54 protein-coding genes (1 of these 54 running past the window's edge) are annotated in these 57,671 nt (G+C 47.2%); 23 read left to right on the forward strand and 31 right to left on the reverse strand.

The window, feature by feature from the left end:
- Positions 1–181: 181 nt before the first annotated feature.
- The 6 genes from fre to trxA form a co-directional block, all read right to left on the reverse strand.
- Positions 182–889 (reverse strand): NAD(P)H-flavin reductase, encoded by a 708-nt coding sequence (gene fre, locus AACR75_RS16275; protein ID WP_017049370.1) that lies wholly within the window; start codon positions 887–889, stop codon positions 182–184.
- Between the two features lie 14 nt (positions 890–903).
- On the reverse strand, positions 904–1,173 hold the full coding sequence (locus AACR75_RS16280; RefSeq protein WP_013855397.1) for a 2Fe-2S iron-sulfur cluster-binding protein: 270 nt from the start codon (positions 1,171–1,173) through the stop codon (positions 904–906).
- Entirely contained in the window at positions 1,170–3,026 is a 1,857-nt protein-coding gene (ubiD, locus tag AACR75_RS16285) for a 4-hydroxy-3-polyprenylbenzoate decarboxylase (RefSeq protein ID WP_047687997.1), read from the reverse strand. The genes AACR75_RS16280 and ubiD overlap by 4 nt, the downstream gene beginning before the upstream one ends.
- 77 nt (positions 3,027–3,103) lie before the next feature.
- Positions 3,104–4,099 (reverse strand): hypothetical protein, encoded by a 996-nt coding sequence (locus AACR75_RS16290; RefSeq protein ID WP_047687999.1) that lies wholly within the window; start codon positions 4,097–4,099, stop codon positions 3,104–3,106.
- Positions 4,100–4,207: 108 nt separating this feature from the next.
- Positions 4,208–5,467, reverse strand: coding sequence for a transcription termination factor Rho (rho, locus tag AACR75_RS16295; RefSeq protein WP_010319292.1), 1,260 nt, complete (start codon positions 5,465–5,467; stop codon positions 4,208–4,210).
- Between the two features lie 199 nt (positions 5,468–5,666).
- The gene (gene trxA / locus AACR75_RS16300; RefSeq protein ID WP_010319293.1) at positions 5,667–5,993 is read right to left on the reverse strand and encodes a thioredoxin TrxA; all 327 of its coding nucleotides are present in this window, start codon (positions 5,991–5,993) and stop codon (positions 5,667–5,669) included.
- Positions 5,994–6,104: 111 nt separating this feature from the next.
- Between trxA and rhlB the strand changes: the two genes are divergently transcribed.
- Both rhlB and gppA read left to right on the forward strand, forming a co-directional pair.
- Entirely contained in the window at positions 6,105–7,415 is a 1,311-nt protein-coding gene (rhlB, locus tag AACR75_RS16305) for an ATP-dependent RNA helicase RhlB (RefSeq protein WP_026027733.1), read from the forward strand.
- A gap of 7 nt (positions 7,416–7,422) precedes the next feature.
- Entirely contained in the window at positions 7,423–8,916 is a 1,494-nt protein-coding gene (gene gppA / locus AACR75_RS16310) for a guanosine-5'-triphosphate,3'-diphosphate diphosphatase (RefSeq protein ID WP_019281051.1), read from the forward strand.
- A gap of 105 nt (positions 8,917–9,021) precedes the next feature.
- On the opposite strand, the gene AACR75_RS16315 is transcribed toward gppA, so the two are convergent.
- Entirely contained in the window at positions 9,022–9,696 is a 675-nt protein-coding gene (locus AACR75_RS16315; protein ID WP_026028324.1) for a 7-cyano-7-deazaguanine/7-aminomethyl-7-deazaguanine transporter, read from the reverse strand.
- Positions 9,697–10,087: 391 nt separating this feature from the next.
- On the opposite strand from AACR75_RS16315, the gene gmk reads away from it, so the two are divergent.
- The 5 genes from gmk (at position 10,088) to AACR75_RS16340 (ending at position 17,146) form a co-directional block, all read left to right on the forward strand.
- Complete coding sequence (gene gmk, locus AACR75_RS16320) at positions 10,088–10,711, forward strand: guanylate kinase (RefSeq protein WP_047688002.1); 624 nt, start codon at positions 10,088–10,090, stop codon at positions 10,709–10,711.
- 103 nt (positions 10,712–10,814) lie between these two features.
- Positions 10,815–11,087 (forward strand): DNA-directed RNA polymerase subunit omega, encoded by a 273-nt coding sequence (gene rpoZ, locus AACR75_RS16325; RefSeq protein ID WP_013855406.1) that lies wholly within the window; start codon positions 10,815–10,817, stop codon positions 11,085–11,087.
- Positions 11,088–11,126: 39 nt separating this feature from the next.
- Positions 11,127–13,247: a bifunctional GTP diphosphokinase/guanosine-3',5'-bis pyrophosphate 3'-pyrophosphohydrolase gene (spoT, locus tag AACR75_RS16330; protein ID WP_017045712.1), complete on the forward strand. Its 2,121-nt coding sequence runs from the start codon at positions 11,127–11,129 to the stop codon at positions 13,245–13,247.
- Positions 13,248–13,454: 207 nt separating this feature from the next.
- Complete coding sequence (gene recG, locus AACR75_RS16335) at positions 13,455–15,533, forward strand: ATP-dependent DNA helicase RecG (protein ID WP_026028451.1); 2,079 nt, start codon at positions 13,455–13,457, stop codon at positions 15,531–15,533.
- A 218-nt stretch (positions 15,534–15,751) separates the two neighbouring features.
- Positions 15,752–17,146 (forward strand): uracil-xanthine permease family protein, encoded by a 1,395-nt coding sequence (locus AACR75_RS16340; RefSeq protein ID WP_047688004.1) that lies wholly within the window; start codon positions 15,752–15,754, stop codon positions 17,144–17,146.
- Positions 17,147–17,249: 103 nt separating this feature from the next.
- Here AACR75_RS16340 and envZ read toward each other — a convergent pair whose 3' ends face one another.
- The 3 genes from envZ to AACR75_RS16355 form a co-directional block, all read right to left on the reverse strand.
- Positions 17,250–18,554 (reverse strand): two-component system sensor histidine kinase EnvZ, encoded by a 1,305-nt coding sequence (envZ, locus tag AACR75_RS16345; protein WP_013855410.1) that lies wholly within the window; start codon positions 18,552–18,554, stop codon positions 17,250–17,252.
- 80 nt (positions 18,555–18,634) lie between these two features.
- Positions 18,635–19,354, reverse strand: a complete 720-nt coding sequence (ompR, locus tag AACR75_RS16350; RefSeq protein ID WP_010319303.1) for an osmolarity response regulator transcription factor OmpR — start codon at positions 19,352–19,354, stop codon at positions 18,635–18,637.
- Positions 19,355–19,505: 151 nt separating this feature from the next.
- Positions 19,506–20,492: a DUF3187 family protein gene (locus AACR75_RS16355; protein WP_047688006.1), complete on the reverse strand. Its 987-nt coding sequence runs from the start codon at positions 20,490–20,492 to the stop codon at positions 19,506–19,508.
- A 282-nt stretch (positions 20,493–20,774) separates the two neighbouring features.
- Here AACR75_RS16355 and AACR75_RS16360 point away from each other — a divergent pair, with 282 nt between their 5' ends.
- Both AACR75_RS16360 and AACR75_RS16365 read left to right on the forward strand, forming a co-directional pair.
- Positions 20,775–21,428 carry an oxygen-insensitive NAD(P)H-dependent nitroreductase NfsB gene (locus AACR75_RS16360; RefSeq protein ID WP_047688008.1) on the forward strand — a complete coding sequence of 218 codons (654 nt, stop codon included), beginning with the start codon at positions 20,775–20,777 and terminating at the stop codon, positions 21,426–21,428.
- Positions 21,429–21,431: 3 nt separating this feature from the next.
- Positions 21,432–21,722 (forward strand): putative quinol monooxygenase, encoded by a 291-nt coding sequence (locus AACR75_RS16365; RefSeq protein ID WP_013855414.1) that lies wholly within the window; start codon positions 21,432–21,434, stop codon positions 21,720–21,722.
- A 7-nt stretch (positions 21,723–21,729) separates the two neighbouring features.
- Here AACR75_RS16365 and AACR75_RS16370 read toward each other — a convergent pair whose 3' ends face one another.
- A complete protein-coding gene (locus AACR75_RS16370; protein WP_013855415.1) occupies positions 21,730–22,662 on the reverse strand; it encodes a LysR family transcriptional regulator in 933 nt (310 codons plus the stop codon).
- Positions 22,646–23,410 (reverse strand): tRNA (adenine(22)-N(1))-methyltransferase, encoded by a 765-nt coding sequence (locus AACR75_RS16375; protein WP_231564159.1) that lies wholly within the window; start codon positions 23,408–23,410, stop codon positions 22,646–22,648. The genes AACR75_RS16370 and AACR75_RS16375 overlap by 17 nt, the downstream gene beginning before the upstream one ends.
- A gap of 181 nt (positions 23,411–23,591) precedes the next feature.
- On the opposite strand from AACR75_RS16375, the gene AACR75_RS16380 reads away from it, so the two are divergent.
- Both AACR75_RS16380 and AACR75_RS16385 read left to right on the forward strand, forming a co-directional pair.
- Positions 23,592–23,942, forward strand: a complete 351-nt coding sequence (locus AACR75_RS16380; protein ID WP_017048724.1) for a GlpM family protein — start codon at positions 23,592–23,594, stop codon at positions 23,940–23,942.
- 116 nt (positions 23,943–24,058) lie between these two features.
- The gene (locus tag AACR75_RS16385) at positions 24,059–25,099 is read left to right on the forward strand and encodes an AbrB family transcriptional regulator (protein ID WP_047688012.1); all 1,041 of its coding nucleotides are present in this window, start codon (positions 24,059–24,061) and stop codon (positions 25,097–25,099) included.
- 51 nt (positions 25,100–25,150) lie between these two features.
- On the opposite strand, the gene greB is transcribed toward AACR75_RS16385, so the two are convergent.
- Positions 25,151–25,633, reverse strand: a complete 483-nt coding sequence (gene greB, locus AACR75_RS16390; protein WP_010319306.1) for a transcription elongation factor GreB — start codon at positions 25,631–25,633, stop codon at positions 25,151–25,153.
- Between the two features lie 343 nt (positions 25,634–25,976).
- On the opposite strand from greB, the gene AACR75_RS16395 reads away from it, so the two are divergent.
- Entirely contained in the window at positions 25,977–28,307 is a 2,331-nt protein-coding gene (locus tag AACR75_RS16395) for a Tex family protein (protein WP_047688014.1), read from the forward strand.
- A gap of 150 nt (positions 28,308–28,457) precedes the next feature.
- Here the strand turns inward: AACR75_RS16395 and AACR75_RS16400 are convergent, their stop codons facing one another.
- Together AACR75_RS16400 and bioH are read right to left on the reverse strand one after the other, a co-directional pair.
- Positions 28,458–28,928 carry a hypothetical protein gene (locus AACR75_RS16400; protein ID WP_026027513.1) on the reverse strand — a complete coding sequence of 157 codons (471 nt, stop codon included), beginning with the start codon at positions 28,926–28,928 and terminating at the stop codon, positions 28,458–28,460.
- A 267-nt stretch (positions 28,929–29,195) separates the two neighbouring features.
- A complete protein-coding gene (gene bioH / locus AACR75_RS16405; protein ID WP_038220331.1) occupies positions 29,196–29,960 on the reverse strand; it encodes a pimeloyl-ACP methyl ester esterase BioH in 765 nt (254 codons plus the stop codon).
- 146 nt (positions 29,961–30,106) lie between these two features.
- Between bioH and AACR75_RS16410 the strand changes: the two genes are divergently transcribed.
- The 4 genes from AACR75_RS16410 to cysQ all read left to right on the forward strand — a co-directional run bounded on the left by AACR75_RS16410 (position 30,107) and on the right by cysQ (position 33,047).
- The gene (locus AACR75_RS16410) at positions 30,107–30,808 is read left to right on the forward strand and encodes an amidophosphoribosyltransferase (protein ID WP_047688016.1); all 702 of its coding nucleotides are present in this window, start codon (positions 30,107–30,109) and stop codon (positions 30,806–30,808) included.
- A 99-nt stretch (positions 30,809–30,907) separates the two neighbouring features.
- Positions 30,908–31,495, forward strand: coding sequence for a Fe-S biogenesis protein NfuA (nfuA, locus tag AACR75_RS16415; protein WP_013855425.1), 588 nt, complete (start codon positions 30,908–30,910; stop codon positions 31,493–31,495).
- A gap of 154 nt (positions 31,496–31,649) precedes the next feature.
- Positions 31,650–32,195, forward strand: a complete 546-nt coding sequence (gene nudE, locus AACR75_RS16420) for an ADP compounds hydrolase NudE (RefSeq protein WP_047688019.1) — start codon at positions 31,650–31,652, stop codon at positions 32,193–32,195.
- Positions 32,196–32,219: 24 nt separating this feature from the next.
- Positions 32,220–33,047, forward strand: coding sequence for a 3'(2'),5'-bisphosphate nucleotidase CysQ (gene cysQ, locus AACR75_RS16425; protein ID WP_010319313.1), 828 nt, complete (start codon positions 32,220–32,222; stop codon positions 33,045–33,047).
- 80 nt (positions 33,048–33,127) lie between these two features.
- Here cysQ and AACR75_RS16430 read toward each other — a convergent pair whose 3' ends face one another.
- Genes AACR75_RS16430 through gspC form a run of 12 tightly spaced genes read right to left on the reverse strand, consistent with a single transcriptional unit; the run spans position 33,128 to position 44,354 of the window.
- On the reverse strand, positions 33,128–33,886 hold the full coding sequence (locus tag AACR75_RS16430) for a type II secretion system protein N (protein WP_017043523.1): 759 nt from the start codon (positions 33,884–33,886) through the stop codon (positions 33,128–33,130).
- Entirely contained in the window at positions 33,883–34,380 is a 498-nt protein-coding gene (locus tag AACR75_RS16435) for a type II secretion system protein M (RefSeq protein WP_013855429.1), read from the reverse strand. The genes AACR75_RS16430 and AACR75_RS16435 overlap by 4 nt, the downstream gene beginning before the upstream one ends.
- Positions 34,381–34,390: 10 nt before the next feature.
- A complete protein-coding gene (gene gspL / locus AACR75_RS16440; RefSeq protein ID WP_047688021.1) occupies positions 34,391–35,602 on the reverse strand; it encodes a type II secretion system protein GspL in 1,212 nt (403 codons plus the stop codon).
- Complete coding sequence (gene gspK / locus AACR75_RS16445) at positions 35,571–36,590, reverse strand: type II secretion system minor pseudopilin GspK (protein ID WP_047688023.1); 1,020 nt, start codon at positions 36,588–36,590, stop codon at positions 35,571–35,573. Before gspK ends, gspL begins: the two co-directional genes overlap by 32 nt.
- Positions 36,577–37,230 carry a type II secretion system minor pseudopilin GspJ gene (gene gspJ / locus AACR75_RS16450; protein ID WP_047688025.1) on the reverse strand — a complete coding sequence of 218 codons (654 nt, stop codon included), beginning with the start codon at positions 37,228–37,230 and terminating at the stop codon, positions 36,577–36,579. Before gspJ ends, gspK begins: the two co-directional genes overlap by 14 nt.
- Positions 37,217–37,579, reverse strand: a complete 363-nt coding sequence (gene gspI, locus AACR75_RS16455; protein ID WP_047688027.1) for a type II secretion system minor pseudopilin GspI — start codon at positions 37,577–37,579, stop codon at positions 37,217–37,219. The genes gspJ and gspI overlap by 14 nt, the downstream gene beginning before the upstream one ends.
- On the reverse strand, positions 37,563–38,141 hold the full coding sequence (gspH, locus tag AACR75_RS16460) for a type II secretion system minor pseudopilin GspH (RefSeq protein ID WP_017045696.1): 579 nt from the start codon (positions 38,139–38,141) through the stop codon (positions 37,563–37,565). The genes gspI and gspH overlap by 17 nt, the downstream gene beginning before the upstream one ends.
- Positions 38,142–38,175: 34 nt before the next feature.
- Complete coding sequence (gspG, locus tag AACR75_RS16465; RefSeq protein ID WP_010319321.1) at positions 38,176–38,619, reverse strand: type II secretion system major pseudopilin GspG; 444 nt, start codon at positions 38,617–38,619, stop codon at positions 38,176–38,178.
- A 50-nt stretch (positions 38,620–38,669) separates the two neighbouring features.
- Positions 38,670–39,890: a type II secretion system inner membrane protein GspF gene (gene gspF / locus AACR75_RS16470; protein WP_017045694.1), complete on the reverse strand. Its 1,221-nt coding sequence runs from the start codon at positions 39,888–39,890 to the stop codon at positions 38,670–38,672.
- The gene (gene gspE, locus AACR75_RS16475; protein ID WP_047688029.1) at positions 39,890–41,389 is read right to left on the reverse strand and encodes a type II secretion system ATPase GspE; all 1,500 of its coding nucleotides are present in this window, start codon (positions 41,387–41,389) and stop codon (positions 39,890–39,892) included. The genes gspF and gspE overlap by 1 nt, the downstream gene beginning before the upstream one ends.
- On the reverse strand, positions 41,386–43,419 hold the full coding sequence (gspD, locus tag AACR75_RS16480) for a type II secretion system secretin GspD (protein ID WP_047688031.1): 2,034 nt from the start codon (positions 43,417–43,419) through the stop codon (positions 41,386–41,388). Before gspD ends, gspE begins: the two co-directional genes overlap by 4 nt.
- Before the next feature lie 38 nt (positions 43,420–43,457).
- On the reverse strand, positions 43,458–44,354 hold the full coding sequence (gene gspC / locus AACR75_RS16485; protein WP_228376488.1) for a type II secretion system protein GspC: 897 nt from the start codon (positions 44,352–44,354) through the stop codon (positions 43,458–43,460).
- A gap of 337 nt (positions 44,355–44,691) precedes the next feature.
- On the opposite strand from gspC, the gene hslR reads away from it, so the two are divergent.
- The 4 genes from hslR to AACR75_RS16505 all read left to right on the forward strand — a co-directional run bounded on the left by hslR (position 44,692) and on the right by AACR75_RS16505 (position 49,993).
- Positions 44,692–45,078, forward strand: coding sequence for a ribosome-associated heat shock protein Hsp15 (hslR, locus tag AACR75_RS16490; protein ID WP_026028320.1), 387 nt, complete (start codon positions 44,692–44,694; stop codon positions 45,076–45,078).
- Positions 45,079–45,109: 31 nt separating this feature from the next.
- The gene (hslO, locus tag AACR75_RS16495) at positions 45,110–45,985 is read left to right on the forward strand and encodes an Hsp33 family molecular chaperone HslO (protein WP_013855441.1); all 876 of its coding nucleotides are present in this window, start codon (positions 45,110–45,112) and stop codon (positions 45,983–45,985) included.
- Between the two features lie 337 nt (positions 45,986–46,322).
- Complete coding sequence (pckA, locus tag AACR75_RS16500; RefSeq protein ID WP_013855443.1) at positions 46,323–47,951, forward strand: phosphoenolpyruvate carboxykinase (ATP); 1,629 nt, start codon at positions 46,323–46,325, stop codon at positions 47,949–47,951.
- 107 nt (positions 47,952–48,058) lie between these two features.
- Positions 48,059–49,993: an AsmA family protein gene (locus tag AACR75_RS16505; RefSeq protein WP_047688033.1), complete on the forward strand. Its 1,935-nt coding sequence runs from the start codon at positions 48,059–48,061 to the stop codon at positions 49,991–49,993.
- Here the strand turns inward: AACR75_RS16505 and AACR75_RS16510 are convergent.
- The 4 genes from AACR75_RS16510 to typA form a co-directional block, all read right to left on the reverse strand.
- Entirely contained in the window at positions 49,954–50,886 is a 933-nt protein-coding gene (locus AACR75_RS16510; RefSeq protein WP_017043511.1) for a bifunctional GNAT family N-acetyltransferase/hotdog fold thioesterase, read from the reverse strand. The two genes, AACR75_RS16505 and AACR75_RS16510, sit on opposite strands and share 40 nt — an antisense overlap.
- 72 nt (positions 50,887–50,958) lie before the next feature.
- On the reverse strand, positions 50,959–51,393 hold the full coding sequence (gene dtd, locus AACR75_RS16515) for a D-aminoacyl-tRNA deacylase (RefSeq protein ID WP_047688035.1): 435 nt from the start codon (positions 51,391–51,393) through the stop codon (positions 50,959–50,961).
- A complete protein-coding gene (locus AACR75_RS16520; protein WP_017045688.1) occupies positions 51,365–52,279 on the reverse strand; it encodes a virulence factor BrkB family protein in 915 nt (304 codons plus the stop codon). Before AACR75_RS16520 ends, dtd begins: the two co-directional genes overlap by 29 nt.
- 133 nt (positions 52,280–52,412) lie before the next feature.
- Positions 52,413–54,236: a translational GTPase TypA gene (gene typA, locus AACR75_RS16525; RefSeq protein ID WP_010319743.1), complete on the reverse strand. Its 1,824-nt coding sequence runs from the start codon at positions 54,234–54,236 to the stop codon at positions 52,413–52,415.
- 500 nt (positions 54,237–54,736) lie between these two features.
- Between typA and glnA the strand changes: the two genes are divergently transcribed.
- The 3 genes from glnA to glnL all read left to right on the forward strand — a co-directional run.
- Positions 54,737–56,146, forward strand: coding sequence for a glutamate--ammonia ligase (glnA, locus tag AACR75_RS16530; protein ID WP_017048710.1), 1,410 nt, complete (start codon positions 54,737–54,739; stop codon positions 56,144–56,146).
- A 148-nt stretch (positions 56,147–56,294) separates the two neighbouring features.
- Complete coding sequence (locus AACR75_RS16535; RefSeq protein ID WP_017048709.1) at positions 56,295–56,876, forward strand: DUF4124 domain-containing protein; 582 nt, start codon at positions 56,295–56,297, stop codon at positions 56,874–56,876.
- A gap of 134 nt (positions 56,877–57,010) precedes the next feature.
- Positions 57,011–57,671, forward strand: the 5' portion of a protein-coding gene (gene glnL / locus AACR75_RS16540; RefSeq protein WP_026027507.1) for a nitrogen regulation protein NR(II). It continues 386 nt past the right edge of the window; only the first 661 of its 1,047 coding nucleotides appear in the window; the start codon lies at positions 57,011–57,013; the stop codon falls past the right edge of the window.

Here is a 57,671-nt window from a genome sequence, read left to right on the forward strand (position 1 = left end):
GGGCTTGAACCCTTACTGGCTGTGCCGTGTCAGTGAGGCGGCATTATAGGGAGAACGAAGATGAGTGCAAGCGGTTTTTAATAAAAAATAAGAAAAACATCTATTTTGTTTAAATAGCAGCCACAAAGCGTCAAAAGAGAGCATTTCGCTCTCTTTTGATAGGCTTTAATCTCTCTCGATCTTAAATAAAAGCGTAGGCATCAGCAAACATGTGATCGCTTTTTGCATTTTTGTATTGGGTAAACTGTTCTCTTGCTGCTCCAGCCATATCAAAACGACCTGCAATATAAATGTCGTACGCTTCTAACGACTCGAAATCATCATTGATCGCTTGGAGTACATTGCCAACCTTGCCATTCCAACCTTCATCAGCCGTTTCAACAACAGGTACAAAGTGGATGTTCTCAAATTGCTGAGCAATCTCACTCAGTTCTGTTTTTGCATAGAGTTGGTAAACGTCTTTTGCTCCCCAGTACAAATAGATAGCGTTACTTTTCTTTTGGCTAATACAGTGATCTAAAATCGAGCGTACATAGCTAAAACCTGTTCCTCCAGCAATGAGTAGTAGAGGGCGCTCATTTTCTTTTACCCACGCATCACCATGAGGTGCATCTATATTGACTAAACCCTTGTTGCTTAATGCCGTTCTCATTTTCTCAACCACTTCCTGTGCATAAGCATTGTGCTCGGCGGCACCAATGTGCAACTCTAGTTCACCAGAACGGCAAGGACTGCTTGCGATAGAAAATGGACGTTTATCTTTCTCACCCATTTCTACCATGAGATATTGCCCAGCTTTAAATGCAAGAACACTTTCAGGTTGGAGGATGATTTTATAAGTATTAGAGGCTAATGGCTCAATTAACTTTACTTTACATTGGGTGGTCATGTTTTTCCTCTGACTTACTCTGCAAAAGTAAGTACTAAGTTACTTGTTGCAAAGGCTTGGCAAGGGAATATCCAACCTTGTCGCTGCTCTTCGTCAGTCAACATAGGTTCTAAGTTATATTCCACTACACCTTCTAATTTTCTGCACATACACATAGCGCATGCACCTATTTGACAACGGTGTGGAAAAGAGATGTTCTTGTTGAGCGCAGCTTCCAACACCGTTGTACCGTCTTGCACTTCAAAAGTATCGCCTTTCGGCAGCAAGATCACCGTATAAGTCATAAAATACCTAGCTCATCCCAGAGCGAGTCTATTTTGGTGACGACCTCGTGATCTTTTTGGATTGGCGTCCCCCACTCTCGCTGAACTTCACCAGAGAGTTTGTTGGTTGCATCCAGCAGGAGCTTGGAACATTGCCCTTCATTAGCTTCTATACGATCAGTATCCCGAGACGGATCCATGCGCGTGGTTATCGCCCAAATCACATCATTCCAATCTCGGATATTCACATCATCATCACAGAGCACAACAAACTTCAGGTTTGAAAATGTCTCTAAAAATGCCCATATCTTTTTTAACAGCTCTTGAGATTGACCAGCAAACGCTTTGTTCATGGATACCATCAAGAAACCATCATTAGAAAATGGCACTAAATAGATATCAACAATCTCAGAATGCTGAGCTCTAAGCTGATCCAAATGCTCAGTTTTGATCTGAGGAGTCGTTGATGGTGATGACTGTTGTCTTGTACCGTCACTCTCAACATCCCATTTAATGGTAGCATCTAAGCCCATTTTGGAGCCTAGCCCCACCACTGGAGAGGCAAAATCAAGTGAATCAATCGGTGTATGTTCGATGAATAAAGTGTCTCGGACTGGGTCCATATGTGTTGTCATTGCATTGATAACTGAATTCCAATCACGAGCATCGACTGATTCATCGCACACCACCACATATTTAGTGTACATAAACTGGCGAAGGAACGACCAAACTCCCATCATGACTCGCTTTGCATGACCAGGGTATTGCTTTTTCATCGTCACCACCGCCATTCGATAAGAACAACCTTCCGGCGGTAAATAGAAATCGACGATTTCAGGGAACTGTTTTTGGAGTATAGGTACAAACACTTCATTTAACGCAACACCAAGCACAGCTGGTTCATCAGGTGGGCGTCCGGTATAAGTGCTATGGTAGATAGGATTGCTGCGCATTGTGATATGCGTAACCGTAAAGACACGATGCTTTTCAACTTCATTATAGTAACCCGTGTGATCACCATAAGGCCCTTCGTCAGCATATTCGTTTGGATCTATGTAGCCTTCCAGCACAATTTCCGCACTAGCAGGCACATCTAGATCATTACTGAGCGATTTAACCACTTCTGTTTTACTGCCTCGTAGCAATCCCGCAAAAGCATATTCAGAAAGCGTATCTGGCACTGGTGTCACCGCGCCTAAAATGGTTGCAGGATCAGCACCAAAAGCCACTGAAACTGGGAAATTCTCTCCGGGGTGAGTGTCCATCCAATCTCTTAAATCTAGAGCACCACCACGATGCGCCAACCAACGCATAATGACTTTGTTTTTACTGAGTTTCTGTTGGCGATAAATCCCGAGATTTTGTCGCTTCTTGTTTGGCCCTTTAGTGATGGTCAGCCCCCAAGTCAGAAGAGGAGCAACATCATCGGCCCAACAACTCATCACTGGGATTTTGTCTAAGTCAACATCGTTGCCCTGCCAAACAATCTCCTGGCAAGGAGCCTTGCGTAGTCGTTTGGTTGGCATGTTGAGCACTTGCTTAAATAAAGGCAATTTATCGATAGCATCTTTGAAGCCCTGTGGTGGCTCGGGCTCTTTGAGATAAGCCAGTAATTTGCCGACTTCCCTTAACTCTTGGACCTCTTTACGCCCCATGCCGATCGCGACGCGTTTTGCGGTGCCAAACAAGTTAGTGAGCACGGGAACCGTATAACCGATCGGGTTTTCAAATAGCAAGGCAGGACCTGCGGCACGCAAAGTGCGGTCGCTAATTTCCGTCATTTCATAATGAGGGTCAATCGGGCAAGTAATGCGTTTTAGTTGGCCTGTTTTTTCCAGATGGTCAACAAATTCACGTAAATCCTTAAAGCTCATAGGCCTACTACATCGCTGATTAAACTGCAGGCAGTATAACAAAAACAACCCATTAACGATCCCCAAATTTCATAGGGTTATTGAGAGAGGGCTTGCAAAATACCACGACTTTTCACCTGAGAATTACTCACCAGTAAATCCTTTAGCCAGCGGCTGTGTCCCTGCTCGACCAAAGCACTGGCCACTAAATTGACCTCTTCATTGATTGACATTTTGGCTATCAGAAAGTCGCGGATATCAGAACGCATGGGGCTGATGCGAACTAATGCCTTAATCGCTTGTACTTTTAAACTTGGATTTTCACTGGCGGCCATGATCTGTTTTATCGCAAATTCATCGCTTACGCTGGCTAATCGTGTGAGTTCCTGCTGAATGGAGAAATCGACCCGCATCAGCCACAGGAGTTTATAGATTTTAGGATCTTCACTAACTTGAGCTAATCGAACCATCACTTGTGTGGAAGGCAACCACCCGGTCACTGGCTCTGATGTCAGTTGCTCAGTGAGCGCAACCAAAGCACTTGGGGATAGTGTATCTAACTCGCGGATCAGTAACGTTTCGCGAATTTTTACTTGATATTGAGTCCCTGACAACCATGTTTGCAGTACTAGCTCTTGGCGCTCCGCCTTCACCAAGAAGTCGAGAATGGTTTGTTCCTGCCGCCAACGCTTTAATAAACGGCTGGCTATCACAGAAGAGTCAAAAGCTGGAGTTGAGAATTCATAGCCTTGTTCTTTTTCAACAACTTGGTAAGTGGGTGCAAGCGCTTGCTGCTCTTCAATGAATATCACCATATTCGGCGTTAGGGCGAGATCCAACTGCTCGATTTTTTGCAGCAACAGAAAACGTGCGGCTTCTTGCGGTAATAGCGCTAAACGTTGTAATGAAAAACGCAAAGAATCAAATTCATCATGTACCGCGTACTGCAATAGCTCTGCACTTTTATGGCGAATTTGTTCTTCCTGAAGCCATTTTTGAGCTGTATCAGACGTTATTTCTATAGAGGCAGCACTTGGCCACGCACAAAATAAAAATAGCGAGAGGAGAAGCGACGACAACATTCCTTGTTGCATTTTAACCTCCTTGTAACATTTGGCCTATTGTGGAAGGTTAATGGGTCAAATGCAAACAAAAACGCCACCGATAAATGGTGGCGTTGGTCATACTAAACTTAGCGTCTATTATTGACGGCGCATCGCATCAAAAAACTCATCATTGGTTTTCGTCATCGCGAGCTTATCAATTAAGAATTCCATTGCGTCACTTTCACTCATTGGGTGAACGATCTTACGCAGAATCCACATTTTTTGTAACTCATCAGGCTTAGTAAGCAACTCTTCACGACGAGTACCGCTGCGGTTGAAGTCGATAGCAGGGAAGACACGTTTTTCCGCAATTTTACGGTTAAGGTGCAATTCCATGTTACCTGTACCTTTAAACTCTTCGTAGATAACTTCATCCATTTTAGAGCCAGTATCAACCAGTGCCGTCGCAATAATCGTTAAACTACCGCCTTCTTCTACATTACGAGCCGCACCAAAAAAGCGCTTAGGACGTTGCAATGCGTTAGCATCCACACCACCAGTCAACACTTTGCCAGATGACGGGATCACAGTGTTGTAGGCGCGAGCTAAACGTGTGATGGAATCAAGCAGGATAACGACATCTTTCTTATGCTCAACCAAACGTTTTGCTTTTTCGATCACCATTTCTGCCACTTGTACGTGGCGTGAAGCTGGCTCATCGAACGTAGAAGCAACCACTTCGCCTTTCACAAGGCGTTGCATTTCCGTTACTTCTTCAGGACGTTCGTCAATCAGTAGCACCATCAACACACAATCAGGATGGTTGTTAGCAATACTTTGCGCGATATTTTGTAGCAACATGGTTTTGCCCGCTTTTGGCGGAGCAACAATCAAACCACGCTGGCCTTTACCAATCGGAGAGGCAAGGTCTAGAACTCGTGCCGTAATGTCTTCTGTCGAGCCATTACCACGCTCCATGATCATACGTTCATTGGCATGCAGTGGAGTTAAGTTCTCAAATAAAATCTTGTTACGTGCATTATCCGGTTTGTCGTGGTTAACGGTGTTAACTTTTAACAATGCGAAATAACGTTCGCCTTCTTTTGGTGGGCGAATTTTGCCGGATACTGAGTCACCGGTGCGTAAGTTGAAACGGCGAATTTGGCTTGGTGATACGTAGATATCATCAGGGCCAGCTAAATATGAACAGTCGGCGCTACGTAAGAAACCAAAACCGTCTTGAAGAATTTCCAAGACCCCATCACCAAATATATCTTCACCACTTTTTGCGTGCGCTTTTAGGATGGAGAAGATGATGTCTTGTTTTCTTAGACGCGCTAGGTTTTCGAGGCCTAGGCTCTCACCAAGTTTCACAAGATCAGACACAGGTCTGTTCTTCAATTCTGTTAGATTCATTGTGGTGGATACTTGTTTAGTCAAAATAGGATCTATTTTCTAGTTAAGATGGATTTTGGTCTCAGGATCGACCAAGAAGTGAACACTTGTCTAATTAACGTGCGATAAACTAGCACTAAATAATAGCCTAGTCTAGAGTTTGTTTCTTTTCAAAAAAACAAAGCCGTGCATCAGAAAATGTACGGCTTTGCGATACCTGTTATAGGTTTGCGTCCAAAAACTCTTTCAATTGAGTTTTTGATAACGCACCAACTTTCGTTGCAGCGACGTTGCCATTTTTGAACAGCAGCAAGGTTGGGATGCCACGAATACCAAACTTAGGTGGAGTACCTGCGTTGTGGTCGATATTTAATTTACCGATAGTCAGTTTGCCTTCGTACTCGCTAGCGATTTCATCCAAAATTGGCGCAATCATCTTACAAGGACCACACCATTCTGCCCAAAAATCAACAAGAACAGGGCCTGCAGCTTTGATTACATCGTTCTCAAAACCATCATCTGTAAGCTGCAAAATCTTATCGCTCATCTTCCACTCCAATATGTTTTTCTGCACTGATTATAAGCTAACCAGTAAATAGATGCTCTATTGGAATGTATTTACTTTCGTATTGCAAGCTTAAGCTGATATTCTATGGCGATGAAAAAGACACATATCACAGAGCAAAAGTTCGCCGATTTGGGATTACATCCTCAAGTTGTTGAAGGATTGGAAAAAAAAGGGTTCGATTACTGTACCCCGATCCAAGCCTTGGCGTTGCCGGTACTGCTCACCGGCCAAGACATTGCAGGCCAGGCCCAAACAGGGACTGGTAAAACACTTGCGTTTCTCGCTGCTACTTTTAACCACTTACTAACAACCCCTGAACATGAAGGGCGAAAACCGACGCAGCCGCGTGCCATTATTATGGCCCCGACTCGTGAGTTAGCGATTCAAATTTATAACGACGCCGAACCTCTGATTGCCAGCACTGGCATCAAAGCCGCGCTGGCTTACGGTGGTGAAAGCTACGATAAGCAATTGTCTAAGCTGCAAGATGGTGTCGACATATTGATCGGTACAACAGGACGTATCATCGATTTCTACAAACAACACGTGTTTAACTTGAATAATATTCAAGCTGTAGTGCTGGATGAAGCTGATCGCATGTTTGACCTTGGTTTTATCAAGGACATTCGTTTTCTGTTTCGCCGTATGCCAGAACCTAAAGAGCGCCTGAACATGCTGTTTTCAGCCACGCTTTCTTATCGCGTTCAAGAGTTGGCGTTCGAGCACATGCATAACCCTGAGCACGTGGTTGTTGAACCAGAACAAAAAACTGGCCATCGCATCCAAGAAGAGCTGTTCTACCCGTCTAACGAACATAAGATGGCGCTATTACAGACACTGATAGAACAAGACTGGCCAGATCGCGCCATCATTTTTGCCAACACAAAACACCGCTGCGACTCTATTTGGGGTCATTTAGCTGCAGATGGGCACCGTGTCGGCCTACTAACGGGTGATGTACCGCAGAAGAAACGTGAAAAGATCCTTGAGCAATTTACTACCGGTGATGTCGACATTCTTGTTGCAACCGACGTGGCAGCGCGAGGCTTACACATTCCTCAAGTCACACACGTATTCAACTACGACTTACCTGATGACTGTGAAGACTACGTGCACCGTATTGGTCGTACAGGTCGCGCAGGAGAGAGTGGTCACTCGATTAGTTTTGCCTGTGAAGAGTACGCCATTAACCTAACCGCGATTGAAGAGTACACCGGGCACGCAGTTCCTGTTTCTGATTACGATGCATCGGCGTTGATTGAAGACTTACCGCCGCCAATTCGTCTGCGTTCTCGTAATCCTCAGCAGCGCCGTACTAATAACAATGGCCCTCGTACTGGCAACCGTAAGCCACAAAGTCGTCGCCCACGTCAACCGCATCAAAGTAATAAGGGTTCGTAATCCATTTATGAGTAAAGCCGTCTCCTCGCCGCTCTACGCTGCCATCGACCTTGGGTCGAACAGTTTTCATATGCTCATCGTGCGTCATATTGATGGCAGTGTACAAACGATGGCCAAAATAAAGCGCAAAGTACGCTTGGCCGCCGGGTTAGATGATAACAACGCTCTTAGCCAAGAAGCGATGCAGCGAGGATGGGACTGCCTCAGTTTATTTGCGGAACGACTGCAAGATGTACCCGCCAGCAATATCCGTATTGTTGGCACTGCCACACTGCGTACAGCCACCAACGTTGAACTGTTTTTAACTCAAGCCAACCAAATACTCGGCCACCCCATTCAGGTTATTTCCGGTGAAGAAGAGGCGGCTACTATCTATAAAGGAGTGGCGCACACTTCAGGTGGCTTAGGACGACGCTTGGTTGTCGATATTGGTGGGGCCAGTACTGAACTCATCATTGGTGAAGGGTTCGATGCCAAAGCGTTAACCAGTTTAAAAATGGGCTGCGTCACTTGGCTTGAGCGCCATTTTAAAGACAGACAACTTAACGCGGCTAACTTTAATCGAGCGATCGATGCGGCAAAACAGACGTTAGCGCCTATCCTTGAACAATACTCACAGTTAGGTTGGGATGTGTGCGTGGGTGCCAGTGGCACAGTACAAGCGTTGCAAGAAATTATGCTAGCGCAAGGGATGGATGAGGTGATCACTCATACCAAACTAAAACGCTTGCAAAAACAAGCGATGCTCGCCGATCACTTGGAAGAGCTTGATATTGAAGGCTTAACTTTAGAGCGAGCGTTAGTTTTCCCAAGTGGCCTCTCGATTTTAATTGCCATCTTTGAACTGCTCGAGATTGAATCGATGACTTTAGCTGGCGGCGCATTGCGTGAAGGCTTAGTGTATGAAATGGTCGAAGAGCTGCGCCAAGATGACATTCGAACGCGTACCATCAATAGCGTTCAGGTGCGATATCAAATTGATGTTGACTACGCCAAGCAAGTGGCTCAACTTGCCCAATCGCTGCTCAAACAGTGTGGGGGGGAAGATTGGATTGCGGAACCGCAAGCTGAAATGCTGCTCACTACCGCTGCACAATTGCATGAAATAGGGTTAGCGATTGATTTAAAAAAAGGCGGTGAACACAGCGCCTACCTGTTACAAAACCTCGACTTACCCGGCTATACCCGTGCACAGAAACACTTTCTAGGCGAAATTGCTCGTCGTTATCGCGAGCAGCTCTCTTCATTGCCAGAGCAGTACGCTCTGTCGGGCAACAGCGCCAAACGGGTGTTACGTTTACTGCGCCTTGCCGTATTGCTCAGCCATCGTCGTAACGAGGCACTACAGCCTAAATTTACACTGCAAGCTCAAGGTGACCAACTGACTCTTCGGTTATCCGCCAAATGGTTAGCGGCCAATCCTCTCACCACCGCCGAGCTGGATATTGAAGCAAACCGTCAAAGCGACATTGGTTGGCCACTCATTATCGACCCATCATAGTTATAAGATGCAGACACATAAAAAAGCCCGAGCAGCACTTGCTCGGGCTTTGATTTTCTCTCTTCCTAGTATAATAGCTTGCTACCCCACTACTGAACATTTCAACTACTGAGCATTGATCCCAACGGTTCGAAAATCAGGGTTGACCGCTGTCAGCTTCCGGATCAAGTAATTGAGCAGCACACCGTACATCGGCACAAACAGGCCTAAACTGATCACCAGTTTAAAACCATAATCAACCAAGGCAATTTCGGTCCAATGTTCAGCCATGAACGGATCGGGGCTTTGATAGAAAGCAATCGCAAAAAAAGCGACCGTGTCTAATGCATTACCAAATAACGTAGAACATGTTGGCGCAACCCACCACTGCTTCATCTGGCGCAGACGATTAAACACATGCACATCCATAATTTGCCCTAGCAAATACGCCATAAAACTGGCAATCGCAATACGAGCAACAAACAGATTAAACTCATGAAGCTGAGCAAGCCCTTGGAATTGACCTTCAAAAAATAGCACCGAGAGTGCATAAGAAACAATCAAAGCCGGTAACATCACTAAGAAAATGATTTTACGAGCCAACGCTGCACCAAAAATGCGTACAGTGAGATCCGTTGCCAGAAAAATGAATGGGAAAGTAAATGCGCCCCAAGTGGTATGTAAACCGAATACAGTAAAGGGCAGCTGAACCAGATAATTGCTTGATGCAATAATGATCAAATGAAATAGCACTAAAAGTGCCAAAGCTTTGCGCTGCTGCGCAAGGGTAAAGTAACTCATTGTGTACCTTTTTAGTTTGTTTTGGGGGCGAGGGAACCCAAATCGAAGAATTAGTCTTGCATTAATTTATAGGCTTACCACGCGATCATATCCAAATCACGAGCTCAGCGGCGGGCGATTATACAGCAATAAACCCCCTCGACAAGCCTTGAAATAAGAGCAAACGTTTACCCATTGAAGAAAATATCACCGTTTTAAAATTCCCCTTTCACAGCTAAAGGCCGACCTTTTTGTTGTAGACATCCATGGGAACGTGCTACTCTTCGCCTCCATTTTTTCTGGCCTTATTTTCATTTTCTAGGATGAAACTCTCTGGGTCAGTGCTATCTTTTAACATGCTGATAGACGCAAATATCAGTATTCAATCCTAACCTAACGTGGAACAGAACAGATGGGCAAAGGTACTCTTTATATCGTCTCTGCACCCAGTGGTGCAGGCAAATCAAGCTTGATCTCTGCGATGTTGGAAACCAACCCAACCTATGCGATGAAAGTCTCTGTTTCACATACCACACGCGGCATGCGCCCGGGCGAACAAGATGGTGTTCACTACCATTTTGTGCAAAAAGAGCTGTTTGAAGAGTTGATTGCTAAAGGTGAATTTCTCGAACATGCTGAAGTATTTGGCAACTACTACGGCACCTCTAAGGTATGGATTGAAAATAACCTCAACAAAGGCATTGACGTTTTTCTTGATATTGACTGGCAAGGCGCGCGTCAAATACGCGACAAAATGCCTGATGCAAAAAGTGTGTTTATCCTTCCTCCTTCAAAAGAAGAATTGGAACGCCGCTTGAATGCTCGTGGTCAAGACAGTGAAGCCGTCATTGCTAAACGTATGAATGAAGCTCAAGCTGAAATCTCGCATTACACCGAATACGACTATGTCATCATAAATGATGATTTCGATGTGGCATTAATGGATTTCAGAGCTATTTTACGTGCTGAACGATTGAAGCAAGACAAGCAAGCTGCTAAATATAACAGCATGCTCAACGCGCTACTGGCGGAATAATCACCCGCTCAAACAAGGCAAAGTCTATCGCTAGTATAAACAAAGATTAGACTGTATACTTTCTCGTCATTTAAAAATTTTTAGTTAACTATTTGGAGTTCTCATGGCACGCGTAACTGTTCAAGACGCTGTTGAAAAAGTGGGCAATCGTTTCGACCTAGTTCTGATTGCGGCTCGCCGCGCTCGTCAAATGCAAACTGGCGGTAAAGATTCATTGGTGCCAGAAGAGAACGATAAGCCAACCGTTATCGCTCTGCGCGAAATCGAAGAAGGTCTTATCACGAAAGATGTGCTTGATGCTCGTGAGCGCCAAGAGCAGAAAGAGCAAGAAGCCGCAGAATTGGCCGCCGTAAGCAGCATCGCTCACAACCGTTAATTCTGCCATTCAAATTCAACAACCTTCCGGGCCTATAATTTGTATCTATTTGATAGCCTTAAAGACGTTGTCCAAGAATACCTAACAGAGCCTCAAATTGAGGCTCTGCGTCAATCTTATGTGGTCGCACGTGAAGCCCATGAAGGGCAAACCCGTTCTAGCGGCGAACCTTACATTATTCACCCTGTTGCAGTTTCTCGAATTTTGGCTGATATGCGCCTTGATTTGGAAACGCTACAAGCAGCGTTATTACATGATGTCATCGAAGATTGCGATGTCACTAAAGACGATCTTGAAGCGCAATTTGGTCACGCCGTGGCGGAATTGGTGGACGGGGTTTCTAAACTCGACAAGTTGAAATTTCGTGATCGTAAAGAAGCCCAAGCCGAGAACTTTCGTAAGATGGTGCTGGCAATGGTGCAAGACATTCGCGTTATTCTCATCAAACTTGCTGACCGCACACACAATATGCGTACCCTTGGCGCATTGCGCCCGGATAAAAAGCGCCGTATTGCCCGTGAAACGTTAGAGATTTACGCGCCTCTTGCTCACCGCTTAGGGATTCATAACATCAAGACTGAGCTAGAAGAGCTTGGCTTTGAAGCATTGTACCCGAATCGTTATCGCGTATTGAAAGAAGTGGTAAGATCCGCTCGCGGTAACCGCAAAGAGATGATCCAACGCATCCACAGTGAAATTGAAGGCCGCTTGCAAGATTTCGGTTTGAAAGCACGCGTGGTCGGCCGTGAAAAGAACCTGTTCTCCATCTATAACAAGATGAAAACCAAAGAGCAGCGCTTTCACACCATTATGGACATCTACGCTTTTCGAGTCGTGGTCGACACTGCAGATACTTGTTATCGTGCATTAGGCCAAGTTCATAGCTTGTACAAACCTCGCCCGGGGCGTATGAAAGATTACATCGCCGTGCCCAAAGCGAACGGCTACCAATCTTTGCATACCTCGATGGTCGGCCCACACGGCGTCCCAGTTGAAGTGCAGATCCGCACTGAAGACATGGAACAGATGGCCGACAAAGGTGTTGCTGCTCATTGGTCTTACAAAGGTAATGGCGAACGCACTGGCACCACCGCGCAAATTAAAGCACAGCGCTGGATGCAAAGCCTACTTGAGCTACAACAAAGCGCTGGCAACTCGTTTGAGTTTATTGAGAACGTTAAGTCGGATCTTTTCCCTGATGAAATCTACGTCTTCACCCCCAAAGGCCGCATCGTTGAGCTGCCTGTCGGGGCAACTGCGGTTGATTTTGCCTACGCGGTACACACCGATGTCGGTAATACCTGTGTTGGAGCTCGTGTTGATCGAAACCCTTATCCGTTAAGTAAATCACTGAAAAACGGCCAAACGATTGAAATCATCAGCGCACCTGGGGCTCGCCCTAATGCCGCTTGGCTCAACTATGTGGTCACGTCTCGCGCTCGTACTAAGATACGTCAAGTGCTTAAAACCATGCGCCGTGAGGAATCGATCACACTTGGTAGGCGTTTGCTCAATCACGCGCTGGGTGATCTTTCACTCAGTGACATCAGTGACGAGAACATTAAACATGTGATTGGTGAGCTTAAAATGGCCACGGTCGATGATCTGCTGGCCGCGATTGGTTTAGGCGAACTGATGAGTATTGTCATTGCGCGTCGTCTGCTTGGCGATGCTGATGAGCTGACCGAAGTGGAAAGCAATGATGGCAAACCGAAAAAGAAACTGCCGATCCGCGGCGCTGAAGGTATTTTGCTCACGTTTGCTAACTGCTGCCACCCCATCCCAGACGATCACATCATTGCGCATGTATCTCCGGGTCGTGGTTTAGTGGTGCATCGTGAAACCTGCCCTAATGTTCGTGGCTACCAAAAAGAGCCGGATCGTTACATGGCGGTTGAGTGGTCTAAAGATTACGACCAAGAGTTCATCACCGAACTGAAAGTGGACATGCAAAACCACCAAGGTGCGTTAGCGGAACTGACGAATGTAATCTCGAAAACAGGTTCCAACATTCATGGCCTCTCCACCGAGGAGCGTGATGGACGTTTGTATACTGTCACTGTGCTGCTGACCACCAAAGATCGCATTCACTTAGCAAACATCATGAAAAAAATTCGTGTGATGCCTCATGCACTGAAAGTGCGACGCCGGAAAAATTAAACTATCCAAATAAATAAAACCCCTTGCGGCTAACCACTCATGGGGTTTTTTATTTTCCGACACCCTACCCCCATCTTGCATTTTAGGCGTCACTATTCAAATTAACCGATGGTCTGCCGCTTATCGACCATTACATGATTTTATGCTGTACAAAAAAACAGTTCGATGGTTGAATAATAGATAACGATACTGTTAATGAGCCCTGTTATGTCACAGCTACTGTCCGCGATTCCTCTCACCTCACTCTCTGGCGTGGGCGCTAAAGTGGCTGAAAAACTGGAAAAGGTTGGCTTAATCAGTGTGCAAGATCTGCTGTTCCATCTCCCTTTACGTTATGAGGACCGCACACGGATCTACCCTATTGCTAAATTGCATCCCGGGCTTTGGGCCGCCGTGCAAGGTAAAGTCATGGCGGTGGATACGGTTTTTGGCAAACGCAAAATGCTCACAGTAAAAATAAGCGATGGTAACGGCACCATTACGCTGCGTTTTTTTAACTTTACGGCTGGGATGAAAAACAATTTTGCTGAAGGTAAGTTAGTGCACGCTTACGGTGAAATTAAGCGTGGTGGATTCGGCCTTGAAATTGTTCATCCTGATTATAAATTTTATGCTCCTCAGCAACAGCCAGATGTCGAAGCTAACTTAACACCCGTTTACCCAACAACCGATGGCCTGCGCCAACTCACACTACGCACACTCACTGATCAAGCATTAAGTTTACTCGACAAAGCCGCCGTACAAGAATTGCTACCTGCCGGGTTGTATGATCACCAAATTACGCTCTCTGAAGCGCTGCACATCATTCACCGGCCGCCACCGGGCATTAACCTGCAACTGTTTGATGAAGGGAAACACCCGGCGCAGGTTCGCTTAATTATGGAAGAGCTGTTGGCGCAAAACCTCTCCATGCTGGCTGTACGCCATCAAGGCCAGCAAGATATCGCATTGCCGCTGGCTGGGTCTGGCACACTCAAACAACAACTGCTTGCACAACTGCCTTTCTCTCCCACTAAAGCACAAACACGTGTTGTGACAGAGATCGAAGCCGATCTGGCACAAGCTCACCCCATGATGCGTTTAGTACAAGGTGATGTGGGCTCAGGGAAAACCCTGGTCGCTGCATTAGCCGCCGCACGTGCTATCGAACATGGCTATCAAGTAGCATTAATGGCACCGACGGAATTGCTGGCCGAGCAGCACGCAATTAACTTTGCCAACTGGTTTGAAGCAATGGGCATCCAAGTCGGCTGGCTGGCGGGTAAATTAAAAGGCAAAGCGAAAGAAACAGAACTGGCTCGCATTGCCAGCGGTGAGGCAAAAATGATAGTGGGTACTCACGCTCTTTTCCAAGAACAAGTTGAATTTCATCACCTTGCGCTCGTCATCATTGATGAACAACACCGCTTTGGTGTCCACCAGCGTTTAGAACTGCGTGAGAAAGGAGCGAAGCAAGGCGCGTATCCGCACCAGTTAATCATGACCGCAACGCCGATCCCACGAACTTTAGCGATGACTGCTTACGCTGATTTAGAAACCTCCGTTATTGATGAACTGCCACCGGGACGAACGCCCATTCAAACTGTCGCAATCCCAGATACAAAGCGTGATGATATCGTCGAGCGCGTACGTCATGCCTGTTTGAGTGAAGGAAAACAGGCTTATTGGGTCTGTACTTTGATTGATGAGTCTGAGGTGCTAGAAGCGCAAGCCGCCGCCGACACAGCGCAAGAACTACAACGCACTCTGCCCGATGTCAAAATCGGTTTGGTGCATGGCCGAATGAAGCCGAGCGAAAAACAAGCGGTGATGCAAGCCTTTAAAAACAATGAACTGCACTTGCTGGTTGCCACAACGGTGATTGAGGTTGGCGTTGACGTGCCGAATGCGAGCTTGATGATCATCGAAAATCCTGAGCGTTTGGGCTTAGCACAGTTGCACCAATTACGCGGCCGCGTAGGGCGAGGCTCTGTCGCCAGCCACTGCGTATTGCTTTACCATGCACCGCTATCGAAAACCGCGCAAAAACGCTTGGGTGTACTGCGTGAGAGCAATGACGGTTTCGTAATTGCTCAGCGAGACTTAGAAATTCGCGGTCCGGGGGAGCTGCTTGGTACCAAACAGACCGGCCTCGCGGATTTCAAAATTGCGGATTTAGTCCGTGACCAACGTTTAATTCCTGAAGTACAGCGCATTGCTCGCTACTTACACGACCATTATCCAAGCCACGCGACCGCCATTATCGATCGCTGGTTAGGAGAGAAGGACATCTACGCCAAAGCATAAGATTGTTCGTTCTGTATTCCCCTCTCCCTTACACAGCAAAGCAAACGTTTGCTTTCTTGCGTAAACCCTCTATAATTTCGCCAATTTTTTTAGTGAACTACTCACTTATCCAGTCCGAGCAGATTCTGATTAACAGCAATCACAGATGACGTGTCTGCTCCACTTAGTGCTCCCACTCAGCGAACGCTAAGACAACAACGCACCATTAGGAAAACAGTATGACTATCCACAACGCTTCGCGTAAGTCTGATTTGGTTTATCAACTCAACGATAGGCCACCGCTACCCCAAACCATTTTCGCCGCTTTACAACATTTGCTAGCCATGTTTGTTGCGGTCATCACCCCTTCGCTCATTATTTGCCAAACACTTGGTGTTTCTGCCGAACAGACCAACACCATCATCAGCATGTCGCTGTTTGCATCTGGCTTATCCTCCTTTATCCAGATCCGCACCATTGGCCCGATTGGCTCCGGTTTACTTTCTATCCAAGGCACCAGTTTTAACTTTCTTGGGCCAATTATTGGCGCAGGCTTGTCATTAAAAGCGGGTGGTGCAGATATCAGCACTATGATGGCGGCGATCTTTGGCACCATTTTAGTCGCTTCTTTTGCTGAAATCCTATTATCACGAGTGCTGCAATACGCGCGCCGCGTGATCACGCCGCTGGTGTCGGGCATTGTGGTCACCCTGATAGGCTTAACACTGGTACAAGTTGGTTTAGTTTCTATGGGTGGCGGCTATGCTGCGCTCAGCGATGGCACTTTTGGCAGCTTAGACAAACTGGCATTGGCGGGAACCGTGCTTGGGCTTATCGTGTTGCTCAACCGCTCAAGTAACCCATACATTCGCGTAGCATCGATTGTGATTGCGATGTTCGTCGGTTATATCATGGCTTACTTGATGGGGATGGTGAACACTGATTCACTGAGTGAGACTGCCCTGATTGCCCTACCAATACCTATGCAGTTTGGTTTAGGTTTTGATTGGTCACTCTTTATTCCTCTGGTACTGATTTTCTTGATCACCGCATTGGAAGCGATTGGTGATATCACCGCCACTTCCGAAGTGTCGGGCGAGCCTGTCAAAGGGCCGATTTACATGAAGCGTATTAAAGGTGGTGTGCTGGCTGATGGTTTGAACTCCGCGCTGGCGGCGGTCTTTAACAGTTTTCCCAACTCGACCTTTAGCCAAAACAATGGCGTAATTATGCTCACCGGGGTTGCCAGCCGTTATGTGGGTTACTTTATTTCCGCCATGTTGGTGTTGCTCGGCCTGTTCCCAGGCGTGGCAAGCTTTGTACAATTGATTCCTGAACCGGTACTTGGCGGTGCAACCATCGTCATGTTCGGCACCATTGCAGCCGCGGGTGTGCGTATTATTTCCCGTGTGGATCTCGACCGCCGCGCGATTTTAATCATGGCGCTGTCGTTTTCGATGGGGTTAGGCATTGCGCAAAAGCCAGAGATTCTGCAATTTATGCCCGAGTTCATTAAGAGCATTTTTTCATCCGGCGTAGCGGCTGGCGGTATCACCGCCATTTTGCTCAACTTGCTACTGCCAGAAAAATTGCCACGCGAAGAAGAAGAACTCGAAGAGCTCAAAACCAACTGATTGCATGGATGGGCCCAAAAACTTCGGTCAGCAGCCGAAAAGACATAAACCGCAAACACAATGGGCTCAACTGAGCCCATTGTGTTATTTAGTGAATAAGCCCCTATTTGGTCGGGAAGCTCAGTTGCGCTTTGAGTCCACCTTCACTGCGGTTACTCACCACAACGCTGCCATGATGCTGGCTAACAATCCGTTTCACTATCGCCAAACCAAGTCCTGTGCCTTCACTGCCGCGCGCGGTATCACCACGCGTAAAAGGTTCAAACACTTTACTCACTTGGCTAGGATCAATACCCGGGCCATTATCCTCCACACAAACCCAAGCCATTTTGTTATCTGCGGTACTGCCCGTGCTCACCTTAACCCAACCATTGCCATAACGAATGGCGTTCACCACTAAGTTGCTCACCGCGCGTTTAATGGCGATCGCATTGCCAAAGGCTGGCTGCATTGGTAAATGCAGCGCGACATCGATTTTGATCTCGTAGCCCCCTTCGGCAGTGGCGACATCATTGGCGATCTCATTGAGATCAACGGCGGTAAAGGTCTGTTTATTGACGGGTTTAAGGTAGTCCATAAACTGACTGATGATCTCGTTACACTCTTCCGTATCACTGATGATCCCTTCGGCGAGATAACTCTCTTCTGGAGACATCATTTCCGTGGCTAAGCGAATACGAGTCAGCGGCGTACGTAAGTCGTGGCTGATCCCCGCCATCAATAATGAGCGATCCTCTTCAAGCGCTTGGATCCCTTTCGACATTTGATTAAACGCCAACGTCACCGCGCGAATTTCAGAAGCGCCTTTGAGTGGCAATGGTGGCGGATTCTCACCTCGGCCAACGGCTTTGGCGGCTTTTTCTAAGGCAATTAAGGGACGATTTTGCAGACGAATAAACAGCCATCCTCCTAAGACGATCAGTAACGCCATCACCAAACTATTGTGAAATAGTGGCGCAAAATCCTCTTTTTGCAACTCAGAGAGAGGGATGCGTATTAATGACCCCGGAAAAGAGTCCACTTTCATCCATAAAATATAACTCTCTTTACCCAAAATCATCCGCACATCGGTCGGCGAGCCGAGCTCATTGCTCATCTCCTCGCTCATCAAATCAATGCTGATGGCATCGTGATACTCTTGGGCCATCTCACTCTCTTCACTATGAATGGTGACGCCCAATTGTTCTAACACTCGGCGGCGCTGTAAGGCGTCCATTCCCAGCTTCGATGTATTGTTCGCCGCATCATCCAGCATTAAGTTGATCTCATGGCCCAAAATCTTATTGAACTGCTGCAAACTGGGCATCAAAGCATAGTTAAATACGGCGTAATAAGAATACACTTGGCTGGCGATCAGTAATGAAAAGAAGAGCAAAATCGATTGAGTAAAGGAACTGCGAATGCGCATAGGAAAACCCGCTATGAACGTACTATCAAAAAGGCGACAAAAAAGCTCCTGTGGGTTAACCGACAGGAGCTGATTGAAATTTAAGACTCTTTACCATCTGGAACGAAGACGTAACCTAAGCCCCACACCGTTTGTATGTAGCGTGGTTTGCTTGGATCCACTTCAAGCATGCGACGTAAACGCGAGATTTGCACATCAATCGAGCGCTCCATTGCGGAGTATTCACGCCCTCTTGCCATATTCATCAACTTATCGCGCGACATCGGCTCACGCGCATTGGTGACTAAGGTCTTCAATACGGCAAATTCACCGGAAGTGAGCGGCATTGGCTCATCACCACGGAACATTTCGCGGGTACCTAAATTCAAGCGAAACTCACCAAACTCAACCACCGATTCTTCAGCACTTGGCGCGCCGGGGGCTTCAATCACTTGGCGACGTAGCACGGCTTTGATTCGCGCCAGTAGTTCACGCGGGTTAAACGGTTTGGGCAGGTAATCATCCGCACCCACCTCCAAGCCAACAATACGATCCACTTCGTCGCCTTTGGCGGTCAGCATTAAAATCGGCAACATGTTATTGGCGTTACGCAAGCGGCGGCAAATAGACAAACCATCTTCACCCGGTAACATCAAATCAAGCACCATTAAGTGGAAGTTTTCACGAGTGAGCAGGCGATCCATCTGTTCGCTATTGGCGACACTACGCACCAGAAAACCTTGCTCTGACAAGTAACGCTCAAGCAATGCACGTAAACGCGCATCATCATCCACCACTAAAATTTTATAGTTTTCTTGCATCTGAGATCCCACCTAATTCTGAGCTTCAGCCAATATCAAACCGAGCGAGTAAAATGTAACACCGTTGCGGCTAAAATCATGCAAAGAATTGTTAACGTTTATGTCTTTTGTCGCGCTTCGTTGTTAGACACTAAGCGGATGACATCGTTTGTCAGTTCGGCTCTTTATCAAAACGGCCAAAACGATAGCGATAGCCTAAACCAAAGGCAATATCGGTGCTGTTATTGGCATTAAACATATTCTCGACCACAGTAACTTCAATCGCTGAATGGCTCATTTGATAACGATACCCCAAAATAAACTCGGTCGATGGTTTAGAAAAGTCATCCTCCCCCGTTGAAAGGCCTTGATAGAATGAGACCTGCCCAATCAGATAATGGCGTTCTAACCACTGATATCGATAACTGGTACCCATCGACCAAGTGCTCGAATGATACTGGGTTTGGCCTGGTACATTGGTCGGGTTGCGAAAGGTGATAGCCAACAGCGTATCAAGTGCATGCTTACCTCTTCGGTAGCCATAATTGAGCTGCACCGCTTGTTCAAACTCAGACAGGTTGAATATTCCATGGTGTGGATCGTTGTAATAGAGTGAAGCCCCCAGTGACAAACCGTGATGAGGCTTATCCACCAGCTGGTACTGTAAATAGCTGGTCAACGCACGGCTCAATGTCTCGCCTCGGAACGCTTCCTGATCAATGCCGTACTCTGGCATTTGAATGATGAAGCGATCGTTATCGACATCCTCACGCCCGTTTTGATCAATGCCAAACCAGTCATGAAAAGCAAGTGTTAAGCCATCTAAATGATTATTGGCAGCAAAGTTCCAACGATAATTAAGCTCAACCTGCCACTTCGAAGTGAGCTGCCATTTACCGCCCATCGCTATCTGATTCTGGTAATAATCCAGCGTATAATCAGGCGTGATCGCCCAAATGCTGGCGATAGTCGCGCTGGTGTAGAGCTCAACTTCTTCCTCTTGCATCGAAAAGCCGGAGCGAAGTTGTGCAGAAAGGCTATTGGTATGCAGTGGCGATTGCACATAGCTTTGCGCAGGCCCGTAGTCAATATCCGCCCACGCCGAGTGGATGGGAAGAGAAAAGAGAATAAACCAACAAATGCACTTACACTCCGTCATGCATACTCTCCGGCCAAAGCAACCTTTTGAATATATTAGACAATCATTAACGCTTAGTGAGTGACCATATCCCTTAATGATGATCTACCGTACACATTAAGTGTATGCGCTAATTCAGAAATATCATGAGATAGTGCTAACTTTTTCCGCAAGCTAGGGCGTTTTCAAATTCGGATTATCAAATTTTTTTTGAAAATGAATTAAGCAAGAGGCGGTTTCTTGTTTGGACTCAGTCCGTTATCTTAGCGCCATCTCGAATGTTATCTTCCCTAGGAGGGAAAAATGAATATTGTTCAAGCATCGCAAGCGCGCTATTCCACCAAAGCGTTTGACACCAACCGTAAACTGACTGAACAGCAAGTCGCTGATATTAAAGAACTGGTACGCATGAGCGCCTCTAGCGTCAATTCGCAGCCTTGGCATTTTATTTTGGCGGCTAGCGAGGAAGGCAAAACGCGTATCGCCAAAGCGACGCAAGGTCAATTTTCCTTTAACGAACGCAAAATTTTGGATGCGTCTCACGTGATGGTGTTTTGCGCCAAAACCGATATTGATGATCACTACTTATTGACGCTGCTGGAAAACGAAGAGAAAGATGGCCGCTTTGCCAATGAAGAAGCCAAAACAGGCATGCACGGCGGACGCAGCTATTTTGTTAACTTGCATCGAGAAACGCTCAATGACGCCGAACACTGGATGCAAAAACAAGTTTATTTAAATGTTGGAACACTGCTGCTCGGAGCGGCTGCGATGGGCATTGATGCTGTCCCCATTGAAGGGTTTGATGCCGAGGTGCTCAACCAAGAGTTTGGCCTGACTGAAAAAGGGTTCACCAGCTTAGTGATTGTACCGCTCGGTTACCACAGCGAAGAAGATTTCAACGCCAAGCTGCCGAAATCTCGCTGGCCAGAGCAAACCGTCTTTACTGAGTTATAAGCCATGATCCACTTATTAGCCGAAATCAAAGCCCTTCCCGACTCAATAGAGCGAGTGCAAGCTATGCTTGAAGCGCTGCTTGAACCGAGCCGCAACGAAACAGGCTGCTGCCAATATGAGCTCTATCGTGATAACTCGATTGACGGGTTATTCTTGATGCAGGAGATTTGGTGCTCAGAGGAGAGCTTGCAACAACACCAGCAGAGTGCGCATTTTCAGCACTTTCAACAACAGCTTAGCGAGCAAGAGGCATTGGAATACCTACAAATCCGCCCGCTAACGTTTGTTGGCTAATGCGGGATTAACTCTCACGCTGTTTGATGGCTGTCAGTACCGCTTGTCGTTGCTGGCAGCCTTTTCCACGAATAAATTCCTGAAAAGCGCGAATGGTTGGAGTGATCAAACGTCGGTCTGCGCACACGATATAAATTGGCACTGGCCCACTTTCCCATTGCGGTAAAATGCGTACTAAGCGCCCATCAATAATATCCTGACTGATATCCATTAATGACTTATTGGCAATGCCTTTGCCTTTAACAGCCAATCGATGTACCACGTCACCATCGTTGCATGCGGGGTTTCCTTGCACTACCACACTCTGCGTTTCGCCCTCTCGGCTCAAAACCCACTTATTATGCAGCGTGTCGGCCAGCATATAACAAAGACAATTGTGATGTTGCAGATCGTCAGGATGGAGGATAGGTGGATGCGTTGCCAAATATTCTGGCGAGGCGCACAACACGCGCTCGTTTGATTCACACAGCGGCATCGCAACCAAATTGGAATCAGCAGGATGGCCATAACGAATCGCAATATCCATCGGGTGAGCATACATATCCGCTAAGCGATCGGAGAGATCCAGTTTAACGATGACGTTCGGGTGCAAGGCAATAAATTCATCGATCCAATCCAGCAGTAAATTGCGCCCCAAATCCGAAGGGGCACTGAGGTGCAGCTTCCCCGCCAGTTGACCGCGCGCGCATGCTATCTGATCGAGCCCTTCTTGCAACGTGGCAAGGGCTGTCTGAGTTTTGGCGAGGAAAATCTCCCCCTCTTGGGTTAAGCGCATATGACGTGTCGAGCGGACAAAGAGCGGAAACTGCACCTGCTCTTCTAAGCGGCGAATGGCGGCACTGACCGCGGCCGTGGTCAGCGATACGCTGTTGGCCGCCTTAGAAAAACTGCCTTGGCGTGCGGTTTCGACAAACAAGTTCAGATCATTGAGTGCTTTCATATTCTCCGCCTATTGGGCTATTTCCATCGCAAAAATTTCCATGACAAGTGATATTAATCGGCTGATAGGCTTGCCAACACTTTTGCGCGCTAACATCGCCGCCTTGCGCTTTACGCTGATAATGCTGTTGCAATTGCGTCAGATAACGCTGGGCAATCATTTTTTGCTCATCATTGGCCACTTGCCAAATCGATTCGCCAACCAAACTAAGGGGTGGTAATTTGGGTTCTTTGCCCAGTACTGCAGGCGGATTAATCTGCACGTTCAGCAGCTCGTAGATACGCCGATTCTCTTCCACCAGTTGTTCCTGTTGTAATCTCGCGCCCAGTGTCATCAACTGTTCACGTAAGGTGTAGCCGTGATGCACAGGACAAAGCAGAAAATCGAACGAGCGATGCGGATAACGCTCAACCAGCTCGGCAATGAATTCACTCATTAAATCACCGCCAACCCCAGCGATGATCAGTAGATGCGAGCCAGAATGGCTATCAAGCGGCAAATCGCGCACATCAAGGCAATGTGTACGCCAGCGCGGTAACGCCGCCGTTGTAGGGAAATAGCGCGTTAAATCAAGCGTCACCTTTTCAATCAACGCTGGCACAATATCTACAAAATGCACCACACTATTTGGACAGCGCTTCAGTAACGCCGCGCCAAGCAGACCGTGATCGCAGCAGCAATCCCAAATATGATCGTAGTGGCGGTTGATCTGCTGTACTAACTGCGTGAGCCGTTTTCCTAATTTCATCTTTGCCCAACCAAGCCGCATGATACAACACGCCGCCGAATAAAAAGAGTGGCGGCCATTTTACTTGGATTTGAAGAAATGTTGCAGAGAAAATAACAAACCCATCAATGAACATTTCTAGTTAACCTATCAGTGATTTATAGTGAGCAACACTTAATCTATTCTGACAAAAGGAAATGTCATGGCAGCTCTGTTTTTCAAGTGCCTGCTTGGTGCGCTTGCCGTGTTGATCATCGCCCTGCTCTCCAAAAGCAAAAGCTTTTTTATTGCTGGTCTTGTACCGCTGTTTCCTACCTTCGCTCTGATAGCGCATTACATTGTCGGCACCGAACGCACGATGGAAGACCTGCGCACCACCGCGTTGTTTGGCCTTTACTCGCTTATCCCGTATGCGGCATACCTGTTGGCAGTATACTACTTCAGTTATTGGCTACCTCTCACCAGTACACTGGTATGTGCCACTTTGGTGTGGTTGGCATTCGCTGCATTATTGTTAGTAAGCTGGACACGTTTAAACCCTGCGATGGCCTAAATCATCATCCCCGACGGTCATATCGATACGGGAGAAAGCCAAACGCAAGCACTACAACCTGAAGTGCTAGAGGAACGATGGCATTTACGCTGCACAATTTATTAAGGAAAGGCATAATGTTCGAAAGAGCTTCTTTTACTCTGTTTATTCACATTGTGGTGATCGCAGCTGTTGCGGCGAGTGTGGGAAGCCTGCTCTCCATTCCGCTTTCTGAAATGTTTATTGCCGCAGCTTTAGTCATTGTGCTGCATAAAAAACGCCTCTTATCAATTCGCGTTCCTAACGGGTTATTGTTGACGGTGCAAATTGTGCTAGGCATCAGCGTTGGGGCAACCATCAGTTTAAGTCAATTGGGCGAAACCTTAACCCTACCGGTGATTATCGGTTTGGTTTTCTGCTTAAGCTTGCAGATCGCCAGCAGCTTTCTTTGGCTCCGCAAAAGAGAAGGTTGGTCACCGTTTGAATCTCTACTCGGTGCGGTACCGGGAGCGATGGCAGCGATTTTGGTGATCAGCGAATCAAGCCAGACACCTTCAACCAAAGTGGTTTATTCGCACTCGGTGCGCTTGATGATCCTCACTTTACTGGCTCTTTTTATCTCCAATAGCACGCCCGACGTTGCCCCCGTTGAGAGCAGTTTGACGATTTACGCGTGGTTGATTTTCTTTGCGCTTGCGCTGCTTAGTCTACTGCTGGGCAAAGGCTCGACCTTGCTCGGCATTCCCGCGCCCTATATGTTGGCGACACTGCTGGTCACGGCCAGTTTCAATAGTTTTTCGACAGGCATTGCGCTACAACTTCCAACATGGATGGTAGTATTCGCCACCGCACTGCTGGGCATTTTAATTGGCGCACGCCTTGCCGATACCACATTGCGCGAAGCCATGGCTTATTCGCGCGCGGGTGTGATGGTTACACTGATTGGTCTGCTGGTCGCCGTCGCCGTGTCTGGCTTATTTGCGTTACTGCTGGATAAATCTTGGGTGGTATTACTTCTAGCTTGGGTCCCCGGCAGTGTAGAAGCGATGACCGCCGTCGCCCTACTGCTGGGCATGGAACCCGCGTTTGTGATGATCAACCACGCCCTACGGCTACTGCTGCTCTACTCGCTACCCGCCGTGTTGAAAAAGCCGTTAGAGGCGTTGCGAAGCAAGTGAGGTGAGAAAAATGAGCGACCGAGGAATATTTTGGATAACCGAATACTCCGTTCACTGCCCTTTTTCATACTCAATCGAGTTAATAAACCACTCTTTGATACCGGTGGGCGTGGGCACTTGCACCTCGTCATCAACCTCTTTTTTCAGCAGAGCACGCGCCATCGGTGAATCGATGGAGATGTAATCTTTCGCGTCACCGTAAATCTCTTCTGGGCCCACAATGCGAAAGCGCTTTACATCACCCGCTTCATTTTCAATTTCCACCCAAGCACCGAAAAACACTTTCCCCTCTTGTTGAGGCGAATAATCAACTATCGTCACTTCCGGTAAAAATTTTCTCAAAAAACGAATTCGGCGATCAATTTGGCGAAGTAAACGCTTATTAAAGGTGTAGTCTGCGTTTTCAGAGCGATCCCCGAGGCCAGCAGCCCAAGTGACTATTTTGGTAATTTCTGGCCGTTTTTCATGCCAAAGATGGTCATGCTCTGCCTTTAATTTATTGTAGCCCTCACGGGTAATCAGTTTGGTCTTCAAGATCTTTTCCCATTACACACCGCCGCACATTCAAGGTAGCCGCGGGTTATACATTCATCACGATGGCTTGCTACTATACTGTCATTTTCGCTCGGCACCAACTGACTGAACTTATCTTTAGCCACCAAACTCATCTTCAGTTTTAGCGCTGCCAACGCTGAAAAATGACATCAAAATCACACGCGTTACGTGACCTCTTCGGCACAATCGGGTAGAAGGTTATCTCACTAATCTCATAACAGCGCGCCGTTAGACTAGAAATAAGTCTAACGTGCCCCAATAGTTAGCCTATTCAAACCACCCTGAGTGGTGGTGCTACTGAACTACAAAAGAGAAACCACGGATGAGCCAAGCTATCTGCAAATTGATCGCACAAGAGCTAAATGTGCGTCTTGAGCAAGTGACAGCGACTGTCACACTTATTGATGACGGAAACACCGTTCCTTTTATCGCCCGTTACCGTAAAGAGGTCACGGGTGGGCTAGACGACACCCAACTGCGTACCTTAGACAGCCGTTTATCCTATCTGCGCGAGCTCGATGATCGCCGCCAAACCATTCTGAAATCGATTCAAGAACAAGGCAAACTCACCGCCGAGCTAGCACAAGAGATCAACCAAGCGGATAGTAAAACTCGCCTTGAAGATCTCTATTTGCCCTACAAACCTAAGCGTCGTACTAAAGGTCAAATTGCGATTGAAGCAGGGCTTGAACCACTGGCAGACAAGCTGTGGAATGAAGCGCAAACCGACCCTGAAACCGAGGCCGCACACTATGTGAACACCGAGAAAGGGATCAGTGATATCAAAGCAGCACTGGACGGTGCACGCGCCATTATCATGGAACGCATTGCTGAAGATGCCAACCTGCTGGACAAAGTGCGCCGCCATTTGACGCGCAGTGCCGAATTGGTCTCTCGCGTGGTCGAAGGCAAAGAGCAAGCAGGGGAGAAATTTAAAGATTACTTCGCGCATAATGAAACGCTCAGTAAAGTGCCTTCACACCGCGCATTGGCCATGCTTCGCGGCCGCAATGAAGGCTTTTTAAGCTTGAGCATGAATGCCGACCCAGAGCAAGAAGAGGGCGTGCGCCAATCGTATTGCGAAACGCTGATTGCACAACACTATGGCATTCACTTAAGCAGCGCCCCTGCCGATGGGTGGCGCAAACAAGTGATCAGTTGGGCGTGGCGCATTAAAGTGTCAATGCACATGGAAACCGAACTGATAGGCGCAATGAAAGAGCGTGCCGAAATCGAAGCGATTGAAGTGTTTGCCACCAACTTAAAAGATTTGTTGATGGCCGCACCGGCTGGCCCACGCGCCACTCTCGGCTTAGATCCTGGTTTGCGAACGGGTTCGAAAATTGCGGTAGTGGACGCCACGGGTAAGGTACTGGCGACCGAGACGATTTATCCGCATCAGCCGCATAACCAACATGACAAATCAGCGAAAATTGTTGAACAGTTAGTACGCCAATTTAACGTCGATTTGATTGCGATTGGTAACGGTACCGCATCGCGCGAAACCGATACTTTTGTCGCCGATGTCATTAAGCGCGGCAACCTGAAAGTGCAGAAAATCATTGTTAGCGAAGCGGGGGCATCGGTCTATTCAGCCTCTGAACTGGCAGCCAAAGAGTTCCCCAATATGGATGTGTCGCTACGCGGCGCGGTGTCGATTGCTCGCCGCCTGCAAGACCCACTTGCCGAGCTGGTGAAAATCGATCCGAAATCGATCGGTGTGGGCCAATACCAACACGATGTCAGCCAGTCGATGCTCGCCAAACGCTTAGATGCGATTGTTGAAGACTGCGTCAACGCGGTAGGCGTGGATGTGAATACTGCCTCTGCCGCGCTGTTAACACGCGTGGCTGGCTTGTCTAACGCACTGGCGCAAAACATCGTTGATTATCGGGATGAAAATGGACGCTTCGCCTCACGCGCTACACTGAAAAAAGTCGCGCGCTTAGGGCCAAAAGCATTTGAGCAATGTGCGGGCTTCTTACGCATTATGGATGGTAAAAATCCACTCGATGCCTCTTCGGTTCACCCAGAAGCTTATCCAGTGGTGAAAGCCATCGCCGAAAAAAATAGCAAAGAGATCAAAGCACTGATCGGCAATAGTGAGTTTTTGCGCAATTTACACGCCGTCGATTATACCGACGAGCATTTCGGCCTGCCGACTGTCACTGACATCATCAAAGAGCTCGATAAACCGGGCCGCGATCCACGCCCTGAGTTTAAGACCGCGACCTTTGCTGACGGCGTGACTGAAATGAAAGATCTGGAAATTGGAATGATTTTGGAAGGCGTGGTATCGAATGTGGCCAACTTTGGTGCTTTTGTTGATATTGGCGTTCACCAAGATGGCTTAGTGCATATCTCTGCGCTGACTGATCGTTTCATTGCCGACCCGCGTGAAGTGGTGAAAGCGGGCGACATCGTCAAAGTCAAAGTGATGGAAGTCGATGTGCAGCGAAAACGCATTGCACTCTCGATGCGCTTAAACGATGAGCCGGGGCAAGATAACCGCAGCCAACGCTCTGGCGCAACAAGTAACAACACGCGTTCGCATCAAAATAGTGGCCAACAGCAACGCCGTCGTGAAGAGCCACAACAAAACGCTGCGATGGGTGGAGCATTCGCCGCCGCCTTTGCTAAAGCGAAAAAATAGCGGCGATGCGTAACTTACTGGATAAACGAATCACAGTGAAAAGCACCTAACCGCGTCACTCATATCAGAGCCGCAAAAAACACAAATCCCCACTGCGGCCAACGCCTAAGTGGGGATTTTATTTATCGCGATTAAGTCGCATTCATCGACCTACAACACCGCAATCACTTCAGAAGGCGTATTGGGTGCAACCGCGTGACCATAATAGTACTTAATTACAGTTCGCCGGCGCGCCATTTTGCCTTCGGTTATCGCAGCATCAATAATGTGTTTAGGTAACCTAAACCGCATCGTATAGCTTTTACCTTGATCCTTGCTGTAGGTGGCGAGAGCGAGCAAGTCAAACAGCCTTTCGAGCTCGCTTTTCTGCTCCTCTTGATAAGAAGTCGATGTTTCGTATTCGGTGCCAACCTCATAGCTTGGATGCTCTGAAGGGTCCCATGACGACTGTTTTCGTCTTTTATCATCCGCCTTTACCTTACGCTCAGCGTTGGTTTTAGCCAGTTCGACGGTTGGCATCACAGGGGCGCGGATCCGATTGTCACGCGCGGCCTGTTCCGTTTGCACATTAACCGATGGGGCGATAAGTGGCACACTTACGTTCGTTGGTGACACCATCATAGCCGAAACCTCCTCAGTATCGCCCGCCCCGATAGACCTGCTTTCGCTCAGCACTACTGGGTTAGACTTTATATCGACCAGATTGCTCAAACTTTTAGCAAATTTATTTTTAATTTAACATTTGCACCCAACGACTTGACGTTTCAGGATGCTGCAGATAAAGACAGCAAGCGGGTGAATCCCCATGAGAGAGATCAACGATGTGATTGAGGTGAGCCAACACAGCTGTAGCTTTAAGTAGAAAGAAATTGCATTGGTATCAATGCCTTAATGTGCAAAGGCGATGATCTGCTGGCAAAAATCGTCCAGTTCAGTGATGAACGGTGCGTGGGAGGAGTTGCCAAAAATGTACTGCTCGCTATTGGGCAAGGTTTTTTGCAACTCTTGCGCCACCTTAACCGGCACCAAACCATCAAGCCGACCATATAGACGAAGCATGGGAATCGAGAGTGCTGCCAAAGGCTGGCGCAAATCCACCTCCGCCAACATGACCAAACCCGCTAACAACGATTGTGGGTTCGGCGCTGGCCGTGATAACACCGCTTGTTTTAGGTATTTCACATCTTGCTTTGCCTGAGGGCTGCCCATCGCTTGCAGCGCCATAAAGCGCTCAACAGTAGCCTGAAAATCGTCCATTAACTGTTCAGTAAAGGCACTGAGCACTTGAGGGAGAATGCCACGCCACGGTTTCTGTGCCGCAAATTTGGGAGAGCTCGCCACAGTGACCAATTTGCTCACATAACTTGGGTGATGCAGTGCCATATGAGTCGCCACTAACCCACCCAAAGACCAACCGACCCAAATGGCTTGTTTAGGCGCTTGCATGATTAGCGCTTGCGCGATCTCTTCTAGATCAGCGGCGTGGCTAGCAGCGCTGTGACCATAACCAGGCAAATCAACCACGTGCACACGAAAATGTCCTTTAAGCACATCGACCGCTTGCTGCCATACTGCACCATTCATCCCCCAACCGTGCACCAAGACAAGATCATCGCCCTCGCCTGAGGCTTGCCAATATAACGCTGTGGCCATGCTCACAAATTCCCCCACTAAATTCACACTTCTTCGCTGAAAAAATACCGATCATACACTCACTGACTTGAAATCACGGTCAACACAAAGACTGATTCAAGTTGCAAGAGTATAACCATACTTCGTTTCACAGCTTTGGTTGGGTTATGTTATCGCATTGGGTTCAAAAAACCATCACTCGCTTGGTAAGCCGTCAGTGTCTACTGTGTCGTTTACCGATTGAAACTCATCAAACTGGGGCTTGGTGTAAGACCTGCCTAACCTATTTTGCACCGCAACCTCGCTGCCAACAGTGCGGCCTGCCAACGCTTATTACCGTACCTCAATGCGGGCAATGTTTAGCAAATCCTCCGCCTTGGCAACGCCTATACTGTGTCGGCGACTACATTTTTCCGCTCAGTCACACCATTCATCAACTCAAATATGAAGGTCAATTTTGGCAATCTCGTCATTTGAGTGCCTTACTGACGCCACGTATCGACACTCCCGCCCCACTCATCACTAGCGTTCCGTTGCACTGGCAACGGCGCTTAAAACGCGGATTCAATCAAAGTGCACTACTTGCCTCTCAATTAAGTCAACAACTGGGGGCTAGCTGCGATAACCAGTTGATCAAACGCAATCGCGCAACGCCCCAGCAGCAAGGGCTTTCTAAATTACAGCGCAAACAAAATCTCAAACATGCATTCACACTACGGCACCGTCCCACGCACAAGTACATTGCACTTGTTGACGATGTAGTGACCACGGGCAGCACCGTGCAGCAAATCTGTCAATTACTGCTTGAAGTCGGTGTCGAAAGGATTGATATTTACTGCATATGCCGCACTCCTGAACCTAAAGATTAACCAACACGGTTTTATTTAGCGCGTAAAAAGGACTGGATCCGCCGTGTTTCAGGAGTAGAATGGCAAGTAATAACCTATAAATTTACTCAGGTATTCGTCGTGTCAAATTCTATTATTATTACCGAAACAGCCCAAACCCATTTCGGCAAGTTGCTTGGGCAACAGCCTGATGGTACTAACATCCGAGTTTTTGTAGTCAATCCAGGCACTCAAAATGCAGAGTGTGGCGTCTCTTACTGCCCACCCGAGGCAGTGGAAGCGACTGATACTGAAATTGCCTTTGAAGGTTTTTCTGCGTATGTCGATGAACTGAGCTTGCCGTTTTTAGAAGACGCAGAGATCGATTTCGTCACTGATAAAATGGGTTCACAACTGACACTTAAAGCTCCGAATGCGAAGATGCGTAAAGTGTCTGATGACGCAAGCCTGATTGAACGTGTGGAATATGCGATTCAAACTCAAGTCAACCCGCAGTTAGCTGGCCATGGTGGCCATGTCAGCTTGGTTGAAATCACCGAAGATGGTATTGCGATTGTCGCCTTTGGTGGCGGCTGTAACGGTTGTTCAATGGTCGATGTCACCCTCAAAGAAGGCATTGAAAAAGAACTGCTTCAACAATTTGAAGGCGAATTAACCGCGGTGCGCGATGCCACTGAACACGATCGTGGTGAGCACTCTTACTACTAGTGACTCGCTAGATGCGTGGATTACAGAAAACGAAGCCGAGATGAGATTCTCGGCTTTTTTATACTTAAAATCATTTGCCGCGCTCAAGTCCTTTTCAATTAAGGTCATTTTCTCATATAGTTAGAAAAGTCATTTGCCTTACGGGAATTAGTGTATGCCAACCAGAAAACTGCCCGAAATTTTAGCCCAAAGAACGGCAGCTCAATCGACCCTGTTTACCATCGAATCATTAGATTTACGCTTTTCTAACGGCGAACAGCGCACCTATGAACGAATGAAACCGAGCGGCCGGCATGCAGTTATGATGGTGCCAGTAACGGCACAAGGAGATTTACTGCTGGTTCGAGAGTATGCCGCTGGCACTGAACGCTATGAGCTCGGATTCCCTAAGGGTTTGATTGACCAAGGAGAAAGCCCGCAACAAGCAGCAAATCGTGAACTCAAAGAAGAAATTGGTTTTGGCGCAACCATCTTAACCCCCTTAAAAGAGGTGGTACTTGCCCCCTCTTACTTTTCGAGCAAAATGACACTCTTCTTAGCACAAGATCTATACTCAGAAGTAATGGAAGGCGATGAACCCGAACCTTTAGAGGTCATTCGCTGGCCTCTGGCCCAAGCAGAAGAGCTACTGACTCACCTCGATTTCTGTGAAGCCCGAAGCATTACCGCACTACTGCTTGCTCTGCGCAGCCTAAAATAACAAAGTAGAGCTATAGGATTGATGATGCCAACAGCCAATAATTTATCTTACTTACTGCCTGACGTAATTGAAATCGCTCGCTCTGCCGGGCAATTGATTCTCGATATCTACGAAAAGAAAAACTACGAAGCGTTCACCAAAAGTGACCACACCCCTGTCACCAGTGCCGATCTTGCTGCGCATAAACTGATCTGCGAACGACTGAGTGAACTCACGCCAGATATTCCTGTTTTGTCGGAAGAGGCGGCGGACATTAGCCTAGAAAAACGCAGCCAATGGCAGCGGTACTGGTTGGTTGACCCGCTTGATGGTACGCAAGAGTTTATTGCGCGCAGTGGTGACTTTGCCACCATTATCGCACTGATCGAAGAAAACCAACCAGTGATGGGCGTCGTCTATGGGCCCGTTTCTGGCGTGACCTACTACGCCTACGCAGGCAAAGGCGCATGGAAGATCCCCGACATGTCTGAAAGCTTGCGTATTGAAACACACAAGCACGAAACCGTTGGGCAATCCATCGCGATTGCGATCAGTCGCCGCCAAGATATTAACCGTATTACAAGTTGCATGAGCAGCGCATGGAATTATGAGTTAGTGCCGCTGGGCTCGGCAGCGCTGAAAGCGTGTTTAGTCGCAGAAGGTGCTGTCGACTGCTATTTGCGCCTCGGCCCAACGGGTGAATGGGATACCGCAGCCACGCAATGCATCGTAGAAGAGGCGGGCGGACGCATCCTTAACACGCAACTGCAACCGCTGTCCTACAATGAGCGTGAAACGTTAGAAAACCCCAACTTTATTGTGTTAGGGGATGCCGATTTGCCTTGGAATACCATTTTACAAGTCAAACCATAACGGCCATTACCAATAAAAATGCCGATCAATAGACTCAGCATTTTTATTGGGGTATGAAATGATTACGGTTAAAAAACCAATCAAAGCTGGCCTTGATAATTAAACTGATATTTACCTTGGTTGTCTGGCGCTCCAATCCACTGTAATTGCTCCGCCATTTCGGGTGGGAATTGCGCTTCAGGTTTAAACCACGCTTTCGCACTGTAACTCATATCTGGTTGCAGCTGCAGGGCAAATTCACTGCTCATTTGCTCACTGTTTTGCTGACCGTTCAATGTCATCTGATTGCTTTGACATTGCAGATCTGCCACTACCGGACCAAGCGAGAGCTCTCCTAAAGGTGAGTCAACTCGGCCATGAGTCCACGCAAGTGAGCCTTCGGCAGATTCACACCACGGGCTATCATAGCGGTAATGGTTCAGGGACAACTCGACTTGCCCCTGAAAAGTCACTGGCACAGGCAGTGGAAACAGCGTCGCTAATTTATTAGCCGCGACAGAAACCACAACCTTGTCCGCATAAGGGCCAGAAAACCCCAGACCAAGATTGCCTTTGCCACGAACTCCCATATCACTACCGCGTCCAAAGCGTACCGCCACTTCAAACTTGGCCATCAGCAGTTGTGATACTTGGATGTCCCAGTTGAGATCGCCGACATTTTGCCCTTGCCAAAAGAGTTGCTGAGCACTACCAGACCACACCGTACCGTCAACACCAGTGACACGCATGACTTCGGAAGAGGAGAGTTGATTCATCACCAAGGAAGCCGGAATATGCGCGACCACACTGATGAGAAAAACCATTACAAGGAACCCGCTATAGAGCAATTTCTTTTTCACTCACCACCTCGCTTCAGTTGTAAGCGTTTTACTTCGACAACGCCACTTTGCTGAGCACGGTTGATGTCCATAAACTCGACATCGACACCTTGCTGCTCTTTTAGAAAGGCAAGCCAATCCACCAATTTAGAGAAAGGAAGTGGTTGTATCCAAACCTGCATCATTTCATCACGCGGTTGAATACGAATAAGCTCAATTTGAAAACGCTGCACACTTGATGAGATGACTTGATTGAGCGGTTGCGTCGTTGCCACCCCACCACCTTGTGCGCGCAATTGAGTAATGGCATCGGCCTTATCCGTCACCCAATTAAGCAATTGTCTTTCACTGATAATCCGGGCTTGCGCAAGCTCGGTTTTCTGATTAAGTGGCGCTAAAATGCCCCAATAAATGATCGCAACCACACACAACGATACACCACCTAACAGTAATTTCTGTTCACGAGGGGAAAAGGCCGCCCATCGTTGTTGAAGTGCACTCAGGCTATTTTTCATGTCACTCACCTTACTGGCTTTTCAGTATGAAGGTACCATTAACTACAGAACCCGAGCGGTTTAACTGCCCTTGCTCAACCACAAACTGTTTTTCCAATTTAAGGCGCGCTTGTTCAAAGCTTTCAAAATCATTACTTTGAACTTCAAGGCGAATTTCACCCCGATTGCCATCATATTTAACACTTTGCAACTGCATGTTCGGTACGCTGCCGACACTGCTGGGCAACTTCGACAACCACTCCAACATCGAACCATTGGCTTCGCCGCCAGAGAGCCGAGCCGCTTCATCATTCATCAGTCTTTTCAGGTAACTGATGGTGGGTATTTTCTGTTTATCAGGGAAAACCGCGCGAAAAACACGTTCACTCTCCGCTCGATAAGCATCGGCTTGCGCTTCGTAGTGCCCAGCTTGCAAAAGATGGTGGCTGGTTGAAATTACAATCAACACCGCGGCCGCTAATGCGCATTTTTGCCATACTTGCCAATGCTTCAAAAACGAGGACTTGGTTTTAAAACTTCCCGTCAGTAAAGTCACTTTGCTCGCTATCGCTTGCTGAGTCAGCAGCGCCATGACTAAATGAGGCTCGGCTTGTTGCCAATGTTGTTCTTCAGCCAGTGTCAGCTCAGGGAGCTGGGTATACGCCTCTAGCGGTAAATAGTGCCCCTCTTGCTTGACCCACTCTGACGCACTAAACAGCGTTAACCACTGCGGTTCAATGCTCACCCCTAAATACTCACCTTTACGGATTAACCATTCTTGGCCGATCTGCAGTGCCGACAACCCCTCTGATGCAGGGATAGCCAACACATCCGGTAATACCTTTTTCACGTCAAAACCCGCGGCTTTGAGCTCATCTAAGCGGGTACGCAACCAAGCACAATCCACCCCGACAACGTAAGCAGTGGAAGCGGTTTTATGCAAAATTGAAAAATGCAGCTCATCCACATCTTGTGCGATCTCATCTTCGATTAGATAAGGCAACATTGACTCTAAGCGACGAGCCGCCCCTGATGGAATCGCGACCTCAGTCAGAACTAAATCACTGGCAGCGAGCAGCACAATCGTGGCGCGTTCAGCCGCATAGCTAGAGAGCTGAGATAGCTGCTCCCATCCGGATATTTCACCGCTGGCAATCACTTCTTGCTGCTGTGTTGACCACACCAGCCAAGGTATTTCAGCGTCTTGTTGACTACTCAGCCGAACGGTCAGAAACTCGCTCACTGATCCCTCCAAAGCGACGGCGTATGACCGTTGCGGTTTCTCTATTATCACTAAACAATAAACTGCGAATACGAACTCGCGAGTCATCAACCAAGATTTGAGCATCCAGTTCAAAATAAGCACTATCGACAGCTAGGTACTGTTTCGCTTCTTCTTTCACTTTGCTCTCCACAGCAGCCAATGCGGCCTCTGCGAGAAAATTGTCTACCGAAGCCCAACCATCAAATGGTCGGCTCTCGAGTAAGTTTTTTGCATCCCCTTCACTTAAGTGCGGGCTGAACATCGCCACCAATAACTTGGCATGATCGGGTTCCAATGTATTGATATTCAAACGCCAATCATCAGTGGGGAGAGTGCAGATATAAGGCGCTATTTTATTCATTACATCACCGCTCACCTGCTGAACCGCGCGCAACTCACTGTTATCCGCAAGTAAACTATTCGCCGCCAGATAAGCAGGAGACATTGATTCATACTGGTTGTCTTCTACGCCATAAGAGGACTGCACATCTGAATCGCCATCAATATACTCCCAAGCCGAATCGGCAATCACTTCGGCTTGATAGCTGTCGACCTCAAGCTCTTCCAATAACCGTTGCAACACTTGCACTAAATAGGGTTTTTCGACACTCCCTGCCGCAGGTCTGGCTCTCGAGAGTACATTCAGGTTAAAACAAGCCTGTTTATCAAGTATGCGCCCTTTCAAAGTGCCGTAATCCAATGGATACGTTTGCTCTTTCATCGCCCAAGGTTGACTTAAGTTAATCGTTTCGTTGTCTTTGTAGCTCTGCTCGATAGCGACTTTGGCTAAAGCTTCACTACCCACACTATACCAATAGGCTTGCTGGTAACTAATTTGATTATTCGCTCTTTGAAACTGTGTGAATAAACGCTCGGACATGGTTGCGGCAATCGACACCATAATCGCCAACAACAGCAAGATAACGATTAACGCTACACCGCGTTGGGCTCGATTAGGGTGCGCCATTATTATCAGCCTCTTTATTGGTCGAATTGATGCCACCACCAGCAGTAAGGTAGATACGCTCAATCTCGCCATAATCTTTCAGCGCCAATTTCACGGCCACCGCCTGTGGGATTTTCAAGGCATCAGTCCACTCTTCACTCCATTTATCTTGGTTATAAAAGCGCAGCGATAGTGACTCAACATCATGTAACAATGGCGTGATGATCCCTTCTTGCCCTGCAGGAGTATCAGGATAACGCCACCATATACGCTCTAACACGCCCTCCTTAATTCGGTAGCCGACCTTAGTGACTTCCCCGCGTGGAAATTGCTGCTGTGGGTTATGCCAACCTAATCGTGCAAACAGCACTCCTTTTTGATCGGAGTCGAGCAAGTACTCTTTCCAAATCAGCATCTGTTGACTTGGCTCTTCACCATTGGTGCGAAATTGACGCGTTGCCATCTGCCGAAAATCGCCATCCATTAACACCATGGCGCGCTGCAATTCGTTCAAACGCTGGCTACGTTGGGCTGAAATCTCATTACTGCGCTGGACTTGGTTCAATACTTGGTAAGCACCAACGCTCAAACTAGCGAAAATCGCAATCGCCACCAGCACTTCAATCAGGGTAAAGCCTTTGTTTTGTTTATTTGGCGACATAACTTCTCACTGTCACCAAAGGTGATCCTTCTTTTTCACTAGCCACGCTGACATCAAAAGCTTTCAATAAATTATCCGCAGTAGGTACTAAAGTGACTTTCCAATACCAGGTTCGGCCCGCCAATACCTCACTGCCATTTTTCGCTTGTACGTTTTGAGGAGTAAGCATCACTTGCGCCATCTGGTTATCGACCACCATGGCGGCAAACGCTTTTTCTTCCAAATAACTCACGGTATTGATGTGTTGGCTGACCGAACGGATCACACTGATGGAAGCGGTGGCAAAAATAGCCAGCGCCACCAAGACTTCTAACAGCGTCATCGCTTTTTGTTTACCCATCAATCGCATCTCCCGGAGCGAACAGCGTGATTTCCCCGTTTTCTTTCACTACCACTCGCCAGCCTTGCTCTGCATCTTGCTGATTAAGATGGATGCTCAGGACAAAAGGGGTCAGCTCACCACTCGATAAAATAAACACCTGTGGTGGTAATTGTTTTTTTTGCTCGCCTTCATCAGCAAACTTATCGTCATCAAACAGACTGCCCGGTTTGAAGAGTCGATCATCGTTTTTCCATGCACTTCCTCCCAGCTCAAACTGGAGAGATAACCCCTCCGGCAACTGGAGCTGTGAAGCCATTTTCTTGCTCTCTAGCGGCTGCCATCCCTTGTCCTCCATCGATAGGAAAACCAGATGCGATTTTTTTTCATCGACCCGCAAACCAAAATCTTTGCCACTGAGAATGGCTTCTTCATTGCTCAGCTGTAGACGCTGATAGAGGCTCATCGCGTACTGTTTCGCATCATCGTTGTTCGTGCTAGGTAGCGTCGATATAACGGCCACAGCACTGAGCGAGAGCAGCACGAGCACCAGCAGTATTTCGAGTAGGGTAAAACCGCGTTGAGATAGCATCAGATAAATGGGGCGGCTAAGGCCGCCCTCTCTCTTATTGGAAATCTTGCATGTTCCAGTTGCCTATGTCGGCACTGGCGCCTTCGCCACCTTCTTGACCATCAGCACCTAGCGTGAAGATATCAATCGTACCGTTATCACCAGGGCTTAAGTATTGATAAGGGTTGCCCCAAGGGTCATTTGGCAAACGGCGAATATAACCGTTATCGCGGTAGTTGCGTGGCTCAGGATTCGACGGCTTGGTCACTAGCGCTTCTAAGCCTTGATCTGTCGTTGGGTACACGCTGTTGTCTAATTTATACATATCCAACGCATTTTCGAGTGCGACAATATCGGTAATCGCTTTTTGTTGGTCAGCTTTTTCTTTATTACCGAGCAAATTAGGCACCACAAAACTCGCCAAAATACCCAAAATAACCACAACCACCATCACTTCAAGCAAAGTAAAGCCCGACTGTTTATTTGTTTTTGTTCTCATTCCAATCTCCAACATAGTTTGGTCGTTATCATTGCAGAATTCAGTCATGATCAACGACTCATTAAATTATTCATTTCTAAAATCGGCATCAAGGTCGCCATCACGATAAACAGTACCAACCCAGCCATCAATGCAATCAATGCCGGGGTAAAAATACCTAATGCGATGTTGACCGTCGATTCAAAACTCGCGTCTTGGTTATCGGCCGAGCGCGTCAGCATACTTTCGAGCTCACCACTTTGTTCACCACTGGCGATCATATGCAGCATCATCGGTGGAAATAACTTGGTTTGCTCAAGCGCTTTACGCAAGCTCGACCCTTCGCGAACATTGTCAGCCGCCAACAACACTTGTTGCTTGACGTATTTATTGGACATCACATCCACCGCCACACGCATCCCATCCAAAATAGGAATCGCACTGGAGGTACAAATAGACAAAGTTCGCGCAAAACGCGCAGTATTGAGACCGCGAGTGATTTTGCCAATCAACGGCATGCCGATGATTTTTTTATCCCACTTCAACCGCAAATTCGGCTTGCTTAGCAACCATCGGACGAGATAAATCAAGATCACCAATAGCACCAGCAATTGGACACCCCAATGCTGGATAAAATCACTTGAGGAGAGTAGAAATTGAGTCGACTTCGGTAATTCTTGCCCCATTTGGACAAATTGCCCGACGATTTTAGGCACCACAGCCGCCAGCAAAAAAGCCACAATACACACCGCGAACACCACCAACACCACTGGATAAATCATCGCTTGTTGTAACTTGGAACGCATTTTTTGGCGATTCTCAGCATAGTCCGCTAAACGCTCAAGCACCGAATCCAAATGACCTGATTTTTCGCCCGCTTCAACCATCGAACGAAACAGGTCATCAAAGATATGTGGATAATCACCCAAGCTGTCTGACAAGGTATAACCCTCGGTCACTTTGGAACGAACAGCGGCCAACATGGTGCGAATACGCGGCTTTTCCGATTGTTCAGATACCGCTTTCAAACACTCTTCCAATGGCATGCCTGACTGCACTAAAGTGGATAACTGGCGAGTAATGAGCGCTAAATCCGGTGTACTGATACCGCGCTTAAAACTCAAAGGCGATTGCTCACGCTGAGCCGCTTTCGCTTGCGTCTCAATGAGTTCAATCGGTATAAGCCCTTGCTCTTTTAAGCGCTGGCGAACCTGCCGAGCATGGTCCCCCTCAATAACACCCTTTTTTTGTTTGCCTTTGGCGTCGAGCGCTTTATATTCAAATGCCGCCATTATGCTTCCTTCGTCACTCGCATCACTTCTTCAAGTGAGGTAATACCTTTCAGCACTTTATCAAGCCCGTCATCACGAATGCTCGGTGTTTTCGCCCGCACCGCTTTTTCAATCGCTTGCTCTCCGGCTTCGCTATGAATTAAGGCTTGTACCTCATCATCAATCAGCAACAATTCATGTATACCCGTTCGGCCTCGATACCCTTTGTGATTGCATTTGTCACAGCCCTTCGGACGATACAGTGTCAGCGACTCTTTTTTCTTACAATTGAACAGTTTTTTCTGCTCATTGTCTGCTTGGTAGGTCTCTTTGCAATCTGGACATAAGGTACGCACTAAGCGTTGTGCCAATACGCCAAGCAGCGATGATGAGATCAAAAAGGGTTCAATTCCCATATCGCGCAAACGTGTTATCGCACCGATGGCGGTATTGGTGTGCAAAGTCGACATCACCAAGTGTCCGGTTAAAGACGCTTGCACCGCAATCTGCGCGGTTTCTAAATCACGAATTTCCCCAACCATGACCACATCCGGGTCTTGACGCAAAATAGCACGTAATCCTCGCGCGAAAGTCATGTCCACTTTAGGATTGACTTGAGTTTGGCCGATACCATCAATATCGAACTCAATCGGGTCTTCCACGGTTAAAATATTACGTTCGTTGCTGTTGAGCTCTTGCAGGCCAGCGTACAAGGTGGTGGATTTTCCTGAACCGGTTGGGCCCGTCACCAAAATAATGCCATGCGGTCGTTTGATTAATTGACGGAAGCTTTCGTGGTTGGCGGCCGTCATTCCTAGACTGTGCAGATCTAAGCGCGTGGCGTTTTTATCTAGCAAACGCATCACCACACGCTCACCGTGAGACGAAGGCATGGTTGACACGCGAATATCGACCGCTCGGCCGCCAATGCGCAATGAAATGCGTCCATCTTGTGGTACACGTTTTTCAGCGATATCAAGCTTAGCCATTACTTTGACGCGTGAAACCAGCAACGGCGCTAATTTACGACTCGGCGCTAACACTTCACGCAGTACCCCATCGACACGAAAACGAATCGACAAGATTTTCTCAAAGGTTTCAATGTGAATATCCGACGCGCCCTCTTTGATCGCTTCGCCAAGCATGGCGTTGATCAATTTGATGATGGGCGCATCGTTTTCTGACTCTAACAAATCTTCATTTTGCGGCAGCTCTTCGGCTAATGAGAAGAAATCATCACTGTCAGCACCGATATCTTCCATTAATTGTCGCGCTTCTGACGAGTCTCGTTGGTAAGCTTGGGTTAACTTACTTTCAAATTCGGCCAGTGAAATTTCAACCAAGTTGAGCGGCTGTTTCACGACTCGTTTCACTTCGACTAATGATTCGATAGCCAGCGGAGCGACATAAAATAACGTCGGCAGCTCGTTGTCTTCTACCAGCTCTAATACCAATTTAAAACGATTGGCAAAGCTAAACGGTAAACGACGGTAGTGAGGTTGCGACAAAACTTCGGTCATTGCTGTTTTTCCATTTGTTCGATAAAGGCTTGTACTTCCGCAGAATGGGTGCGCTCATCGCCAAACTTAGGCAGCACAGGAATATTGTCGTTCGCCATCAACTTCAAACCACGATCAGCGTTATAAAGCTGCTCTGCACGAATATAGTTGTACTTACGCTGAGTGATGCCATCGGCCGTCATGCCATCACGAATGATGGTCGGCTTAATAAAGACCATCAGGTTTTTCTTCTCAACTTGGGTACTGGTCGATTTGAACAAATAGCCTAAAACCGGTATATCGCCTAATAGTGGGACTTTGGATTCACTTTCGACTGCGCGCTCATCAATCAACCCCCCCAGCACTAACATTTGACCGTCTTGAATGATGACCGATGTGTTTAATTGACGCTTTGCAAAACGGACATCGACGGCACCATTCGCTCCTAATACGTTGGATACCTCTTGTTCAATTTTCAATTGAACTGAGTCGCCTTCGTTGATTTGTGGTACCACTTTCAGCTTGATACCGACCTCTTTGCGTTCTACGGTTTGGAAAGGATTATCGTTATTTGCGCCCGCGCTCGAACCCGTCAAAACAGGCACCTCTTCGCCCACGATGAAGGAGGCTTCTTCATTATCCATCACCGTAATACTCGGTGATGACAAGATGTTCGAGTTGAAGTCACTCGACACGGCGCTGATCAGCGCGGTCCAGTCGCCCATCACTAAGCTCATGGCTGCACCATTGACCGCACCGAGCGCTGACGCCAAAGTAGAGTAATCCCCTTTCTTCGTTGTTTCTTCGTAGTATTTTATTGCGCCTGTTGAGCTATCTCGAATCGGTTTTTTCTCAACGCTATCTTTGGCTTCTTCTAAACCAATCATTACCTTACCGATTGGCGCGCCCGCGTTGCCATACTGAATCACAGAGCCGTTGTCGAGTGAGCCCCATTGCACGCCTAAGTTGATGCCATCCCCTTCGGCCATTTCAACAATCAGCGCTTCAATCAATACCTGAGCGCGACGAATATCCAACTGCGCAACCACATCTTCTAGCTCTTTCATGATGTCTTGCGGAGCGGTAACAATTAAGGAATTGGTCGGTGCATGTGCTGAAATCATCACTTCGGTGCGTTGTGAACTTTGCCCTGTTTTTTGCCCAGACTGTTTTTCGGCCTGCAAGTTGTCAGACACCCCTTTCAACACATCAACCAAATCTTCCGCTTTCGCATTCTTAAGATAAATGACGCGGTTATTACCTCTGGTTGCCATCTCGACATCAAGCTGAGTGATCAATCGCTTTAGGCGTTCACGGACTTTAGGATCACCTGAGATCAAAATCGAATTGGTACGATCATCGGCCACCAGCTTAGGCTGCAAAAACTCTGGAGTATTTTTGGCATCCGTGGTTTTGTTTAATGCCTCCACAATACGCACCATTTCAGCGGCAGATGCATTACTTAGTTCCACCACTTCGATGTCTTTGTCACCGGCTTGGTCAACTCGTTTGATGATATCGGCTAAACGGTTGACGACCGCAGCACGACCTGTAATCAAAATAATGTTCGCCGGATCATAATGCACTACGTTGCCCGCTCCTGCGTTATCGATCAACTGGCGCAGCAAAGGTGAAAGCTCTCGTACCGAAACATTCCGCACCGCAACAACGCGCGTGATCACGCTATCACCGTTCTCTTTTCCTTCATCGCCAACGACAGGAATCGCAGACGTTTTGGCATCTTTCGACTTGATCACTTTGAGCACGCCGTTGTCCATTTCCACCACGGCAAAACCATACACTTCCAATACATTCAAAAAGAAGCTGTAGTATTGCTCTTCATTAAGTGTGTCATAGCTGCGGACATCAACCTTCCCCCGAACGGAAGGATCAACAATGATTGTTTTTTCAAGATTACGGCCCACGATATTGATGAATTCTTGAATATCGGTGCCTTTAAAGCTGGCACTAAAATCGTTTGCCATGGCTAACGGCGATGACAACAAGCCACCCATCAATAACCACGTCGTTTTGTTTAACCAATGCTTCACGTCTTACTCCCTAAACTCATGCTCATGCATCAGTCTGTCTAAAATTGGATATAAATGTCATGGGATTGCCCGTCTCTTTCGACTGTTAAGTTCATTTCGGTTAACTCAGAGACTGACTGAAAAATCTTATTCATGGCGTCCGGGTCCGTTAAATCCTGACCGTTTAACGCGATTGCGACATCGCCATCTTGTAGCCCTACCGACTCAAACAACTCAGGAGATTGCCCAGGGCTCACTCTGTATCCAAGCACTTTGTCATCACGTTTCACTTGCGACAGGCGTACATATTTAAAGATTTCTTGCGGATTGCTGGCAATAGCGGCGCGAATGTCATCCAACTTTTCTTCTGCAGACGCTGGGTTATTACCACGCACATTCGACGCAACAACGCGCTCAGGCGTTGCTACACTCGGTTTATGATAGTCAATTCCATCCAACATCAAGGTTTCATCGCGCCCTGAGTTATCAATAATAACGCGATCATTGAACACCGCTTTCAATTTGACACGGGTTCCTTCAATGACTTCGTTAACACCATAGGTCGATTGACTGCCACGATTTGCGATTACCGCTAGACTCTTACTCGGTTCATTGCTAGCCACCACCCCAACCAATAATAAGCTAAGGCTGGTTTTAGGTGCATCTTTGACCACAGGCTGTGCGGCTTCGACCTTCTGCTCGCTATAGCGACCAAATAAACTTCCTTGTTGTAAAGAAGAGAGATCAAGCGAACGCGCCGCATTCGGCGTTGATGCGATTGCTCTTGGAGACCAAGGCGTTATATCAACCGCGTTTTGCTGAATCAGCCACACCATTTTTCCTAGAATCCAAGCCGACGTGACCAGCAATACTAAGGTAAGAAATTGGCTGATTTGTTTCTGCCATTGCGGTATTTTTTGTAGCAAACCTGCTTGCCATAAGCGAGATGAGGTCATACTGCTAAAATCGATTCGCCTCAAAAGATGTCCTTACTGATATTTTCTTACTTCAACCATGATATTTCACATTCATGAGCCGTTAGCCAGACGAAAACCGGCGGATTGGCCTCAAACTATACTTCCATTTCATTTAAACTATGCTTCCATTTAAATGGAACAGATACATAAGACCGCGAAGATCGCGCTACAAAAACACATTAATATATCATAGGAGACATTCTCGTCATTTTTACTGACATTATTTTGTCGGGTAGCTTGAAAATCTGGAACCAAAACACCATTGTAAAGGCCATAAAACGTACAAGACTAACTCCCTTTGAGGCACATTTGTAGTATGAGTTCTGCGACAGAGCAAATAAGATTGGATAAATGGCTATGGGCAGCACGATTTTATAAAACGCGGTCGATCGCACGCAGTATGGTCGATGGTGGTAAAGTCCATTATAATGGCCAACGCACCAAGCCAAGTAAAATTGTCGAGCTTGGGGCAACGATTACCTTACGCCAAGGCCAAGAAGAGAAAATCGTCACTGTGATCAATCTGTTAGGGCAAAGGCGCAGCGCGCCAGAAGCACAAACCCTGTATTCGGAAACCGCAGCAAGCATCGCCAAACGTGCCCATCATGCCGAGCAACGTAAGCTCAACGCACACAACCCAAGCCCCGAACGCAGACCAGACAAAAAAGAGCGTCGTGACATCATTAAATTTAAACATCAATAAAAGCTGGACCATGTTCCGAGGAAATAGCTAAATGGCAAATAACATTTTAAATCGCTACTTATTTGAAGATCTATCCGTACGTGGCGAGTTGGTACAATTAGACGACGCGTATCAACACATCCTTTCGAGCCAGGAATATCCAGCCCCAGTACAAAAACTTTTGGGCGAACTGCTCGTCGCAACGACCTTGCTAACCGCAACGCTGAAGTTTGAAGGCTCAATTACTATGCAATTGCAAGGCAATGGCCCAGTTTCCTTAGTCGTTATCAATGGTGATAATGAACAGAAAGTGCGTGGTGTCGCACGCTGGAAAGGCGATATTGCCGATGATGCCGACCTACACACTTTGATGGGTAAAGGTCATTTAGTTATCACTATCGAACCCAAGAAAGGCGAGCGCTACCAAGGTGTGGTCGGTTTAGAGGGTGATAACTTAGTGGAAGTGCTGGAAGGTTACTTCATCCGCTCTGAACAGTTGAAAACACGCCTTTGGATACGCATTGGTACGCAAGATGGAAAAGCCTGTGCCGCTGGCATGTTACTGCAAACTATTCCAGATGGAACGGGTACGCCCGATGATTTTGAGCACTTAGAGCAGTTAACTAACACCGTAAAAAACGAAGAGCTGTTCACCTTAGAAGCCACTGATCTGTTGTATCGCCTGTATAACCAAGAGAAAGTTCAGTTGTTCACCCCACAACCCGTGGAATTCCATTGTGGTTGTTCACGTGAACGCAGTGGGGCGGCCATCATCACAATAGGCAAAGAGGAAATTTACGACATTTTATCGTCTGAAGGATCCGTTTCTTTACATTGTGATTACTGTGGCACCAACTACTCATTTGAAGAGGCTGAGATCGCAACACTCTACGCACAAGCCTCCTCAGGAAGCGACACAATTCATTAATTTGCATGAATTAACAAGCACGAAGAAAACGTATCAGAGCCAGCTTTATGCTGGCTTTTTTTGTGATCAAAACCCAGCAAAATCAAGCCTTAAACAAACAGAATGGCGTACTTATTTTTTTAAAAGTATTAATCTTATTGATCTAGCGCAAAGGTTTGCGTACGCGATAAAATAGTTGCGCCAATATGTGACGGGACACCTAAAACCACAGGAGTGTCATGGGCAATTTTTGAACTGTGTCCCTGTTTTATCCCCCACCCGTTGCTAGCATGGTGAGCAGATAACAATTACAAACATTATTACAAAATCCCTACAAAATCTCTTACAAGGAGCACCTATGACCGTTATGGAACATACAAAGGCTGCACAACTAGACCTGACCAAATACGGAATAACCAACGTAGTCGAAGTGGTTCGCAACCCAAGCTATGAACTGTTATTTGCCGAGGAAACTCGCCCAGACCTTGAAGGCTACGAAAAAGGCGTCGTCACTGAACTTGGCGCTGTTGCCGTTGATACTGGCATTTTTACAGGCCGCTCACCAAAAGATAAATTCATTGTCAAAGATGACACCACACGCGATACCCTATGGTGGACATCTGAACAAGCGAAAAACGATAACAAACCGATTAACCAAGAAGTATGGAATGATCTAAAAGCACTAGTGGGTCGTCAACTATCCGCTAAACGTCTATTCGTTCTTGACGGTTACTGTGGTGCCAACGCAGATACGCGCCTTTGCGTGCGCTTCATTACTGAAGTGGCGTGGCAAGCCCACTTCGTCAAAAACATGTTCATTCGCCCAACAGAAGAAGAGCTAGCTAACTTCGAACCTGATTTTGTGGTCATGAATGGTGCCAAATGCACCAATGACAAATGGCAAGAGCAAGGCCTGAACTCAGAAAACTTTACTGTGTTTAACTTAACGGAAAAAATGCAGTTGATCGGCGGTACTTGGTACGGCGGTGAAATGAAGAAAGGGATGTTCGCAATGATGAACTACTTCCTTCCACTGCAAGGTATTGCTTCAATGCACTGCTCAGCCAACATGGCTAAAGATGGCGATGTGGCGATTTTCTTTGGCCTATCTGGCACAGGAAAAACCACACTCTCTACCGATCCAAAACGTGCGTTAATCGGCGATGACGAGCACGGCTGGGATGATGATGGTGTCTTTAACTTTGAAGGCGGTTGCTACGCGAAAACCATCAAGCTCTCCAAAGAAGCCGAGCCTGACATCTACAACGCGATCCGCCGTGATGCGCTACTGGAAAACGTCACAGTACGTAGCGATGGTTCGATTGACTTTGATGATGGTTCTAAAACCGAGAATACTCGTGTTTCTTATCCTATCTACCACATCGAAAACATCGTTAAGCCTGTATCGAAAGGTGGTCACGCCAATAAAGTGATCTTCCTATCCGCGGATGCATTTGGTGTGCTTCCACCAGTCTCTAAATTGACTCCAGAACAAACCAAGTATCACTTCTTGTCTGGCTTTACGGCAAAACTAGCGGGTACTGAACGTGGCATCACCGAACCAACACCAACCTTCTCAGCCTGTTTTGGCGCAGCGTTTTTAACGCTCCACCCAACACAATATGCCGAAGTGCTGGTAAAACGTATGGAAGCAGCTGGTGCTGAAGCTTATCTAGTCAACACTGGTTGGAACGGCAGCGGTAAACGCATCTCGATTCAAGATACCCGCGCCATCATTGACGCTATCTTAGATGGTTCGATTGAGAAGGCAGCAACCAAGCATATTCCAATCTTCAATCTTGAAGTGCCAACCTCACTACCTGGTGTGAACCCAACCATTCTCGACCCACGCGATACTTACGTGGATCCTCTACAATGGACAAGCAAAGCCGAAGATCTCGCCTCGCGCTTTATCAATAACTTTGCCAAGTATACTGATAACGCAGAAGGTAAAGCATTAGTGGCCGCAGGCCCACAACTCGACTAAAACTGATAAGTCAGTAGCAAGCCCCTTTGATAAGGGGCTTTTTTTGTTGCTGCGTGAGGTAATTTGTTTCACTCTGTCGCAGGTAACGGTTTACGAGTAAGGACACCATGAACAAGGCTTTGGCATTGCTGATTGCGATCATCGCGCTATTTCTCACTTTCATGCTGGGTATGTTTGCACTGATACATACCTCTTATGCTACTCCCGTTGCTCAAACTCTCGTTGAACGACTTTTGAAAGGAAACGTGACGTTTCAATCTCTTCAATACCAGTATCCTTTGCATTTTCAGTTCAACCAATTAACACTGCGGCAAAATAAGCAGTACATCCCGATAGAGCAAGCCGATATTTGGCTCAGCCCACAGCTCATTCGCGACCAAAAAATCGCCGTTGATAGCGTGCTACTTAGTGGTATCAGTCTACAAAATGGCCTTCCTACCGATTTGCGATCATGGCCCATTTCGGTGAGCCAAATCGCGCTCAATCACGCCGACATCGCCCAACAAGGTTGGCTAGCGCGCGGTGTTAACCTACAGATTAAAAATCCACATTGGTCGGATGATCCAACAGCTCTGCCTTTCGGCGAGATACAACTCTCAGCTGAACAATTTTATTGGCAAGGAGAAGCGCTGAATAACCTACTGCTCGATATGGATTACAAACCTGCCAACAGCACCGTCTATGGGCTCTCGTTGTCATGGCGCGGCGCGGCTATTTCAGGTCAAGCCGAGCAGTATCCTCAAGGTTGGTCGCTGATCAATGTGACACTGGAAAAACTCAATCTTAGCCGAGATATGAGTCATTCCTTACGCCAATCGGGTTGGTTTCAGCTCTTTGACAAAATAGACCATATCAATAGCTTAGATATTTTAAACAGTCAGATCGAGCTTGCGGATATCAGCTTGCGTAACGTCGATATTTCGCTGGAGAACATTTATCCACACAGCAATATTTGGCAGCAGCAACAAGGTAAGTTCTCGCTGCAAGCCGACGATGCAACTTGGCTAGGTCAGCAGTGGGTGGAGCCGACCTTTAGCCTGCGCACCGAGCCGGGTAAACTGATTATTGAGGATTTTAGTAGTGAATTTAAGCAAGGTGATATTCAATGGGCGGGTGTTATCACCCCAACCTCAGCATCGCTGCAACAGCTCACTATTCGCGGTGTAAAATGGGTGAGCGAAAGCAAAGATGATTTTACGTCGCTGAGCCAGCATTGGCCGTGGGTTGATAACCTCACCATCGAGCAACTCACCATCGCCAATAGCCAACTCATTCAATTATTTGCGCCACCTTATTGGCAATTGTCTGGTGTCCATGCCAAAGGGAAGCAGTTAACTCTCGTAAAAAAGAAGCGCTTGGGATTGTGGCAAGGCACGCTCAATATCAGCGCAAACAGCGCCAGCTACGATTCACTATTGAGCACGCAAAGCGTCGTTGAGATGCGCAGCGAACAAGGCCAATGGTACCTAGATCGTTTATTTATGCCGTTAGAAAACGGCTATATCGATGCCACTGCGCGTTGGAATTTCCAAACGTTAAGTCAGCCTTGGCAAACCAACATTCATGCCGATGGGCTACCGCTAGCGGTGCTCAATAAAGTCACCCAGCTTCCCTTTACCATAGAGGGTCTCAGTGAATTGGAAGCGCAGGTCAACGGCCTCGCCGGAGACTACGCCACCTTCGCCCACTCCCTCACAGGTGAAGCAACACTCAATATTCGACAAGGCATATTAACGCTAAGCGATCCTGAGCAAAACCTCAACCATGAGCCGTTTACGCTCGAAGGTTTAGTCATTCACTCAGACAGAGGGCGGATGATGATTAATACAACGCCGCTGGTTGGAAAGACGCTCAAGGCAAACCTTGATGGTCACGTGGATTTGGTCAAGTTGGAGAAAGGACAACTTAACCTTAACCTCCAACAGATGTGCCGTGAGATGCACTTCGAACTGCTCCACAACACACAGCACACCATCTATTCGTGTGATCCAGAAACCGACACTTACTCAGCCGATGATGCGGCGGCTAACAATGCCTTGTAATTGGGGATCAACATATAGGTTCCCGTAAATTCAACGGCGGGTTTACCGCCACTGGTGATAGTGACATTGACGACGATACGCGCTTTACGTCCACTGGCTAAACGATCTAAATCGCCACTAATGCCATCCAATGAAGTGAAGGCTAAAGGGTTATGCACCACAGGGTGACGATAGCGGATGCGGCTATCAACCAAAACAATATCGCCATTCAGGCTTCGCTCACGCATCAGCAACCATGCCATTCCCCATCCGGTCAAGGTGGCAAGGGTAAATGCCGAGCCTGCAAATAAGGTGTTGTGTGGGTTCAAATTCGGATTGAGCTGAGCGCTGCACTCAAATTGGTAGCCCGTATATTGAGTCACCTTAATGCCCATTTTTTCGCTGATAGGAATGTGCGTGGCCCAGCGTTCTTGCAGTTCAGTACACCATTCAGGTTTGCGAATCACATTGGCCATGGGATCAAGCGGTTTGACCATTTGTTGATGTCGAACCGGCCCGCGTTCATCATTGAGCGAGCCCCGGCGTTCAAAGCCGTTCTTTTCATAAAATGCAATCGCATCTTCACGGGCGCTACAGACTAGGCGCTTTGCACCTTCTTGACGAGCCAGCGACTCTAGCGCCACCAGCACCAAAGAGCCCATACCTTTATTGCGACGGCTACTTTTAACCGCCATATAGCGAATTTGCCCTTCGCAATCTGGCGTAATGTACAAGCGACCAATGGCAATCGGTCGGTTACGACCATCGACAATCATCCTGTGATGGCTCATGCCATCATACTCATCGCGCTCCGAGCCGATCGGTAGATGCCATGGCTCACGCAGCATTTGCCAGCGAAAATGGTAGTATTTATTCAGTTGGTTGTCGGTACTTGGCGTAATCAGTTTAAACATTTGGTTATCCCTAAATCACAGCCTCTCATACTCCGCATGATCCCAACGAAGGAGGCTCTATCCATTTCTTTATTAAACCTGAAGCCAGAATGTCACTGGGCCATCATTAATCAGCGAGACTTTCATATCTTGTGCAAAGCGGCCACGCTGAGTTGGCAAAATGTGCTCACACAAATCCGAAAAGTAATCATACAGATGCTCAGCATCAGCAGGGTGTGCACCTTTTGAAAATCCGGCACGCGTCCCCTTTTTGGTATCGGCTGGCAATGTAAATTGAGACACCACTAAAACCTGACCGTTCACTTGTTGCACGTTCAAGTTCATTTTTCCCTCTTCATCTTCAAACACGCGGTACTGAGTCACGCGTTCGACTAGACGTTTGGCCTTTGCCTCATCGTCATCTCTTTCGACCCCAAGTAGCACCAGTAAGCCTTGATTGATTTCGCCAACCACTTCCCCATCAACACGTACCGCCGCTTCACTCACTCTCTGGATCAACGCTATCACTCTGATTTCCCTTTATCATTTGCTCGGAGATAGGCAATGAGTTTAGCATTTCTTGCTCATTGCTCCAGTGCTCTTTTTCACCCAAAGTCGCCGTCACCTCCGCCCCAACGAGCACAATCATCCAGCATAAGTAGACCCACACAAACAGGATAGGGATCGCCGCCAGTGCGCCGTAAATCAGTTGATAGGAGGGAAACTGAGTAATATAAGCAGCAAACCCTTTTTTACTGAACTCAAATAAAATAGCCGCCACCATTGCCCCGACCAAGGCGTGTGAAAGATGCACTTTTTTATTCGGCACCAGCAGGTACAAACCGACAAAAGCAGAGAATGACAAAATAAAAGGTAGCCAGCGCAGCAACAAATTATAAGCACCAGAGAGTGCTTCGCTGTCAATAATCTTGAGTGAGGTAATATACGAGGTTGCCGCAATACTCGCGCCGACTAAAATTGGCCCGAGCGTAAGAACCATCCAATACATTGAAAAAGAGAGCACCATGCGCCGTTTATCTTTAACTCGCCAAATGTAGTTTAAATTCTTGTCAATATTAGAAATCAGCATTAAAGCTGCAACGAATAAAAATACCCCGCCCACGGCCGTCATCTTACCTGTATTCGCGATAAATTCGAGCAACGCCTCTCGCACTACATCGCCTGCGGCAGGCACAAAATGGGTGATCACAAAATCTTGAATAACCATACCGACATTGGCAAAAATAGAAAATGAGGAGAGAATTGATAACAGCACGGTAAGCATAGGTACGATCGACAACAACGTGATATAAGCCAAATAGCCCGCATTAACATTGACGCGGTCATGATCCATCCGGCTGAGTAAATAACGCGTAAACAGTAAACATTGTTTGCCAAGCTTTTTGATTTTCAAATGCCTTCTCCCTGCTTATTTTTATCATCAATCACCATTCTATACCTAAAACTGACTATATTGCAGATAAGCAAAGGGCGAGAAGTACACTCCTCGCCCTTAGATTAACTCGTTAACTTATACCATGACGGTATTAGCCACGGCTTGCACGTTTACGATCATTCTCAGTCAAATGACGTTTACGGATACGAATGCTCTGTGGGGTCACTTCCACTAGTTCATCGTCGTCAATAAACTCAAGTGCTTGCTCAAGTGTAAACTTGATTGCAGGTGACAATACTTGCGCTTCATCAGTACCAGAAGCACGAACGTTTGTCAGCTGCTTGCCTTTCAGGCAGTTCACTGTTAGGTCGTTAGAACGGTTGTGGATACCGATCACTTGGCCTTCGTACACTTCATCTGCGTGCTCAGTAAATAGGCGACCGCGCTCTTGTAGGTTGAACAGAGCGTAAGTCAACGCTTTACCTGTCGCGTTAGAGATCAACACGCCGTTGTTACGTTGACCAATGTTACCGCCTTTGTGTAGGCCGTAATGATCAAACGTATGGTAAAGCAAACCTGAACCTGAGGTTAAGGTCATGAATTCTGTTTGGAAACCAATCAAACCGCGAGAAGGCATCATGAAATCAAGACGCACACGGCCTTTGCCGTCTGGAGTCATGTTCGTCAGCTCACCTTTACGTAGGCCGATTTTCTCCATCACGCCGCCTTGGCTCTCTTCCATCACATCGATCGTTACGGTTTCGAACGGTTCCATTTTCTGGCCGTCTTCTTCCTTCAAAATAACTTCAGGACGAGAAACCGCAAGTTCAAAGCCTTCACGACGCATGTTCTCAATCAGGATTGATAGGTGAAGTTCACCACGACCTGAAACGCGGAAGCGATCTGGGTTGTCGGTTTCTTCAACACGCAATGCTACGTTATGAACAAGCTCTTTTTGCAGACGCTCAAGGATATTACGTGAAGTCACGTATTTACCTTCTTTACCTGCAAACGGTGAGGTATTGACTTGGAAAGTCATGGTCACTGTCGGTTCATCAACGGATAGTGGCACCATGGCTTCAACACAGTTTTGGTCACAAATGGTGTCTGAAATTTTCAGTTCACCTAAACCTGTTACCGCAATGATGTCGCCAGCGTTAGCTTGTTCAACTTCGTTACGCTCAAGGCCAAGATAGCCCAGAACTGTACCAACTTTACCGTTACGTTTCTTACCATCAGCGCCGACGACTGTTACTTGTTGGTTCGCTTTTACGCTACCACGAGTCACACGACAAACACCGATAACACCAACGTAAGAGCTGTAATCAAGTTGAGAAACTTGCATTTGTAGTGGGCCATCAAGGTCAACTTGTGGTGACTCTACATTGTCAACGATCGCTTGGAACAAAGGCTCCATGTTTTCGCCAACTTCACCTTCGTTAAGTGTCGCCCAACCGTTCAGTGCAGAGGCATAAACCACTTTAAAGTCGAGCTGCTCATCCGTTGCACCAAGGTTGTCGAACAGATCGAACACTTGATCCATAACCCAATCAGGGCGAGCGCCAGGACGGTCAATTTTGTTAATAACAACGATTGGTTTCAAACCGTGAGCAAAGGCTTTTTGTGTTACGAAGCGAGTTTGTGGCATTGGGCCATCAACCGCATCAACAATCAGCAAAACAGAGTCAACCATTGACATGATACGCTCAACTTCACCACCGAAGTCGGCGTGTCCTGGAGTATCTACGATGTTGATACGGAAATCATTCCAGTTAATGGCTGTATTTTTTGCAAGGATAGTGATACCGCGCTCTTTCTCGATATCGTTCGAGTCCATGACCCGCTCTTCCGTATTACCGCGAGACTCTAACGTACCTGACTGTTGCAGCAGTTTATCAACCAACGTTGTTTTACCGTGGTCAACGTGTGCGATGATCGCGATATTTCTTAATTTATCAATCTGTGGAGTAGCCATGGATTTTGCTTCACTTATTAAGGGAGTAACTCGCTTCGGCATGAGGCCGCAACGAGCATAGAACTTGATTAAAAAAACGGTCAATAATGTACCAGATTTTGGCGAAAAACCTAGAAATATGTGATCTATCGCGCTGATTTTCGCTCACCACAAGCTTAGTCCGCTACTTGCTTTAAAACAAATTGCATCAAAATGGACTAAATCAGCATTGACAAGCCTAGTAAACCTAGGCTGAATAGTGTGCGCTTTGGTAGTTAATGGTGCAACATAAAACTCAAGGCACCAAAATAGTGCAAATAAGGATCTTTTTGGTGCAGAGAAGCATTTAAATTCGACAAAGAACAACCAAAGCACTTGAAATTAAAGGATTAATTTAATTGGCACGAATTTAGCTTTGTTAGAAACAGCATCGATTAATAAGTTTAGAATGAAATTAATCAATGCTAGTTTCAATTCGATTCGGGCCATTACCGCTTTAATAACACTGGAGGTTATCCAAGATGTCAGTAGAAAACGTTCTATCGCTGATCCAAGAAAACGAAGTTAAGTTTGTTGACCTGCGCTTTACCGACACGAAAGGCAAAGAGCAACATATCTCTATTCCTGCTCATCAAGTCGACGCAGACTTCTTCGAAGAAGGTAAGATGTTCGATGGTTCATCCGTTGCTGGCTGGAAAGGAATCAATGAGTCTGACATGGTGATGATGCCTGATGCATTAAGTGCAGTTCTTGACCCGTTCACAGAAGACGCAACACTTAACATTCGTTGTGACATTCTAGAGCCTGCAACCATGCAAGGCTACGATCGTGACCCACGCTCTATCGCAAAACGCGCAGAAGATTACATGCGTTCAACAGGGATCGCAGACACCGTTCTTGTCGGTCCAGAGCCAGAGTTCTTCCTTTTTGATGACGTGAAATACACCAACAATATGTCTGGTGCCTCATTCAAAATTGATGATATCGAAGCGGCTTGGAACACTGGCGCTGAAATTGAAGGTGGTAACAAAGGTCACCGCCCTGGTGTGAAAGGTGGTTATTTCCCTGTTGCACCGGTTGACTCATCACAAGACATCCGTTCAGCCATGTGTTTGATCATGGAAGAGATGGGCCTCGTCGTTGAAGCTCACCACCATGAAGTAGCGACCGCAGGTCAAAACGAAATCGCCACTCGCTTTAATACGCTAACTACTAAAGCCGATGAGATCCAAATCTACAAATACGTGGTGCACAACGTTGCGCACGCCTTTGGTAAAACAGCAACCTTCATGCCTAAGCCTCTTGTTGGCGACAACGGTTCAGGTATGCACGTTCACCAATCTCTTGCAAAAGATGGTGTAAACCTATTTGCTGGTGACAAGTACGGCGGTCTATCTGACTTAGCGCTTTACTACATTGGCGGTATCATCAAGCACGCGCGTGCCATCAACGCATTTGCTAACCCATCAACAAACTCGTACAAGCGCCTTGTCCCTGGGTTTGAAGCACCGGTAATGCTAGCTTACTCGGCTCGTAACCGTTCTGCGTCTATCCGTATTCCAGTAGTACCAAGCCCGAAAGCACGTCGTATCGAAGCTCGTTTCCCAGATCCAGCAGCAAACCCATACCTAGCGTTTGCCGCTCTTCTAATGGCTGGTCTTGATGGTATCAAGAACAAAATCCATCCAGGAGAAGCGATGGATAAAGATTTGTACGACCTACCAGCAGAAGAAGCCGCTGAGATTCCAAAAGTAGCCGAGTCACTTGAAGTGGCACTAAAAGCACTGGATGAAGATCGTGAATTCCTGACCGCTGGCGGCGTATTCTCTGATGATTTCATCAACTCATACATCACGCTAAAAGCAAAAGATGTAGAACGCGTCAACATGGCCGTTCACCCACTAGAATTTGAATTGTACTACTCGGTATAATTCTTAGCTTTGGTGCAAAATGTAACTTAGGTTACGGATTTATCAGGCTCGCCTCGCAGGTGAGCCTTTTTCATATTTGGGGTTAATTCCGGACGTCGTAACATTAGCGTTACAACAATAACGGCACTCGAAAGCCGATACCCTTAACGTGAAAACATCTCTATATAGGGGGATGACTGTGAATTTGATCCGAATTTTACTCCTAACACTCATCATGCTTTATTCCGCGATTTCAATTGCACAAAACGTCTATACGTGGGTGGATGCAAACGGCGTGTTGCATCTTAGCGATGTCCCACAAGATAAGGGAGCAAAGCAAATTTCGATTCCTGATTTTCAAGCCGATGCTCCTGAGCCAACCTTTGAAACCTCTCACCCCGTCACTGACCTCACCAAAAATCTGCCACAGGAAAAATCCGCAACCCATGTCAACAAAATAGAACCGCTGACCATTGCAATTCGCTCTCCGGCTGACGATGAAACCTTACGCAGCAATGCGGGCGTTATTTCAATCAACGCCGAACTCAATCGCAACTTAACCGTCAATGAACAGTTGCAATTGGTCATGAATGACAAGGCCTATGGCGCCCCCGCCACTCAACCTACTTGGACGCTGAAAAATCTAGATAGAGGAACGCATCGCTTTTTAATTCAAGTAGTTGTAAACGGCAAGATTATTGCATCGTCTAACCCTGTGACGGTGCATTTACATCGAGCCAGCATCAAGTGATGAACTCTTCGCCAATAAGCTCGATATAACAACAGGTTTCACTTTTTCTTCTGACACCGATGCGCCATACTTAGCCATGCAATGCACCAAAGTTGTGCATTGCATCATTTGGGAACACGGACAAGGATGAAAACGTGAATTGTGAGCTAAGCCAAACGATTTTAAATAATATCGTTACCGCCACCTTGATGCTCGATGAGTCTCTTTGTATCCGTTATGCCAATCCAGCGGCTGAACAACTCTTCTCCCAAAGTGCTAAGCGAATTATCAACCAACCACTGTCAAAACTCATCCAGCACGCTTCTCTTGATTTAGCGCTGCTTTCTCAGCCGTTGCAAAGTGGCCAAAGTATTACTGATAGCGATGTTACGTTTGTGGTCGATGGTAAGCCACTGATGCTGGAAGTGACCGTGAGCCCTATATCTTGGCAACGCGAGCTGATGCTTTTGGTCGAAATGCGCAAAATTGGTCAACAACGACGGTTAACACAAGAGCTCAATCAGCACGCCCAACAGCAAGCGGCAAAACTCTTAGTTCGCGGGCTGGCGCATGAAATTAAAAACCCATTGGGTGGGCTACGCGGAGCGGCGCAACTGCTAGAAAAGATGTTGCCGGACCACAGTCTCACTGAGTACACCCAAATTATTATTGAACAAGCCGATCGACTGCGCGCGCTCGTTGATCGTTTGCTCGGCCCACAAAAACCGGGCAAGAAGTGCTCTGAAAATCTCCATGTAATTTTGGAAAAAGTCCGCCAATTGGTTGAGCTAGAAGCCAGCACACACTTGGTGATTG

Source organism: Vibrio sp. ZOR0018, assembly GCF_963865925.1.
GTDB lineage: Bacteria > Pseudomonadota > Gammaproteobacteria > Enterobacterales > Vibrionaceae > Vibrio > Vibrio anguillarum.

What these genes read in the sequence shown, in the direction of transcription:
- gspG (WP_010319321.1), bottom strand. Translation starts at nt 38,619, where the DNA reads ATGAGAACAAAAACAAATAAACAGTCGGGCTTTACTTTGCTTGAAGTG.
- gspF (WP_017045694.1), bottom strand. Translation starts at nt 39,890, where the DNA reads ATGGCGGCATTTGAATATAAAGCGCTCGACGCCAAAGGCAAACAAAAA.
- AACR75_RS16375 (WP_231564159.1), bottom strand. Translation starts at nt 23,410, where the DNA reads ATGAAATTAGGAAAACGGCTCACGCAGTTAGTACAGCAGATCAACCGC.
- AACR75_RS16280 (WP_013855397.1), bottom strand. Translation starts at nt 1,173, where the DNA reads ATGACTTATACGGTGATCTTGCTGCCGAAAGGCGATACTTTTGAAGTG.
- AACR75_RS16315 (WP_026028324.1), bottom strand. Translation starts at nt 9,696, where the DNA reads ATGAGTTACTTTACCCTTGCGCAGCAGCGCAAAGCTTTGGCACTTTTA.
- gspI (WP_047688027.1), bottom strand. Translation starts at nt 37,579, where the DNA reads ATGCGATTGATGGGTAAACAAAAAGCGATGACGCTGTTAGAAGTCTTG.
- rhlB (WP_026027733.1), top strand. Translation starts at nt 6,105, where the DNA reads ATGAAAAAGACACATATCACAGAGCAAAAGTTCGCCGATTTGGGATTA.
- glnA (WP_017048710.1), top strand. Translation starts at nt 54,737, where the DNA reads ATGTCAGTAGAAAACGTTCTATCGCTGATCCAAGAAAACGAAGTTAAG.
- rho (WP_010319292.1), bottom strand. Translation starts at nt 5,467, where the DNA reads ATGAATCTAACAGAATTGAAGAACAGACCTGTGTCTGATCTTGTGAAA.
- AACR75_RS16290 (WP_047687999.1), bottom strand. Translation starts at nt 4,099, where the DNA reads ATGCAACAAGGAATGTTGTCGTCGCTTCTCCTCTCGCTATTTTTATTT.
- gspK (WP_047688023.1), bottom strand. Translation starts at nt 36,590, where the DNA reads ATGGCGCACCCTAATCGAGCCCAACGCGGTGTAGCGTTAATCGTTATC.
- cysQ (WP_010319313.1), top strand. Translation starts at nt 32,220, where the DNA reads ATGCCAACAGCCAATAATTTATCTTACTTACTGCCTGACGTAATTGAA.
- AACR75_RS16505 (WP_047688033.1), top strand. Translation starts at nt 48,059, where the DNA reads ATGAACAAGGCTTTGGCATTGCTGATTGCGATCATCGCGCTATTTCTC.
- recG (WP_026028451.1), top strand. Translation starts at nt 13,455, where the DNA reads ATGTCACAGCTACTGTCCGCGATTCCTCTCACCTCACTCTCTGGCGTG.
- AACR75_RS16380 (WP_017048724.1), top strand. Translation starts at nt 23,592, where the DNA reads ATGGCAGCTCTGTTTTTCAAGTGCCTGCTTGGTGCGCTTGCCGTGTTG.
- ompR (WP_010319303.1), bottom strand. Translation starts at nt 19,354, where the DNA reads ATGCAAGAAAACTATAAAATTTTAGTGGTGGATGATGATGCGCGTTTA.
- AACR75_RS16360 (WP_047688008.1), top strand. Translation starts at nt 20,775, where the DNA reads ATGAATATTGTTCAAGCATCGCAAGCGCGCTATTCCACCAAAGCGTTT.
- gspH (WP_017045696.1), bottom strand. Translation starts at nt 38,141, where the DNA reads ATGCTATCTCAACGCGGTTTTACCCTACTCGAAATACTGCTGGTGCTC.
- gppA (WP_019281051.1), top strand. Translation starts at nt 7,423, where the DNA reads ATGAGTAAAGCCGTCTCCTCGCCGCTCTACGCTGCCATCGACCTTGGG.
- AACR75_RS16435 (WP_013855429.1), bottom strand. Translation starts at nt 34,380, where the DNA reads ATGAAAAATAGCCTGAGTGCACTTCAACAACGATGGGCGGCCTTTTCC.
- AACR75_RS16395 (WP_047688014.1), top strand. Translation starts at nt 25,977, where the DNA reads ATGAGCCAAGCTATCTGCAAATTGATCGCACAAGAGCTAAATGTGCGT.
- bioH (WP_038220331.1), bottom strand. Translation starts at nt 29,960, where the DNA reads ATGGCCACAGCGTTATATTGGCAAGCCTCAGGCGAGGGCGATGATCTT.
- envZ (WP_013855410.1), bottom strand. Translation starts at nt 18,554, where the DNA reads ATGCGCATTCGCAGTTCCTTTACTCAATCGATTTTGCTCTTCTTTTCA.
- AACR75_RS16340 (WP_047688004.1), top strand. Translation starts at nt 15,752, where the DNA reads ATGACTATCCACAACGCTTCGCGTAAGTCTGATTTGGTTTATCAACTC.
- AACR75_RS16410 (WP_047688016.1), top strand. Translation starts at nt 30,107, where the DNA reads ATGTTATCGCATTGGGTTCAAAAAACCATCACTCGCTTGGTAAGCCGT.
- AACR75_RS16355 (WP_047688006.1), bottom strand. Translation starts at nt 20,492, where the DNA reads ATGACGGAGTGTAAGTGCATTTGTTGGTTTATTCTCTTTTCTCTTCCC.
- nudE (WP_047688019.1), top strand. Translation starts at nt 31,650, where the DNA reads ATGCCAACCAGAAAACTGCCCGAAATTTTAGCCCAAAGAACGGCAGCT.
- trxA (WP_010319293.1), bottom strand. Translation starts at nt 5,993, where the DNA reads ATGAGCGATAAGATTTTGCAGCTTACAGATGATGGTTTTGAGAACGAT.
- AACR75_RS16510 (WP_017043511.1), bottom strand. Translation starts at nt 50,886, where the DNA reads ATGTTTAAACTGATTACGCCAAGTACCGACAACCAACTGAATAAATAC.
- fre (WP_017049370.1), bottom strand. Translation starts at nt 889, where the DNA reads ATGACCACCCAATGTAAAGTAAAGTTAATTGAGCCATTAGCCTCTAAT.
- gspE (WP_047688029.1), bottom strand. Translation starts at nt 41,389, where the DNA reads ATGACCGAAGTTTTGTCGCAACCTCACTACCGTCGTTTACCGTTTAGC.
- ubiD (WP_047687997.1), bottom strand. Translation starts at nt 3,026, where the DNA reads ATGAGCTTTAAGGATTTACGTGAATTTGTTGACCATCTGGAAAAAACA.
- gspJ (WP_047688025.1), bottom strand. Translation starts at nt 37,230, where the DNA reads ATGTCGCCAAATAAACAAAACAAAGGCTTTACCCTGATTGAAGTGCTG.
- AACR75_RS16400 (WP_026027513.1), bottom strand. Translation starts at nt 28,928, where the DNA reads ATGATGGTGTCACCAACGAACGTAAGTGTGCCACTTATCGCCCCATCG.
- AACR75_RS16385 (WP_047688012.1), top strand. Translation starts at nt 24,059, where the DNA reads ATGTTCGAAAGAGCTTCTTTTACTCTGTTTATTCACATTGTGGTGATC.
- gspC (WP_228376488.1), bottom strand. Translation starts at nt 44,354, where the DNA reads ATGACCTCATCTCGCTTATGGCAAGCAGGTTTGCTACAAAAAATACCG.
- gmk (WP_047688002.1), top strand. Translation starts at nt 10,088, where the DNA reads ATGGGCAAAGGTACTCTTTATATCGTCTCTGCACCCAGTGGTGCAGGC.
- typA (WP_010319743.1), bottom strand. Translation starts at nt 54,236, where the DNA reads ATGGCTACTCCACAGATTGATAAATTAAGAAATATCGCGATCATCGCA.
- hslO (WP_013855441.1), top strand. Translation starts at nt 45,110, where the DNA reads ATGGCAAATAACATTTTAAATCGCTACTTATTTGAAGATCTATCCGTA.
- pckA (WP_013855443.1), top strand. Translation starts at nt 46,323, where the DNA reads ATGACCGTTATGGAACATACAAAGGCTGCACAACTAGACCTGACCAAA.
- rpoZ (WP_013855406.1), top strand. Translation starts at nt 10,815, where the DNA reads ATGGCACGCGTAACTGTTCAAGACGCTGTTGAAAAAGTGGGCAATCGT.
- AACR75_RS16370 (WP_013855415.1), bottom strand. Translation starts at nt 22,662, where the DNA reads ATGAAAGCACTCAATGATCTGAACTTGTTTGTCGAAACCGCACGCCAA.
- AACR75_RS16365 (WP_013855414.1), top strand. Translation starts at nt 21,432, where the DNA reads ATGATCCACTTATTAGCCGAAATCAAAGCCCTTCCCGACTCAATAGAG.
- hslR (WP_026028320.1), top strand. Translation starts at nt 44,692, where the DNA reads ATGAGTTCTGCGACAGAGCAAATAAGATTGGATAAATGGCTATGGGCA.